Genomic DNA, 57671 nt, shown 5'->3' on the forward strand with positions numbered 1-57671 from the left:
CCCGCACCCGCCACTGGCTCACCGCACCACCACACACCCACACCAACCCCCACACCCTCGGCCTCAACCCCACCACCCACCCCCTCCTCGCCACCACGACGCGGCTGCCTCACCAGGAGGCGACCCTCTACGCCTCGACGCTCAGCGCGCAGACACAGCCCTGGATCCGCGACCACGCCCTGCGCGGCACCGCGCTGCTGCCCGCCACCGCTTACCTCGACCTCGCCCTCCACGCCGGGCTGGCCGCCGGATTCCCGCAGCTGTCCGAACTGACCCTGCAGGCTCCGCTGCTCCTGGCCGAGCCGGCCCGGTTGCACGCCGTGCTCGACAGTGACGGCCCGGACCGGCGCACCCTCACGGTGTACAGCCAGCCAGTCGACGATGCGGCCGGGCCGTGGACGACCCACGCCACCGCCACCCTGACCGCCGGCCGGCCCGAGCCCGCCCCACCCGCCGCGGCCTGGCCACCGGCCGGAGCCGAGCCGCTCGACGTGGACTACGACCGGCTGCACGGACTCGGGCTGAACTACGGGCCCGCCTTCCGCGGCCTCCGCGCCGCCTGGCGGCAGGGGGAGGATCTGTACGCCGAGGTCGCCCTCCCCGCCGAGCAGCACGCCGACGCGGCCCGGTTCATGCTGCACCCGGCGCTGCTCGACGCCGCGCTGCACCCGCTGGCCGCCGCCGGCGACGAGGTTCGCCTGCCGTTCGCGTTCGGCGGCGTCACCCTGCACGCCACCGGGGCCACCGTGCTCCGCGTGCACCTGCGGCGGACCGGCGAGACGGTGGCGATCCACGCGACCGACCCGGCCGGCCAGCCGGTGCTGACCGTGGAGTCACTGGCCGCGCGAGTGGCGCCGACACACGACGTGAACGCCCGCCGGGTGCCGGAGTCGCTGTACGAGCTCGACTGGGTGGCCGCCGCGCCGCAGGAGGTCCCGACCGGGCGATGGGCACTGCTCGGTACGGACGCCGGCCTGTCCGCCGCGCTCGCCGACACCGGCGTGGAACTCACCGGACCGGACGACGCGGACGTCAGGTTCTACCCGTGCCCGACGGCGCCCGACAACGGGCCACAGGCGGTGCTCGACGTACTCGCCGAGGTGCTGTCGGTGCTCCAGGAGACGCTGCGGGGGAACGGCCGGCTGGTGGTGCTGACCCGCGGGGCGGTCGCTGCCGGGCCCGCCGAGTCCCCCGCCGACCTGGCGCACAGCGCGGTGTGGGGTCTGGTGCGCTCGGCGCAGTCGGAGAACCCGGACCGGTTCGTCCTGGTCGACACCGACGCGCTGCCGGCCTCGTACACCCAGGTGCCGCAACTCGCCGGCGGCGCGGAACCACAGCTCGCCGTCCGCGACGGAGTCGCGACGGCCGCCCGGCTCGTCCGCGTCACCGGCGCCGGGCCGCTGGAGCTTCCGTCCGGGCCCGGATCCTGGGCGCTGCGGCTCACCGGCCGAGGCGGCGTCGACGACCTGGCCCTAGAGCCGAACGACAACGCAGACGTTCCGCTCACCGCCGGCCAGGTGCGGATCGCCGTCCGGGCGGCCGGGCTCAACTTCCGGGACGTCCTGCTGGCGCTCGGCATGGTGCCCGATGATGCGCGACCGGCCGGCGGCGAGGCCGCCGGCGTGGTCCTGGAGGTCGCGCCGGACGTCACAACGGTGGCGCCCGGCGACCGAGTGATGGGCCTGCTCTCCGGAGGTGTGGGTCCGGTGTCGGTGACCGACGCCCGGCTGCTGACCCGGGTACCCGCCGGATGGTCGTTCGCCGAGGCGGCCGGCCTGCCGGTGGTCTTCATGACCGCGTTCTACGGCCTGGTCGACCTGGCCGGCCTGAGGGCCGGCGAACGGATCCTGGTGCACGCCGCCACCGGTGGCGTCGGCATGGCCGCGGTGCAACTGGCCCGGAGCATGGGCGCCGAGGTGTACGCCACGGCCAGCCCACCGAAGTGGCCGGTGCTGCGCGCCCAGGGCTTCGACGACGCGCACATCGCCTCGTCACGTGACCTGGGCTTCGCCAGCGAACTGGCCGGCCGGCTGGGCGACGCGCGGATCGACGTGGTGCTCAACTCGCTGGCCCGCGAGTACGTCGACGCCTCTCTCGACCTGCTCGGCCCCGGCGGCCGCTTCCTGGAGATGGGCAAGACCGACATCCGGGACGCGGACGAGGTCGCCGCGCAACGGCCGGGCGTCGGCTACCGGGTCTTCGACCTGCTCGATGCCGGGCCCGACCGGATCCAGGAGATGCTCGTCGAGTTGCGCCAACGGTGCGACGCGGGCGAACTGCGGCCGCTGCCGGTGACCGCGTTCGACGTGCGCCGCGCCCCCGAGGCAATCCGCTATCTCAGCCAGGCGCGGCACGTCGGCAAGGTGGTGCTCACCGTGCCGACGCCGCTCGACCCGGCGGGCACGGTCCTGGTCACCGGCGCCAACGGCATGCTGGGCGGTCGGCTGGCCCGCCATCTCGCGGCCGAGCACGGTGTCCGCCACCTGCTGCTGGTCAGCAGGCGTGGGGCCGAGGCGGAGGGCACCGAAAAGCTGCAAGCCGACCTCGCCGAACTGGGCGCCGAAGCCACCTTCGCGGCCTGTGACACCGCCGACCGGGAAGCGCTGGCGGCGGTGCTCGCCGCCGTCCCGGCCGCTCACCCGCTGACCGCGGTGCTGCACAACGCCGGCGTGCTGGACGACGCCATGGTGCCCGCCCTGACCGACGAGAAGCTGGCCGCCGTGCTGCGGCCCAAGGCAGACGCCTCCTGGCACCTGCACGAACTCACCGCCGGCCAGGACCTGGCCTGGTTCGTGCTCGCCTCCTCGGCGGCCGGCACGTTCGGCACCCCGGGCCAGGGCAACTACGCGGCGGCCAACGCGTACCTGGACGGCCTGGCCCGGATGCGCCGCCGCCACGGGCTCCCGGCCACCAGCCTGGCCTGGGGGCTGTGGGCCGAGGCGAGCGGCATGACCGGACACCTGGGCGACGCCGACCGGGAGCGGCTGCGCCGTGGTGGGACGCGGCCGCTGACCGCCGACGAGGGCCTGACCCTCTTCGACGCGGCGGTGGCGCTGGGCCGTCCGGCGGTGGTGCCGATCCACCTGATGCTGCCCTCGTCGACGGAGCCCGACGGTGACCGTCCGGTGCCGCCGTTGCTGCGGGCACTCACCGGCGCCGCGCCCCGCCGGGCCGCCGGCGAGACGACGGCCGGCGGAGCCTCGACGCTGCGTACCCGGTTGGGCGGGCTCGACCCGGACGGCCAGCGCACGTTCCTGCTCGACCTGGTGCGGATGCACGTGGCCACCGTCCTCGGGCACGCCGAACCCGATCGGGTGACACCCGACCGGGCGTTCCGAGATCTGGGGTTCGACTCCCTCACCGCGGTCGAGCTGCGCAACCGGCTGGCCGCAGCCACCGGGCTCACCCTGCCGGCCACGCTCGTCTTCGACCATCCCACCGCCGTCGAACTGGCGGACCGGCTGCGCGGCGTGCTGCTGCCGGACCTGCCCGACCCGGCCTCGCTGGTGCTGTCCGGGTTGGACGAGATCGACGCGGCGCTGACCGGCCTGAACTGGGATGACCGGGCCCGCACCACGGTCGGCCCGCGGCTGCGCGCCCTGCTCTGGAAGTGGGGCAACGCCGGTGACGAGCCGGGCGACACGGAGACCGGCGACCCGGAGCCGGTCAGTGACGACGAACTGTTCGACGTACTCGACAACGAACTCGGCGCGGTCTGAAGGGGCGGGAACGGTCATGGCCACCGATCAGGAAGACAAGCTCCGCGACTATCTGAAGCGGGCAACCACGGATCTGCGGAAGGCGAACGGGCGGCTGCGTGAACTCAGCGCGCGCGACCACGAGCCGATCGCGGTGATCGGGATGGGGTGCCGCTTCCCGGGCGGAGTGAACACTCCCGAGGAGTTGTGGCGACTGCTCGACGACGGGCGCGACGCGATCACCGGCTTCCCGGACCGGCCTGGCTGGGACGAGGACGCGCTCTTCGACCCGGACCCGGACCACCTGGGCACCACCTACGTGACCCGAGGCGGCTTCCTGCACGACGCCGACCGGTTCGATCCGGACCTGTTCGGCATCAACCCGCGGGAGGCCACCGCGATCGATCCACAGCAGCGGATCCTGCTCGAGACCGGCTGGGAAGCGCTCGAATCGGCCGGCTTCGACCCGACCGGGCTGCGCGGCAGCGACACCGGCGTCTTCCTCGGCGTCATCGCCACCGGGTACGCGCCGCCGCCCGAGTCGGTCCCCGCCGACCTGGAGGGGTACCTGCTCACCGGCAACACCACAAGCGTGGCGTCCGGCCGGTTGGCGTACACGTTCGGGTTGGAGGGGCCGGCCGTCACCATCGACACCGCCTGCTCGTCGTCGTTGGTCGCCGTACACCTGGCCAGTCAGGCTCTGCGCCGCCGTGAGTGCGGCCTGGCGCTGGCCGGCGGCGCCACGGTGATGGGCAACCCTGCCCTGTTCATCGAGTTCAGCCGGCAGCGCGGGCTCGCGCCCGACGGCCGGTGCAAGTCGTTCGCCGACGGCGCCGACGGCACCGGCTTCGCCGAGGGCTGCGGGGTGCTCGTCCTCGAGCGGCTCTCCGACGCGGTGCGACTCGGCCATCCGGTCCTCGCGGTGATCCGTGGCTCGGCGGTCAACCAGGACGGCGCCAGCAACGGATTGACCGCGCCGAGCGGACCAGCCCAGGAAAGGGTTATCGGACAGGCCCTGGCCGACGCGAACCTGGCGCCGATGGACGTCACTGCCGTCGAGGCGCACGGCACCGGTACGGCACTGGGTGACCCGATCGAAGCGGCGGCGGTGCTCGCCGCGTACGGGCGGAACCGGCGGGAGCCACTGCGCCTCGGCTCGATCAAGTCGAACATCGGCCACACCCAGGCGGCCGCCGGCGTCGCCGGGATCATGAAGATGGTGCTGGCGCTGCGGAACCACTCACTGCCGCGCACGCTGCACGCCGACCTGCCCACCTCCCACGTGGACTGGTCGGACCGCTCGGTCGAGTTGCTCACCGAGCCCGCCGACTGGCTCCCCGGCGACCAGCCACGGCGGGCCGGTGTGTCGTCCTTCGGGATCAGCGGCACCAATGCGCACGTCATCGTCGAGGAGGCCCCCGCAGCCGAGGCCGCGCCGGCCGTGTACCCGGGCGGGCCGGTGGCCTGGGCATTCTCCGGTCACGGTGCGTCCGCCCTCCGCGACCAAGCCCGCCGGCTCGCGACGGTGGGCGCCGCGCCGGCCGACGTGGCCTGGTCGCTGGCCACGTCCCGGGCGCTGCTGCCGCACCGGGCCGTGGTGGTCGGCGAGACCGCCGAGGAGATCACCGAGGCCCTCGGCGCGGTGGCCGGTGGCACGTCGACGCCGTCGGTGACCGGACCGGTGGCGTTCCTGTTCTCCGGACAGGGCAGCCAGCGCGCCGGCATGGGGCTGGAGTTGGCCGACGCGTACCCGGTGTTCCGCGCGGCGCTCGACGAGGTGTGCGCGGCCTTCGCGCCCCACCTGCCCCGGCCGCTGCTCGAGGTGCTCGGCGAACCGGACCTGCTGGACCGCACCGGCTGGACGCAGCCGGCGCTGTTCGCGGTCGAGGTGGCGCTGCACCGGCTCCTGCTGTCCTGGGGCGTGCGGCCGGATCTGCTGATCGGCCACTCGATCGGCGAGATCGCCGCAGCCCAGGTGGCCGGAGTGCTGTCGCTGGACGACGCGGCGGCGCTGGTCGCGGCCCGCGGCCGGCTGATGGAGGCGCTGCCGACCGGTGGCGCGATGGCGGCGCTACAGGTGACCGAGGCGGAGCTGAGCGGCGACGACCGGGTCGACATCGCGGCGGTGAACGCGCCCCGCGCCGTCGTGATCTCCGGCGCGGCCGAGGCCGTGACCAAGGTGGCCGCCCGCTGGGCCGCGCAGGGCCGCAAGAGCCGGCTGCTCCGGGTCAGTCACGCGTTCCACTCGCGACGGATGGAGCCCATGCTGGCCGAGTTCCGCCGGGTGGCCGAGTCGCTCACCTACCATCCACCGACGATCCCGGTGATCGCCAACCTCTCCGGCGCGCTGGCCGACGGTGACGACCTGGTCACCGCCGACTACTGGGTCCGGCATGTGCGCGAGGCGGTCCGGTTCGCCGACGGGATGGCCACCGCCGCCGCGCGTGGCATCGCCCACTACGTGGAGGTCGGCCCGGACGCCGTCCTCGCCCCGATGGCGGCCGAGTGCCTGCCGGCCGACAGCGCGTCGGTCACCGCCACCCAGCGGCGCGGCCGGCCGGAGGCGCGCAGCCTGCTCACCGGCCTGGGCCGGGCCTTCGAGGCCGGCGTACCGGTCGACTGGTCGGCGGTGCTGGCCGGATGCGGTGGACGGCGCGTCGGACTGCCCACCTACCCGTTCCAGCACGGGTCGTACTGGCTGCGGCCCGAGCGGGCGGGCGACATGGCCGCGGCGGGGCTGCGGTCGGCCGGTCACCCGATCCTCGGCGCGATGGTCCAGCTCGCCGACGCGGGCGGGCACCTGCTCAGCGGATCGTTGTCCCGGCGTACCCACCCGTGGCTGGCCGACCACGTCGTGCTGGACGCCGTGCTGCTGCCCGGCACCGCATTCGTCGAGCTGGCGCTGCTGGCCGCCCGCCAGGCCGGCTACGGCCGGGTCGACGACCTCACGCTGCACGCGCCGCTGGTGCTGCCCGAACGTGACGCCGTCGCGGTGCAGCTCGCCGTCGGCGCACCGGACGACGACGGCCACGGCGTCGTGTCGGTGCACTCCCGGCCCGCCGCCGAGGACGGCGTCTGGACCTGCCACGCCACCGGCCGGTTGTCCCGGGCCGGGGAGCCGGTCGAGGTTCCCCGGTGGACGACCGAGGACGCGGAGCCGCTGGCCGTCGACGATGCCTACGACCGGCTGGCCCGGCTCGGTTACCGGTACGGTCCGGCCTTCCGAGGGCTGCGCGCCGCCTGGCGCGACGGCCCGGACCTGCTCGCCGAGGTGCACCTGCCGGAAGCCGAGCACGCCGACGCCGGAAAGTTCGGCATCCACCCGGCGCTGCTCGACGCCGCCCTGCACGCGCTGATCGCCGCCGCCGGCGAGGACGAGCCCGCCCGGTTGCCGTTCGCCTGGTCCGGGGTGACGCTGCACGCCTCGGCCGCCACCGACCTGCGGGTCCGGCTACGCCGCGACGGCGACGCGGTCGGGCTGATCGCTGTCGACGAGGACGGAGCGCCGGTGGTCGGCGTGGACCGCCTGGAACTCCGCGCCGTCTCGGCCGACCAGCTGCGGACCGCCGACGAGGAGTACACGGTGGCCTGGACCCCCGTGCCCACACCGGAGCCGGAAGCGACGCCGGACGACACGACGATCACAGTGCCGTACGGCGACACCGACGCGCTGCGCACCGTGCTGGCCGCGGTCCGCGCCGGACTGGCCGGCGACGGACGGCTCGTCGTGCGGACCGAGCTGGCCGTGCCCGCGGCGCCCGCAGCGGGCGGCGACGACCCGAACGGGGCTGCCGTCTGGGGTCTGGTCCGGACGGTGCAGAGTGAGCACCCGGGCCGGGTGGTACTGATCGACGTGGACCGCTCGCCCGCCTCCGAGGCCGCCGTTCCGGCCGCGCTCGCCACCGGCGAACCGCAGCTGGCGGTACGCGACGGCCGGGTGTTGGCGCCCCGGCTCGAACGGGCCGGCGCCGCGTCCGAGCTGCCCACCACCGACCGTCCGTGGCGCCTGGACGTGTCCGGTCGGGGCAGCCTCGACGAGCTGATGGTGGTCGACCGGGTCGCCGGCCCGCCCGGGCCGGGCGAGGTGAGCATCCGGGTTCGCGCCGCCGGCCTGAACTTCCGCGACGTGCTGATCGGCCTCGGCATGTATCCGGGCGACGCCGACCTGGGCAGCGAGGCGAGCGGCGTCGTCGAGGCGGTCGGCACGGGCGTGTCGGCGCTGTCCCCCGGTGACCGGGTCGCCGGCCTGTTCGCGGGCGCGCTCGCCGAGGTCGCGGTCACCGACGCCCGCCTGGTCACCCGCATCCCCGACGAGTGGTCGTACGCCACCGCGGCGGGAGTGCCGATCGTGTTTCTCACCGCCTACTATGCGCTCACCGACCTCGGCCAGCTGCGGGCCGGGGAACGGCTGCTCGTGCACTCGGCGGCCGGTGGCGTCGGCATGGCCGCCGTGCAGCTCGCCCGACACCTGGGCGCCGAGGTGTTCGGCACCGCGAGCCCGGCCAAGTGGACGGCGGTCGGGCTGGACGACGAACACGTCGCCTCGTCCCGGACCCTCGACTTCGCCACCGCCTTCCTGGCCGCCACCGACGGCGACGGCGTCGACGTGGTGCTCGACTCGCTGGCCCAGGAGTTCGTCGACGCGTCGCTGGCCCTGCTGCCTCGCGGCGGCCGCTTCCTGGAGATGGGTAAGACCGACATCCGCGACCCGCAGCGGGTGGCCGCCGACCACCCGGGCGTCGCGTACCGCGCGTTCGACCTCATGGAGGCCGGCCCGGACCGGATCCGCGAGATGCTCGGTGAGCTGATGGCGCTGTTCACGCGGGGCGTGCTCCGACCGCTGCCCACCACGGTGTGGGACATCCGGCAGGCCGCCGAGGCGCTGCGGTACCTGAGCCAGGCACGGCAGATCGGCAAGGTCGTGGTGACCGTGCCCCGGCCGTTGGACCCGGCCGGGACCGTCCTGGTCACCGGCGGCACCGGTGCCCTCGGCGCGCTGCTCGCCCGGCACCTGGTCGAGCGACACGGGGTACGTCGCCTGCTGCTGGTCGGCCGGCGCGGCGAGCAGACACCGGGCGCCGTCGAACTGGTCGGCGAACTGGCCGCGGCCGGCGCCGAGGCGGTGGTGGCCGCGTGCGACGTGTCCGACCGGGACGCGGTTGCGCGGCTGCTCGCCTCGGTGCCGGCCGACCGGCCGCTGACCGCTGTCGTCCACGCCGCCGGCCGCACCGACGACGGCCTGGTGGACGCGCTCACACCGGACCGGCTGGCCACAGTGCTGGCACCCAAGGCGGACGGCGCGCGGCACCTGCACGAACTCACCGCCGGAACGGACCTCGCGGCGTTCGTGCTCTTCTCCTCGGTGGCCGGCACGCTCGGCAACCCGGGACAGGCCGGCTACGCGGCCGCCAACGCGTACCTCGAAGGGTTGGCCGGTCGGCGGCGGCGGCTCGGGCTGCCGGCGGTGGCCATGGTGTGGGGGTTGTGGGAGGACCCGAGCGGGCTGACCGACCGGCTCGGCGAGGCCGACCGCGCTCGGATCGCCCGCGGTGGGCTCCGGCCGTTGACCGCCTCGCAGGGGCTCGCCATGTTCGACCGGGCCCTGGCCGGTGGCCGGACCGCGCCCGTGCTGGCCCGGCTCGACACGGCGGCCCTGCGCGAACGGGCCGCGGCCGGTGAGGTGCCGGCGATCCTGCGCGGCCTGGTCCGGCCGTCGACCCGTCGCGCCCGGTCCGGGGCCGCTGTGACGGGAGGCTCGGCGCTGGCCGCCCGGCTCGCCGGGCGGACCTCGGCGGAACGAACCGAGCTGCTGATCACTGTGGTCCGCGAGCAGGTCGCCGCGGTCCTCGGCCACGCCGGTGGCGACCGGATCGACCCGGCGGCGGCGTTCACCGACCTCGGCTTCGACTCGCTCACCGGCGTCGAACTGCGCAACCGGCTCGACGCCGCGACGGGGCTCAGGCTGCCCGCCACGCTCGTCTTCGACTACCCGACCGCGGCAGCGTTGGCTGGTTATCTGGCGACCGCCCTCGAACCGGCGGCCGTGCGGGCCGCCGCGTCCAGCGGGCGGGTACGCGGGTCCGCGGTCGCCGACGAGCCGATCGCCATCGTGGCGGCCGGCTGCCGTTACCCGGGTGGTGTTCGCTCACCCGAGGATCTGTGGCGACTGGTGTCCACCGGCACCGACGCCATCGGCCCGTTCCCGGACAATCGCGGCTGGGACACCGAGCGGCTCTACGACCCGGACCCGGAGCACGCCGGGACCAGCTACACCCGGGCCGGTGGGTTCATCGATGACGCGGACGCGTTCGACGCCGGGTTCTTCGGCATCAACCCTCGCGAGGCGCTGGCCACCGACCCGCAGCAGCGGCTTCTGCTCGAACTGGCCTGGGAGGTCCTCGAACGGGCGGGCATCGACCCGGGCGAACTGCGCGGCAGCGCCACCGGCGTCTACGCCGGCGTGATCGCGTCGGACTACGGCAGCCACCTCGGCCGTGTTCCGGAGGACCTGGAGGGCTACCTCTCCACCGGCACCACCACGAGCGTGGCGTCCGGTCGGGTCGCCTATCAGTTCGGCTTCGAGGGGCCGGCCATGACCATCGACACGGCGTGTTCGTCGTCGCTTGTCGCGATCCACCTGGCCGGCGCGGCGCTGCGCCGAGGCGAGTGTGACCTGGCGCTGGCCGGCGGAGCCACGGTGCTCGCCTCGCCCCGGTCCTTCGTGGAGTTCAGCCGCCAGCGGGCGTTGTCCCCGGACGGTCGGTGCAAGGCGTTCGCGGCCGGCGCGGACGGCACCGGCTGGGGCGAGGGCGCCGGGCTGATCCTGTTGGAGCGGTTGTCCGACGCCCGCCGCAACGGCCACCCGGTGCTCGCCGTGCTGCGCGGCTCGGCGATCAACTCGGACGGCGCCAGCAACGGTCTGACCGCACCGAACGGCCCCTCGCAACAGCGGGTGATCCGGCAGGCCCTGGCCGACGCCGGACTGAGTGCCGCCGACGTCGACGCCGTCGAGGCGCACGGCACCGGAACCGCGCTCGGCGACCCGATCGAGGCGCAGGCGCTGCTGGCCACGTACGGCGCCGAGAGGTCCGCGGAGCGGCCGCTGTGGCTCGGCTCGATCAAGTCGAACATCGGACACACTCTCGCCGCGGCCGGCGTGGCCGGCGTGATCAAGCTGGCCATGGCGATGCGGCACGGGCAACTGCCGCCGACCCTGCACGCCGCCGAGCCGTCGCCCCACGTGGACTGGTCCGACGGCACCGTGCGGCTGCTCACGCAGGCGCAGCCCTGGACGCCCGGTGAGCATCCGCGCCGGGCCGCGGTGTCCTCGTTCGGCATCAGCGGCACCAACGCCCACCTCGTCCTCGAGGAGGCACCCGCACCCAGCGAGACGCCGAACCCGGATCCCGCACCGGCAACCGCCTGGCTGCTCTCCGGGCGCACCGAGGGCGGCCTCCGTACGCAGGCCGGCCTCATCCGGGCGTACGCGGAGGGCCGGCCTGACCTTCCGGTCACCGCCATCGCCACCGTCCTCGCCCGGGGCCGGGCCGCCCTGCCGCTGCGCGCCGCAGTGGTCGGCGCCGACCGGACCGACCTGCTCGCCGGACTGGCCGCGGTGGCCCGCGGTGAGCCGGCCGCCACGACGGTGCAGGGCACAGCCACCGAACGCGGCAAGGTCGTGCTGGTCTTCCCCGGCCAGGGCAGCCAGTGGGCCGCCATGGCCGCCGGCCTGCTGGACACCGCCCCGGTGTTCGCGGCGGCGATCGCCGACTGCGACGCCGCGCTCAGCCGGCACGTCGACTGGTCGCTGCTGGACGTACTGCGCGGCGAGCCCGACGCGCCCACCCTGGACCGGGTCGACGTGGTCCAGCCGGTGTTGTTCGCGATGATGGTCTCGCTCGCCGCGCTCTGGCGTGCGCTCGGCGTGCGTCCGGACGCGGTGGTCGGCCACTCCCAGGGTGAGATCGCCGCGGCGTACGTGGCTGGCGCGCTGACCCTCGACGAGGCCTGCCGGATCGTCGCGCTGCGCAGCCGGGCGATCGTGGCGCTGGCCGGGCGCGGTGGCATGGTCTCGGTGCCGCGGCCGGCCGCCGAGGTCGACGAGCTGCTGGGCCAGTGGCCGGGTCGGATCTCGCTGGCGGCGGTCAACGGACCGAACGCCACTGTGGTCTCGGGTGACCCGGCTGCCCTGGACGAGCTCATGGCCGCCTGTGAGCAGGCGGACATCCGGGCCCGCCGGGTGCAGGTGGACTACGCCTCACACTCGGCGCACGTCGAGGAACTGCGCGCCGAGATCCTCGCGGCGTTGGACGGGATGGACCCGCGCCCCGCCGAGGTGCCCTGCTACTCGACAGTCACCGGCGGACCGCTCGACACCGCCGAGATGAACGCCGACTACTGGTACCGCAACCTGCGGCAGCCGGTGCGCTTCGCCGACGCGGTGGCCGCGCTGCACGCCGACGGCTACCGCACCTTCATCGAGTGCAGCGCCCACCCGGTGCTCACCGGGGCTGTCCAGGACACCGTGGAGGCCCTCGACGCCGGCGGAGCGCCCAGCGCGGTGCTGGGTACGCTGCGCCGCGAGCGCGGCGGCTGGGATCAGGTGCTGCTGGCCGCTGCCACCGCGCACGCGCAGGGGTTGCGGATCGACTGGGCGGCGGTGCTGCCCGGCCCGGTGGACCCGACCGGCCTGCCCACCTACCCGTTCCAGCGGCAGCGCTACTGGCTCACCGGCGCCGCCGAGGTCGGCGACGTCTCGGCGGCCGGGCTCACCGCGACCGAGCACCCGTTCCTGGGCGCGGAGGTGCGGCTGGCGGGCGAGCGGGGCAGCGTCTTCACCGGACGACTCGCCCTGGCCGACCATCCCTGGCTGGCCGATCACGTGGTGGCCGGCACCACCGTGCTGCCCGGCACCGCCCTTGTCGACCTGGCGCTGTGGGTGGGCGCGCGGGTCGGCCGCCCGGCGGTGAGCGAGCTGACCCTGCACGCGCCGCTGGTGCTGCCGGATGCCGGTGCCGCCCAGGTGCAGGTGGTGGTGGACGCCGCCGCCGGCGGTCCGGCTCCGCTGACGGTCTGGTCCCGGCCGGAGGCCGACCCGGACGGCGAGTGGACGCGGCACGCCGTCGGCGTGCTGGTCGACGAGCCGCCCGAGTCGGTCCCGACGCCGGCCGGAAGTTGGCCGCCGCCGAACGCCGAGCCGGTCGACGTGCCCGGTCGGTACGACGCCTTCGAGGCGGCGGGCCTGGACTACGGGCCGACATTCCGCGGGCTGCGCGGGGTGTGGCGCCTCGGCGACGAGGTCTACGCCGAGGTGTCGCTGCCGGAGGAGGCACACGCGGACGCGGGCCGTTTCGGCCTGCACCCGGCGTTGCTGGACGCGGCCCTGCACGCGGCCGGCGATCTGAGCACCGGCGGCGTGGCGCAGGACGGCGCGCGGCTGCCGTTCGCGTGGAGCGGCGTACGACTGATCAGAACCGCCGCCACCACGCTGCGGGTACGGCTCACCGCGGCCGGTCCGGACACGGTGACGCTGACCGCCGCGGACGAAGCGGGCCGGCCGGTGGCCGTGGTCGAGGCGCTCGCGGTCCGGCCGGTCGGGCCGGAGATGCTCGCCGGGCTGCGCGCCGGTCACCTGCGGCGCGCGCTGCACGCGGTGGAGTGGGCACCGGTCTATCCCGACGCCGCCGATGCCACGGACGCCCCGATGGCCGGGTACGCGGTGCTCGGCCCGGACGTCCTCGGCCTCGCCGACGAGCTGGGCCGGCACGGGCCGGTCACGGTGCACGGCTCCCCGGCCGAGCTGGCCGAGGCGGTCACCGCCGGGGCTCCGACGCCCGACGTGCTGGTGCTGCCGTGCCCACCGGCAACCGGGCCGACCGACCTGCCCGCCGAGGTCGGCCACCGGTTGGCGGAGACTCTGGCGGTCCTTCAGGAGTGGCTCGCCGATGACCGGTACGCCGGCGCGCGCGTGCTGGTGGTGACCAGTGGCGCGGTCGCCGTGCCCGCCGGCTCGGGCGTCACCGACCTGCTGAACGCCCCGGTCTGGGGCCTGGTCCGTGCCATTCAGACCGAGCACCCGGGCCGGATCGGTCTTGTCGACGTGAGTGGACCGGGCGGCCTCAGCCGGGCCCTCACCGTCGCTCTCGGTGGCGACGAGCCGCAGCTGGCCGTCCGCGACCAGGTGCTGTACGCGGCCCGGCTGGCGACCCTGCCGCCGGCCGCCGGCTCGGCGCCGGAGCTGGGTTCGGACGGCACCGTGCTGATCACCGGTGGCACCGGGTGGATCGGCGGCCTGCTGGCCCGGCACCTGGTGCACCGGCAGGGCGTACGCCGGCTGTTGCTGTTGAGCCGGTCCGGCCCGAACGCCTCGGGCGCCGCCGAGCTGGTGGCCGAACTCGAGGCCGCCGGCGCGACGGCCGACGTGGTCGCCTGCGACACCGCGGACCGGCAGGCGCTCGCCGCGGCGCTGGCCACGGTGCCCGAGGCGCACCCGGTCACCGCGGTCCTGCACACCGCCGGGGTGCTCGACGACGCCACCCTCGGCACCCTCACCCCGCAGCGGTTGGCCCGGGTGCTGCGGCCCAAGGTGGACGCGGCCTGGCATCTGCACCAGCTCACCGCCGACCAGCCGCTGCGGGCGTTCGTGCTGTTCTCCTCGTTCGCCGGCACGCTCGGTAACGCCGGCCAGGCCAACTACGCGGCGGCCAACGCGTTCCTGGACGCGCTGGCCGAGCACCGCCGGCTGCACGGCCTGCCGGCCACCGCGATGGCCTGGGGCCTGTGGGAGCAGGACAGCGGCATGGCCGCCCAGTTGGGCACCGGTCGGGTGACCCGGATGGCCCGCAGCGGCCTGATCGCCATCCCGGCCGAGCAGGGCATGGAGCTGTTCGACGCGGCCCGAGCCCTCGACCTGCCGGTCGTGGCGCCCGCTCTGATCGACGCGGTGGCGCTGCGCGGACACGCCGAATCCGGGTTGCTGCCGGCGCTGCTGCGCGGGCTGGTCCGGACGCCGCGGCACCGGGACGCCGAGCCGGCCGGCGGCTCACTGCTCGCCGACCTGTCCGGGCGGCCCGAGTCGGAGCAGCGGGCGGTGCTGCTACAGCTGATCACCTCGACCGTCGCGGCCGTGCTCGGTCACGGCCCCGACTACCGCGTCGATTCCGGGCAGGCGTTCAAGGACCTGGGGTTCGACTCCCTCACCGCTGTCGAGCTGCGAAACCGGCTTACCGCGGCCACCGGCATGCGACTGGCGCCGACCCTGGTCTTCGATTACCCCACCCCGGCCGCGCTCGCCGAGCACGTCCGCGAGGCGCTCGTGCCGGACGCACCCGACGCGTCCTCGCCGGTGCTTGCCGAACTCGACCGGCTGCGCACCACGCTGGGCACCGTTCCGCCCGGTGCGGACCTCGAGACCCGGCTGGTCATCACCCGGAAATTGCAGGCGGTGCTGGCCGACTGGCAGGAGGCGGGCGCGCCGGCGGCGGACGCCGCCGAGGACGTGGTGGACGAGCACCTGCGGTCGGCCGACGCCGCCGAGATCTTCGACTTCATCGACAAGGAGCTGGGCCGCTCGCTCAGCTGAGCCCGCGACCCGGACGGAGAGGGATACCGATGACGGCTGACGACAAGACGATGGAATATCTCCGGTGGACCACCGCGGAGCTGCGCAAGACGCGCCAGCGCCTGGCGGAGCTCGAGGCGGCGCTGCCGGAGCCGATCGCCATCGTTTCGATGAGCTGCCGCTATCCGTGCGGCGTGGACAGCCCGGAGCGGCTGTGGGACCTGCTGGTCGCTGGCGGCGACGCGACGGGCGAGTTCCCGACCGACCGCGGCTGGCGGGTGGACGACCTCTACGACCCGGACCCGGACCGCAGCGGCCACTCGTACACCCGCAGGGGCGGCTTCCTGCACGACGCGGCGGAGTTCGATCCGGCGTTCTTCGGCATGAGCCCACGGGAGGCGACGGCCACCGACCCGCAGCAGCGGATCCTGCTCGAACTCGCCTGGGAGGCACTGGAGCGGGCCGGCATCGACCCGGTGTCGGTGCGCGGTAGCCGCACCGGCGTGTTCGGCGGAGTGATGTACGGCGACTACGGCGCGCGGCTGCCCGAGGCGCCCAAGGAGTACGAGGCGTTCCTGCGCAACGGCAGCGCGGGCAGCGTCGCCACCGGGCGGGTGGCGTACACCCTCGGGCTCGAGGGGCAGGCGGTCACTGTCGACACGGCGTGCTCGTCGTCCCTGGTGTCGCTCCACCTGGCGGCCCAGGCGCTCCGCCGCGGGGAGTGCACCCTCGCACTGGCCGGCGGGGTCACCGTGATGGCCACGCCGGGTCTGTTCGTGGAGTTCAGCCGGCAGCGCGGCCTGGCGCCGGACGGCCGCTGCAAGTCCTTCTCGGACGCGGCCGACGGCGCCGGGTTCAGTGAGGGGGCCGGCCTGCTCCTGCTCGAACGGCTGTCGGACGCCCGCCGCAACGGCCATCCGGTGCTCGCTGTCATCCGCGGCAGCGCGGTGAACCAGGACGGTGCCAGCAACGGGCTGACCGCACCGAACGGACCGTCCCAACAGCGGGTGATCCGCCAGGCCCTGGCCGACGCCGGGCTGACCGCCGCCGACGTCGACGCCGTCGAGGCCCACGGCACCGGCACCACCCTCGGCGACCCGATCGAAGCGCAGGCACTGATCGCCACCTACGGCGCGGAGAGGTCCGCGGAGCGGCCGCTGCGGCTCGGCTCGATCAAGTCGAACATCGGGCACACCCAGGCCGCTGCCGGCGTGGCCGGCGTGATCAAGGTGGTGCTCGCGCTGCGGCACGACCTGCTGCCGCGCACACTGCACGCCGGCGCACCGAGCACCCACGTGGATTGGAGCGCCGGCACTGTGGCGCTGCTCAACGAGCCGGTGCAGTGGCCGGGCGGCGACGTCCCGCGCCGCGCCGCGGTGTCCTCGTTCGGCATCAGCGGCACCAACGCCCACCTGATCATCGAACAGGCCCCCGACGCCAGCAGCGCCGAACCGACGGTCGACGCCCCCGTTCCGGCCGTGGTGCCCTGGACGGTCTCGGCCCGGACCGCGGCGGCGCTGCGGGACCAGGCCGCTCGGCTGCACGCGCACCTCAGCGAGCGGCCGGAACTCGGCCTCGCCGCCGCCGGGCGGGCACTGGCGACCACTCGCACCCGGTTTGACCACCGCGCCGCGGTCGTCGCCGCCAACCGCGCAGACCTGCTGGGCGGTCTGGCCGCACTGGCCGCGGGAGAGCGGGCCACCAACGTGGTGAGCGGCTTCGCCGGCACCCCACCACGTACCGCTTTCCTGTTCACCGGGCAGGGCAGCCAGCGTCCCGGCATGGGACGGCAGCTCGCGGCCGAGTTCCCGGTGTTCGCCGCCGCCCTGGACGAGGTCTGCACGCACCTCGACCCGCACCTGCCGCGGCCGTTGCGCGAGGTGATGTTCGCCGATTCCGACAGTGCCCTGCTGGACCGCACCCAGTACACCCAGGCCGCGCTCTTCGCCCTGGAGACGGCCCTGTTCCGGCTGCTCGAACACCTCGGTCTGCGCCCGGACCTGGTCGCCGGCCACTCGATCGGCGAAATCGCGGCCGCGCACGCCGCCGGAGTCTTCACCCTCGCCGACGCGTGCCGGCTCGTCGCGGCTCGCGGCCGACTGATGGAGTCCGCCCGCGAGGGCGGCGCCATGGTCGCTGTGCAGGCCAACGAGGAGGAGCTGCTCGCCTCGATCGACACTCCGGAGACGGTCGCCGTGGCCGTGCTGAACTCGCCCGCCTCGGCGGTGCTCGCCGGAGACGAGGCGGACGTGCTGCGGATCGCCGAGGGGTGGCGTGGCCGCGGCCGCAAGACCCACCGGCTGCGGGTGAGCCACGCCTTCCACTCGCCGCACATGGATTCCGTGCTGGCCGAGTTCGAGGCGGTGGCCCGCGAGCTGAGCTACGCGCCGCCGCAGATCACCGTCGTCTCCACTGTCACCGGGCAGGTGGCCCGCGAGGAGCTGGCGACCGCAGGCTACTGGGTACGGCAGGTCCGGCAGACCGTACGCTTCGCCGACGCCGTCACCTGCCTGCACGGCCAGGGCGCGAGCATCTACCTGGAGCTGGGCCCGGAGCCGACGCTGACGCAACTGGTGCCCGAGTGCCTGCCGGGCAGCACCCCGGTCCTGGCGCCGGTCCTGCGCGGCCGCCGGCCCGAGCCGCTCACCTTCGGCCTCGCGGTGGCCCACGCGTACGTGCACGGCGCCACTGTGGACTGGGCGGCGTTCCTGCCCGGCTCGGGCGAGGTGCCGACACCGCTGCCGACGTACGCCTTCCGCCGCCGCCGCTACTGGCTCGACGCGCCCGGCGTCCCCCCGGCGGGTTGGCTCGACGGGCTAGCGGTCGCGGCCCCCGACGACCCGGACGAGACCGGGCCGATTCGGCATCGCCTGACGTCGGTGCCGGCCGGTGACCGGGAGCCGTACCTCTTCGACCTGGTCCGCCGGCACGCCGCTGGCGTGCTCGGCCACGCCACCACCGACGAGGTCGACGACGACGCGGAGTTCATGGCCCTGGGCTTCTCCTCGTTCACCGCGCTGGAGTTGCGCAACCTGCTCTGCGCGGAGACCGGGCTGGCCCTCCCGCCGGTCGCCATCTACGAGCACCCCACCGTGGCCTCGCTGGTCCGCTATCTCGACGCGGAACTCGCCGCCGCCGAGTTGGTCGTCCAGGAGGCCGCATGACCACGCCGGCCGTCCCCCGGGTCGCCGTGGCCGAGCCGGATCCGCGTACTCCGGGGGCCTGCCCCGGCCGGCACGGCAACACCCCGCTCTAGCCCGTTCGACCGAAGGAGTGCCATGACCAGATCAGTCGTCATCGCCGGTGGTGGACCCGCCGGCCTGTTGCTGGCCGGCGAGCTTGCGCTGGCCGGCGTGGACGTCGAGGTGATCGAGCGCCGGAGCGTGCCACCGGAACGCTGTGACGGCATGGCGGTCCACGCCCGCTGCCTCGAGACGCTCGACCTGCGCGGGCTGGCCGCGCCGGTACGCGACCACCTGTTCCCGTGGCCGCGTACGCCGTTCTCGCTGCTCTGGCTCGATCTGGACGCCGGCAGCGAGCGGGACCTGACGTACGGCTTCCCGCAGGTCCGCCTGGAGGCGGTGCTCGCGGCGCGGGCCGAGCAACTCGGCGCCCGGATCAGTCGGGGTGCCGAGGTGACCGCCTTCGCGCAGGACGAGGACGGGGTGACAGTGACAGTGCGCTCCGCCGGGGACGAGCGGCAGGTGCGCGCCTCGTACCTGGTCGGCTGCGACGGGCCGGACAGCGTGGTGCGAACGCTGGCCGGGATCACCTTGGACGGGAGCCTGCCGGCCTACTACGGCATCCTCGGGGACGTCACGCTCACCGACGACCTGCACGAGCTGTTCGACGCCGGGCCGCGGCCGGGCGGCCTGTTCGGTGCGCTGCCCATCGAGCCCGGAAAGATCCGGCTGATGTCCATCGAGTTCGATCGTGAACCGGTGCGGGACGCCGCGCCACCGACGGCGGCCGAGCTGGCCGCGAGTCTGGGCCGGCTCACCGGCCGGGTGCCGAAGATCGACGACACTCACTACATCTCCCGGTTCGGACACGCCACCCGGCTGGCCGACCGGTACCGCTCCGGCCGGGTGCTGGTGGCCGGCGACGCCGCCCACCAGCTCTTCATCTCCGGTACGCAGGGTTTGAACACCGCCATCCAGGACGTGATGAACCTGGGTTGGAAGCTCGCGGCGGTGGTCAACGGATGGGCGTCCGAGGAACTGCTGGACACGTACGAGGCCGAGCGCCGCCCGGTCGGTGCCCGGATGGTCCGGCACGCCGAGGCCACCCTGACGCTGCTGCACCCACTGACCCGGCTGACCGCGCTGCGGGAGCTGTTCGGCGATCTCATCGAGATTCCGGAGGTGAGCCGACGGCTGCTCCGCATGCCCACCGAGGTCAGATACCCGCTCGGCAACGACCATCCGCTGATTGGTACGCAGGTGCCGCCGATGGACGTCCACACCGCGGAGGCCCACCGGCCGTTGGCGGAGTTGTTCCACGACGGGCGCGGGGTACTACTGCTGAGCGATGGGGTGACCGGCGACACCCCGACTCGTTCCGACCGGGTGCGCGTGGTGACCGTCGAGCGCCACCCGGATCTGGACGCCGACGCGGTCCTGCTGCGGCCGGACGGGCACGTGGCGTACGCCGGGCCGGTCGGCGGCGCGCTCGACGCGGCGCTGAGCCGCTGGTTCGGCGCGGCGGACCGCGCTGCGGTCGGCTCGCCCGCCTGACCGGGCGCCTGTCGGAGGGGTCACCCGGCCTGGGCCGGGTGACCCCGTTCCTGCTCGTCGCTTCCCGGTCCGCCGGTCCCGGCGAGGACGTCACCGGTCACTCCACCGAAGCGTCCACGCGAAGATCTCCCGGAGCGGATCCGCTCCGGGAGATCTTCGCGTCCGGTGGTCAGCCGCAGACGGTGAGGCTTGAGGCGAAGAGGGTCACGCCTGCCTCGGTGGCGCCGACGACCTGGAAGTGGCGGGCGCCGGTCTTGCCGGCGTACCGCCCGGTGAGCCCCACCGCGGTCGCCGTCTGATCCTCGCCGCTGCCGGCCGAGGCGATCAACACCTGAGCGGTCCACGACACCCGACCGTCGGTGTATGTGTCGACCGCGACGATCCGCTCGTACAGAGCGCCGTCCGACCCGGTGTAGATCAGCGCGCCGCCGTCCGCGGTGCCGATCTGCACTCCGGACGCGTTGAAGATCTCGTTGTGGAAGGTGACCCGGTCCCCCGGGCCCTCACCCGGTGTGCCGGTGTCGTAGAAGGTGAAGTGCGCGGTCTCGGAGATCGGGTTGCGCACCACACAGGAGTGGGTGGCATCCGCCGAGGCCGCACCGGGCGTGCCGAGCACCGCGACACCGGCAGCGCCGACCAACACGGCGGCCGCCGTGGCGATCCGTCGCACATCAAGCACATTCATCGTCTGTCCAATCCGGGAAAGGAACGGGTCGGGACGATGATCCTGCGGCGTACTTAAGCGGGATTTGGCTGAGGCTTTCGTCGGTCGGACGAAGCGGACCGCCGCCACGAGATCGAGGCGTCTGAGTTCCCGGCGCAGGTGGGTGTCCGCCGCTCACGGGCAACTCCCGCGAGCGGCGGCTCCTTGCCGTCACTCGGTTCGCAGTGCCACCGCGACCCGGGTCTTCGCCGCCCAGCCGGCCGGCAGCAGGGCACCGACCACGGCGATGATCAGGCCACCGAGACCGAAGAGCAGCAGGTCGAGTGAGCCGTACACGTCGAGGACCGAGCCCGGCAGGCGGAAGCCCACGCTGCTCGCCATCTCGGTGATGACAGTGCGTTGCAGCAGCACGCCGACCGCCGCACCGACCGCGCCGCCGACCAGACCGGTGACCACGACCGAGGCGATGACCATCGCCGTGGTCTGCCGGGGTGTCATCCCGAGCGCCTTGTGCACGCCCAGGTCATGGACGCGTTCCCGGGTTTCCAGGACGACCGTGTTCAGCACCCCGAGGCCGGCGACGACAATCAGCATGAGGCTGAGCAGTCCGGTCAGCGCGCTGATGATGATGATCATCTCGTCGGGATCGTGGTTGAGGCGGTCGGCCACCGCGCCGACCGGGTCCAGTGCCTTCGTCAACGCTGTGGCGTACGCCCCGACGTCGGTGCCGGACTCCACGTTGACGTAGTACATCGACGGTGCCAGCTCCGGCTCGGCCGCGCGCAGAGTGGCGACGTCGGTGACGACCTGCATGCCGTCGTTGTCGGTGTTGAACGCCTCACCGACGATCGTGACGGTGATGTCGACACCTTTGTCGGTCAGCACGATGCTGTCACCCACCCGCTTGCCTGCAGCGGTCAGGAACGGGGTCGAAACGACGATCTGCGCCGGTCCGGTCAGCCAGGTGCCCGACACCATCCGGTAGTAGCGCGCCGAGTCAGGCCCGGTGACCGCGGCCACGTCGAGCTCCCCGGTGATCCCGTCGGCGGTGATCTCGCTGCGAGCCATGCCCAGGTACCCGCCGGTGCCCGCCTGGCCGGCGATCACCCTCTCGATCGCTGCCGGGTCGTCGAACGGCTGCGGCTTCCGTGGACCCGACGGCGGTCCTCCCTGCGGCATCCGGTGCGGTGCCCCGACCTGGACGTCGGCGATGTCCTCGACCTCCTGGATCCGGTTCAGCGACGTACCGAGACCGACCGCGAAGGTGACCGCGGCCGCACCGAACGCGATCGCGGCGACGACGCTGACCGCTCGTACCGGTCGGGCGAAGGGGTGGGCCAGGCCGAGCGTCACCGGCCGGGAGATCGGCAACCGGCTGGTCAGGCGGGCCGCCCACTGACCGCGGCCGGGCCGTGGGGTACGCCCGACGGCGAGCGCGTCGACGCTGCGCAACCGGCCGGCCCGGGCCGCGGCGGCCAGGGCGGTCACGGCCACGAGGGTGAGCGCGCCGCCGGCCACGACCGCGTCGACCCAGAGCGCGACCCCGTTGTCGTTCGTACCGTAGAGCTGGTTGGTCTCCGCGAGGATCGGCACTGTCAGGAGGTTGCCGGCGACCACACCGAGCGCCGCACCGACAGTGGCCGGGATGAGCGCCTGCCCCACGTACGCCCGGACCACCTGGGCTGGCGTGAAGCCGAGCGCCTTGAGGATGCCGATCCGGTGGGTGGCGGTGGAGACCGCGCCGGCGATCACGTTACCGATGATCAACACCGCCATGACCACGCCCAGCAGGCCGAAGGCGATCAGGAACGGCACCAGCAGGACGGTCTCGCCGGTCGCCTCCCGGCGGACATCAAGCCACGACACGGCGCTGGCGAGCGCGGCGGCGGGGACGGTCGCCTCCACTGCCGTCCGGCCGGTCTGGACCTGGTCGGCAGTGCTGGCCGCCCCGAAGCGGTAGAGCATCTGGTAGGTGCGGGGACCGCCGGGTCCGGTCCAGGCCGCGAGCTGCGCCGGGGTGGTCCAGGCGTCGGCGGTCTGGCTGGCCGACCGGGCGATCCCGACGACGGTCACCGCTGGGCTGCCGGGCGCGTCGGACACCTTCCACTGCTGGCCAACCACCTGCGGCGGCAACCACATGCGGTCCCCCGTGGCCAGCACGATCTCCCCGGGGCCGGTCGCCCACCGGCCCTCGACGACGGTCACCCGGTCGACCGCGCCACCCGGGTCGGCCCGCCCGACGACGTTCACCGGCGGTGCCGGGTTGCCCATGGAGGCGGTCAGGTTCAGCTGCGCGTTCGGAAACGGTCCCGCCGACGCGGCGACACCGGCGGCGCTCGCTGACGCCGTCAGCTGCGCCTCGGTGACCGCGAGGGCGTTGAACTGGGCGGTGAGGTGCGCGCCCCGCTGCTGACCGAAGGCCCGGTCGAAGGGTCCCTGGGAGGCCACCATCAGCGAACCGCCGAGGACAGCCGAGGTCACCGCGATCATCACGACCAGGCCGATCACGACCGTCTGGACGCGTCGCCGACCGACCCCGGCCCGGACCACCCGAGCCAACGCGCTCATCGGACCCGCTCCACCGCGGAGTCGGCGGCGACCTGCCCGTCGAGGAGCTGGACGGTCCGGGTCGCGCACGTCTCGGCGAGAACCAGGTCGTGGGTCACCACCACGATGGTCTGCCCGTCGGCGTGCAGCTCGGTCAGCAGCCGCATGACGTCCTCGCCGGAGGCGGTGTCCAGCGCCCCGGTCGGCTCGTCGGCCAGCAGCAGCGCCGGCCGGTTCATCAGCGCGCGGGCGACGGCGACCCGCTGCCGTTCACCACCGGAGAGCCTCCCCGGGTACGCGCCGGCGTGCCGCTGCACGCCGAGCCGGCCGAGCAGCTCGGTCGCCCGGCGCTGGGCGGCGCCTCGGCCCATCCCGGCCAGCTGTGCCGGCAGCATGACGTTGTCGGCGACGGTCAGGTCGTCGAGGAGGTTGAAGAACTGGAACACCAGCCCGATCCGGGCCCTCCGGTACCGGGCGGAGGCCGCCTCGCCGAGTTCGTCGACCCGCACCCCGTCGACTGTGACAGTGCCGGTGCTCGGCCGGTCCAACCCGGCCACCAGATTCAGCATCGTCGACTTGCCGCTGCCGGACGGGCCGAGGATCGCCACCGCCTCGCCGGCCGCGACGCTCAACGACACCTCACGCAGCGCCGGCGGCCCTTCGTCGTACCGGCGTGTCACCTCGTGCAGTTCGATAAGCGGTGTGGTCATGTCCCCGTCTCCTCAGGTGGTGGTGAGCTGGCGAGGCTGACGCTAGGGGCGGGTACGAGTCGGACACATCGGCAGCGAGAGGCATCTTCGGTACCGCATCCGGATGAGCGGTGGCGGCGTCATCCCTGCGAGGTAGGCGTGCGATGTAGCGACACCGCTCTCCCGGCGGATAGGCACCGGCGCGGTCGGCACCGAGAATGAACCGATGACGGGGCGTGCGATGGTGGTCCGGCTGTGGGCCCACCTCCGGTCCCTGGCTCGTCCGGTCGGCCAGCTGCCACCGTTGTCGCGCCGGGGGCAGCTGTTCGACGCGCTTCTGGCGCTCGGGCTCGGTCTCCTCGCGATCCAGGCGGGTTCGGGTGACGGTGACCGGCCGGAGCCGCACCACGTCGAGTTCGATCGGAGCGAGCTCTGGCGGGGTGAGCCACTGCCACCCGACCCGGTGTGGCCGCCCTTCCTGCCGGTCGAGGACGACGGGACCGGCTGGACGGCGGCGCTGCTCATGCTCGTCGTACTGCCGTTGCTGTTTCGCCGCCGGTACCCGTTGGGGACGCTCTGGGTGGTGCTGGCGAGCGCGGTGCTGGTCGACGACAATCCGGCCGCGCTGCGGCTGTCCTTCTTCGCCTGCGTGGTGGCCGGCTACAGCGCCGCTGTGTTCAGCCCGTACAAGATCCTGGCGTTGGCCAGTCTGCCGGCGGCCGCGATTCTGCACGCCGGGTTGCAGTCGGACGCCAGCTCGGTGTCCGACAGCGCGGTACCGTTCCTGATCCTGCTGCCGATCGCGGTGGCGGCCGAGGGGCTTCGCCGGTGGAAACAGCATGCCGACGAGGGCCGGGCGCGGATGTCGGCCATGGAGCACGAGCAGGTCGAGGCGCTGCGCCGGGCGACGGAGTTCGAACGGGCCCGGATCGCCCGGGAGTTGCACGATGTGGTGACCCACAACGTCAGCGTGATGGTGATTCAGGCGGGCGCGGCGCGCAAGGTGATGGAGTCCAGGCCCGAGGACGCCCGGGCGGCGCTGCTCGCGGTCGAAGCCGGCGGCCGGGCGGCGATGACCGAGCTGCGGCACGTGATGGGGCTGCTCACGATGGACGGCGACGTGCTGGGGCAGGAGGGCGCGGCCGAGCTGGCCCCGCAGCCCGGCCTCGATGGGCTGGACGCGCTGGTGCGGCGGGTGCGCGACTCGGGGGTCGAGGTCGAGCTGGTCGTGCGTGGGCAGCGGGGGCCGCTGCCGTCCGGCATCGAGCTGACCGTGTACCGGCTGGTGCAGGAGGCGTTGACGAACGCCGTCAAACACGCTGCCGGCGCATCCGTCCGCGTGCTCGTCGACTACGCCGGGACCCACCTGCGGGTCGAGGTGACCGACACCGGCGGCCGAGCCGGCGCGACCGCCGGTACCGGCACCGGGCGCGGGCTGATCGGTCTGCGCGAGCGGCTGGCGGTTTACGGTGGCACGGTGCAGGCGGGTCCACGACTCACCGGTGGATACCGGGTCCAGGCCCTGATCCCGGTGGACAATGCCATGATCGACGGCGTCCCGGGCGGCGGCCGGACGGGCACACCTCTGGGGGGCACGGCATGACCGCAGCGCTGCGGGTGGTGGTCGCTGACGACCAGGCGTTGGTCCGGGCCGGGTTCCGGATGATCCTGACCGCGGACGGGATCGACGTGGTCGCCGAGGCGACGACCGGGGTCGAGGCCGTCGAGGCGGTCCACCGGCACCGGCCCGACGTGGTCCTGATGGACATCCGGATGCCCGACCTGGACGGTCTCGCGGCCGCCCGCCAGATCCTCGCCGGCGCTGGCGAGGCGCCGCGCATCATCATGCTCACGACCTTCGACCTCGACCAGTACGTGTACGCGGCACTGACCGCGGGAGCGAGCGGCTTCCTGCTCAAGGACGTCACCCCGGAGCATCTGGTCGGTGCGGTCCGGCTGGTCCGCTCCGGCGACGCGCTGCTGGCGCCGGCGATCACCCGGCGGCTGGTGCAGCGGTTCGCCCAGCGCGACTCCGACCCGCCGGCCATCCACCGGGACCTGGCCGCTCTGACCCCGCGCGAGTTGGAGGTGCTGGGCCTGCTGGCCCACGGCCTGAGCAACGCCGAACTCGCCGGCCGCCTGCACCTGTCGGAGGCGACAGTGAAGACGCATGTCGCCCGGATCCTGGCCAAGTTGGGTCTCCGCGACCGGGTCCAGGCCGTGGTCGTCGCGTACCGGACCGGTCTGGTCGCCCTCTGACCCTGACCGCCCGCCTCCACCTCCACCGCCGCAACAACGACGCCAAACCTCGGCCGGACGCTGAGCAGGTCACCGGCTAGATTTCCTTGACACACATCGATGTTAACGCCAACATTATGACCGCTACCTGGGCGCAACACCATCGACATGTTTCCGTCCCGCTCGCGCTTCTTCTCCGACGGTGTGCCGCAGGTCGGCCGCCCGCGGTGGCGTCGCCACCAGGCGCGACCCCAACCGGTCCGCTGTCACCGCGCGGCGATCAACCGGATCGGCCACGACGCGTCGGCCGGCGCTGCCGCACCGACAAACGGGTCGCTCACGAACCGCACGGAGGACAGATGCCGCTGCCACTCCCCCGCACCGATCCAGCCACCCGCCGAGCCATCGGTCCGGGGCGCGCCGACCGCCGTGGCGGCCGGCGCCTACGGTCGGTCGTGGCCACCGTGCTGGTGGTGCTCGCCGTCTCCGCCGGGCTGCCAGCGGCGGGGCCGGCGCAGGCCGCACCCGCCGTCAACTACACAAACCCGCTGGTGAACCAGCGGGCCGACCCGCACATCTTCCGGCACACCGACGGCTACTACTACCTGACCGCCACGGTGCCGCAGTACGACCGGATCGTGCTGCGACGTGCGACCACCCTGCAGGGGCTGGCGACGGCGGCGGAGTCGACGATCTGGAGCCGGCACACCAGCGGAGAGATGGGCGCCCACATCTGGGCACCGGAGATCCACTTCATAAACAACAGGTGGTACGTCTACTTCGCCGCGGGCCGGACCGACGACGTGTGGCGAATCCGGATGTACGCGCTGGAGAACGCCAGCGCGAATCCGCTGACCGGCTCGTGGACCGAACGCGGACGGATCACGACTCCCTGGGACACCTTCAGCCTGGACGCCTCCACCTTCGTCGCGAACGGGGTGCGCTATCTGACCTGGGCCCAGCAGGAACCGGGCCTCTCCAACAACTCCAACGTCTACCTCGCCCGGATGGGCGCCAACCCCTGGCAGATCACTGGCACCGTGACCCGGCTCGTCGTGCCGACGTACGACTGGGAGACCCGCGGCTACCGGGTCGCCGAGGGACCGGCGGTGGTCCAGCGCAACGGCCGCATCTTCCTGACCTACTCGGCCAGCGCCACCGACGCCAACTACTGCCTCGGGATGTTGAGCGCCTCCACCACCGCGAACCTGCTCGACGCCGCCTCCTGGAGCAAGAGCCCCAACCCGGTGTTCGTCAGCAACGCGGCCACCGGCCAGTACGGCCCCGGCCACAACTCGTTCACCGTCTCCGAGGATGGGCAGAGCGACATCCTGGTCTATCACGACCGCAACTACCGCGACATCAGTGGCGATCCGCTCAACGATCCGAACCGGCGGACCCGGCTGCAGAAGGTGTACTGGAACGCCGACGGCACCCCGAACTTCGGCATCCCGGTGCCCGACGGGGCCACCCCGGTTCGGCTGCGCTCCCACGACCTGGCCAGCAGCTACATCCGGCACTACGACTACCGGGCGCGAGTCGAGCCGAACGTGACCAATCTGGCCGACTCGCAGTTCCGGATCGTCACCGGCCTCGCCGGCGGCGGGTCGGTGTCGCTGGAGTCGACAAACTTCCCCGGGTACTTCCTGCGCCACCGGGGCTTCGCCCTGTACGTCGAGAAGAGCGACGGTTCGGCCCTCTTCGGCGGCGACGCCAGCTTCCGCCGCCAGTCCGGCCTCGCCGACAGCGCCGGGATCTCCCTGGAGTCCCAGAACTACGCGGGCCGGTATGTACGCCACCGCGACGGACTGCTCTACGTCGAGGCGGTCAGTTCGAGCGCCGAGCGCGCCTCGGCCACCTTCCACCTGGAATAGCCGCGCACCGGCTGCGGCGTCCGCGGCCGTCGACACCCGTCCAGGCTCGCCGAAGGCCGATCCAGCAAGGAGGATTGATGCCGTACACCATCCTGAGAAGACCGTCGGTCCGTCGAGGTCGGCGTCGGGGCCTGGCGCTGGCCGTGGTCACCGCGCTGGTCGGCGCGGTCGGCGCCGTTCTGGTCGGCGCACCGCCGGCAGCGGCGGCGAGCATCGACACCAACGCCTCCTACGTCCTGGTCAACCGACACAGCGGCAAGGTGCTCGACGTCCGGGACACCTCGACGGCAGACGGCGCCGCGCTCCAGCAGTGGTCCCGTAACGACGGCGCGTGGCAACAGTTCCAGTTCGTCTCCTCCGGCGGCGGTTACTACCGCCTCAAGGCGCGGCACAGCGGCAAGGTCGTCGACCTCTTCGAGTGGAACACCGCCGACGGCGCCGAGTACCGCCAGTGGTCCGATCTGAACGGCACCAACCAGCAGTTCCAGGTCCTCGACTCCGACGGCGGCCACGTCCGGCTGATCAACCGCCACTCCGCCAAGGCACTTGAGGTGTGGGAGCGGTCCACTGCCGACGGCGGCCGGATCAGTCAGTACACCGATGTCAACGGGGCGAACCAGCAGTGGCAGCTGGTCGCGGTCGGCGGTGGCGGCACACCACCGACCACCGGCTGTGGCAGCGGGTCGAGCAACGCCGAGGCCGTCCTGAGCGGGAGCACCTGGACGGCCCGGAATGGCTCGTCGACCGTCTACTCGGGTTCGGACATGCTGTCGGCGATGCAGGCGGCGGTCAACTCGCTCTCGGCGGGTCGTACGTCGAAGCAGCGGGTGATGGTTCGCGGCTCCGGCTCGATGAGCGCCGGCTCACGGTTGTCGCTGCCGTCGTACACGACGCTGGCCGTGTGCGGCACGATCAACGTGACCGGGTCGGGCTCGGGCGACCAGGCGCCGGTGTACTCGCGGGGGACCACCGACGTCGAGGTGCAGAACCTCACGCTGACCGGTTCGCCGTTGTACGGGATCTTCATGCGCAACGTGAACAACCTGACCCTCGGGCAGATCGACATGCGACTCTCGGCCGGTCTGGGCGTCCGCATCGACAACCACGGTGGAGACCGAGCGGTCAAGGTGCGCAACGTCCGCATCGACAGCGTGTACGTGTCCGGGACCGGCACCCACGGCGTGGAGACGTACGGCGTGGACGGTCTGACGATCGGCACGGTCACGGCGCGGAACACCCGGGACTCCGGCCTGCTGCTCAACGACACGATCAACGCCACGATCGGCACTGTCGACGCGCAGAACGCCGGGGCGGGAACCGGGTACGCGGCGTTCCGGATGGCCAACCGCAACGGCCGGGTGGGCAACTCGTACCCCACGAACATCCGGGTCGGAACCGTGCTCGCGTCCGGGGGTGGTCGGGGGATCTTCTGCGTGTCCGAGTCCGGTGGCGCGGTCATCGACCGGGTGACGATCTCGAACACGGGGAACAACGCGATCCTGGTGGAAAACTGCTACAACGTCGTCATCGCCGGGGTTTCCGGGACGGTGACGGGCGGCGGCGAGGTACGGATCGCCTCGCGGACCGAGTTTCCGATCTCCTCCGGCATCCGGTTCCAGAACCTGACAGTCAGCGGCACCAACATCACCCAGAGCCCCTGCGGTGGGGCGAACAACACGATCAGCAACGTCACGCGGGTCAACTCGACGCTGACCTGGTGTTGACCCGAGAAGGAGCGGCCGCCCGGGTTCGGGCGGCTGCTCTCGCTCAGCTCACCGACGACGGCGGGCCATCCACTGCCAGATGTGGGTGCCGTTGCGGCTCGGGTCGTTGCGGGCCACGTAGATCCAGGACCAGTGGCCGGGGAACTGGTAGCCGTTCCAGACGACGTGGTCGTACAGGCTGATCAGCGATCCCGGGATGAGGTCGTGGGCGTGGATCGTGTTGGTCTCCGGTGGCACGGTGTCGTCGTCGCGCGAGGTGACCAGCCAGGTCGGCGTCCGAATCGTCGCCAGCTCCGTGTCGGTGATCAGCGGCGGGCCGGCCCCGTCGAGCGGCTCGACGACGCCGCAGATCGGCACCGACGCGGCGAACAGGTCGGGATAGGCAACTGTCATCTCCAGGGACATGTAGCCGCCGTTGCTGCAACCGACCACGTAGATCCGGTCGGGGTCGACGCGCTCGCGGCGTACGAGGTCCTGGACGATCTCGCGGATCAGCGGGGCGAACCGGGGACCGTCCTCCATCCAGTAGGAGGTGCTCTGCGGAGCCACGACGTACGCGCCGGAGAAGATCCGCTGCGCCTGCGGAGTGGCGAAGCCGAGCGCCCCCCGGTTGGCGCGGAGCGTGGTCTCGTTGTCGTAGTAGTCGTCGGGCAGCGAGGCACCCTCGCCGGCGCCGTGCAGCCAGAGAATCAGCGGCCGCCTACCGTGCCGGGGCGAGTGGTCGGGGGAATACAGCCGGTACTTCAGGCCCGAGCCCGAGACGTGGTGGCTGAAGGCGTCCACCTCGGGGTTCGACAGCCGTCCCTGCACGAAGCGCGTGATGGTGACCGGCGAGCCGTGGCGTCGGGCGATCGGGGTGTTCTGCGTGATGGTGTAGACGAGGTCCAACCGGACGTTGCGGCCCCTGCTCAGGATGTAGCCGAGGGTGCCACCGCCGGGTTGACCTTCGGCGTGGCTCAGCTCCAGCACGATGTTGCCGTGCCGGTCGAGCCGGGTCGCGGTCACCGCACGGTCCAGGTCGTACTCGCTGAAGATCTGATCGCCGGGAGCGATCGGAATCGGGCTGGTGGCCTTGGCGTGCACGCTGAACGTGCCGGGGGTCAGCCCGGCCGGGTCGATCGGTCCGAGCCGGCCGGTGTCGAGGGTGACCGAGGTGACCTGCTCACCGCCGTCGAGCGTTGTCGCGTCGAGGGTGAAGCTCACGCTTGTCGGATGGTGGTCACCGGCGTGGGCGGGGCGACCGGGCAGGGCCAGGCCGATGGCGGCACCGGCCCCACCGACCAGAACGGTGCGACGAGTGACAGACGTGGACATGCGGCCCCCGTAGCTTGCGGCGTAGACGTTCGTCGATGAGATCTCAACGTAACGCCGCCGAGATCCGCTGGCAACCGGTGCCGGCACGAGCGATCAGGGCGCTCCACGTCCTGGGAGCTGAAGACGCCCTGATCGGTCACGGGAGGAAGGCCGCCCGCCCCGTCAGCTCAGGCGCTCGAACACGGAGAACGGGTAGACCCAGGCGGGGTTGAAGATGAGCCCCAGCCGGTGCAGGTACCGCTGGCAGGCGCTCGGCTGCGCCGGGTCGGGGCAGAAGGTCACCCACAGCTCGGAGTAGCCATCCTTCTCGGTCGGGCTGTAGTTGACGATCTGGTCGCGCACCACGAACTGCATCGAGGTCAGTCGGGGGTCCTGCACGTCGTTGGGGAAGGAGAGCGAGGTGTCCAGGCCGTACAGCACGATCTCGTTGGCGAAGAGGCAGACACTCGCCTGGAAGTACAGCTCGTAGATGGTGGTGTAGGTGACTGTCTCGTAGACCTCCTCGGAGACCTCCTCGCGATAGCAGGGGGTGCCCGGCGGGAACGCCGGCGGCGTGGGCACCCGGATCGCGTTTGTCGTCATGTCACCTGTGGTGCGGGCCGCCCGGCCCGACGATGTCGCCCGCAGGCCGCCGTCGGCGCAGGCCGCCTTCGTCTTGCAGGTGGCCGCGTCGGGCGCCGCCGACGCGGCCGCCGCCGGCACGGCGAGCGTCGCCGCGAGCACGGTCAGGGCCAGGACCAGAGACTTGAGATGTACGGACACATGACCTCCAATGGTTCGATCAGTGCGCTCTGCACCCGAGCAGGATCGCCGATTGGGCCTTGCCTCTGGCCGGGATTCCGTACACCGCCGTACATTGACGTACGTCAGTTGTCGACTGTGGAGGGCCGGGCGCTGGATGCCACCGGGGCGCAAACGCTCGACGACCTGGCCGGACTGTTGCGGGCGTTGCGGCGCAGGCACGCACGTCAACTGGGCGACGGTGAGCTGACCTATCGGGAGTTGGCCACCCGCACCGGCTGGTCACACACGGCCGTCGCGGAATACCTCACCGGAAAGACGCTGCCGCCCACCGACCGGCTCGACGCTCTGGTGCGGCTGCTCGGCGCCACGCCGGCCGAGCAGGGCGCGCTGGCCACCGCCCGGGATCGGATCGAGGAGAGCCGCCGCCGTGCGCCGCGCGCGCCGGACCAGATGGTGCCCCGGCAGTTGCCCGCCGACGTGGCCAGTCTCGCCGGCCGCGACGACGAACTGGCCAGGCTCGACAAGCTCGTCGCCGCGCCCACAGCCGTCGTGGTCGCCGCGATCTCGGGCACCGCCGGGGTGGGTAAGACCGCGCTGGCCGTGCACTGGGCCCACCGCGTCGCCGACCGGTTCGACGACGGTCAGCTCTACGTCAACCTGCGCGGCTTCGACCCGGGCGGGCAGGCCCTGAGCGCGGCGACGGCGCTGCGCGGTCTCCTCGACTCGCTCGGCGTACCGGCCGCGCGGGTGCCCGCCGAACTCGACGCCCAGGCCGCCCTGTATCGCAGCGTGCTGGCCGGCAGGCGGATCCTCATCGTGCTGGACAACGCCCGCGACGCCGAGCAGGTCCGTCCGCTGCTGCCCGGCACACCCGCCACGCGGGTACTGGTGACGAGCCGCGACCAGCTCACCTCGCTGGTCAGCCTCGACGGCGCGCACCCGCTCCCACTCGACCTGCTCACCCGCGACGCGGCCGGCGACCTGCTCACCAACCGGCTCGGCGTGGACCGGGTGGCCGCCGAACCGGAGGCCGCCGAGGCGATCATCGCCGCCTGCGCACGCCTACCGCTGGCGTTGGGCATCGCCGCGGCCAGGGCGCAGCTGTCCGGTTTTCCGCTGGCCACCCTCGCGAGCGAGTTGGGGACCGCCGGTCAGCGCTTCGGCGTACTGGACGCGGGTGACGTGGTCGGCGAGGTGCGGGCGGTGTTCTCCTGGTCGTACACCTCGCTCACCCCGCCAGCGGCCGGGCTGTTCCGGCTGCTGGGTCTGCACCCCGGCCCGGACATCACGGTGCCCGCGGCGGCCAGCCTGGCCGGTCTCCCGGCGGATGCGGCCCGCCGGTTGCTTACCGAACTGACCCGCGCCAACCTGCTCGGCGAGTACCGGCCCGGCCGGTTCACCGCACATGACCTGTTACGGGCGTACGCCACCGAACTCAGCGACGACACCGATCCCGAGCCGGACCGCAGGGCCGCCACGACTCGACTGCTCGACCACTACACCCACACCGCCCACGCCGCCGACGAACTGCTGCGCCCACACAGCGACCCGGTGGACCACCTCAGGACCGCGCCGGTGGCCGGCGTGCTCTCCGATCGGCCCACCACCCACGCGGAGGCGATGGCCTGGCTGACGGCCGAACACCCGGTGCTGCTCGCCGCGCTGCGCCAGGCCACTGACGCCGGCTTCGACGTGTACGTGTGGCGGCTGGGACGGGCCCTCGACACGTTCCTGGACCGGCAGGGGCACTGGCACGACCGCGTCGAGACCTGTCAGGCTGCCCTGCTCGCCGCCGAACGTCTCGGCGACCCGGTCGCGCAGGCGGTCGCACACCGATTCCTCGCCGGCGCCCACACGGTGGTCGGTCACTACGCCGACGCGCACAGCCACCTCGACCGTGCTCTGGCGCTGTACGTCCTTGGCGGGAACACCGAGGGCGAGGCACGTACGCACCAGAACCTCGCCTCGCTGTGGGACCGGCAGGGCGAGCCGCGCAAGGCCCTTGAGCACTCGACCCGGACCCTCGCCCTGTCCCGGGCCGCCGGCCATCGCAGGGCCCAGGCCGACGCGCTCAACGCGGTCGGGTGGTGCCACGCCCAACTCGGCGAGCACCGCTCGGCCCTGGCGTACTGCGAGCAGGCGCTCGAACTCCTCCAGCAGCTCGGCGACCGCGCGGGCGAGGCCGCCACCTGGGACAGTCTCGGCTTCGCCCACCACCACCTCGACCAGTACGACAAGGCGGTGGAGTGCTACGAGCGCACGCTTGAGCTGACTCGGGACCTCGGCGACCGTTGGGGTGAGGCGGACACCCTCAGCCGGCTGGGCGACACCCGCGCGGCCCTCGGCGACAGCACCTCCGCTCGGGCCGACTGGCAGCGGGCGCTGGACATCTTCACGGCCCTGAACCACCCGGACGCCGCCAGTGTCCGGGCCAGACTCGTGCTCCCGTGAGCACAGCGCGCCCCCGCGCTAGTCGGACGGGGGTCCGGCGCAGCCGGGTGGGTGAGGTCGCTGGGCGAAACGGCTGTCGACCGTCCGCACCGCCATCGCTATAGTGAGTTTCACTATGGAACTGACTACTTTCTGGCGTTGGTGGACGGCCAGCACGACCAGCCACCTCGGCTCGGCGGTCGGCGGGGTGGCCCTGCCGCTGACCGCGCTGGTCGTGCTGGACGCGTCGGCGTTCGACATGGGTCTGATCACGGCGGCCGGCTATCTCGCGTACCTCTTGATCAGCCTGCCGGCGGGAGTCATAGTGCAGCGCCTGCCGCTGCGCGGCATGCAGGTCGCCCTGGACCTGATCCGGGCCCTCGCCATCGCGTCCGTCCCGCTGGCCTGGTGGTACGACACCCTGACGGTGGCCCAACTGGTCGCTGTCGCCCTTGTCGTGAGCTTCGCCAACGTGCTGTTCGACGTGGCGAACCAGACCTTCCTGCCGGAGATCGTGCCGGCCGCCCAGTTGCAGGCGCGCAACAGCCTCCACTCCGGCACTCTCGCCGCCACCCAGTTGGGCGGGCCGTCCCTGGGCGGGCTCGCTGTGCAACTGTTGGGTGCGGTGCCGACGCTGTTCGTGGACGCCGCCAGCTACCTGGTCTCCGCCGCGCTGCTGCGCACCCTGCCGGCCCGACGGGTGCAGCGACCGGACCAGCGGCCACCGATGGTCACGATGATCCGCGAGGGCTGGCACTACGTGCTGCGCCACCCGATCATCGGGCCGGCCATGTGGGACGCCACAGCGACGAACTTCGTCAACGGCGCCATGCTGGCTCTCTTCCCGCTCTATCTGGTGCGCGAGTTGCACGCATCGCCGCTCCAGGTCGGGCTGCTGATCGCCGCCGACGGGCTCGGCACGCTCATCGGCGCCGCGCTGACCACCCGCTTCACCGACCGGGTCGGCACCGCACGTGGTCTGATCATCTCGGCCTTCGTCGGCGTGGTCGGCGCGCTCATCATCCCGCTGGGCACCGGCGTCGCCGCCTACCTCGCCTTCGCCGTCGGGAATGTCATCTTCGCCGGGTCCACAGTGGTGCTCAGCGTGACCACCCGCACGTACCGGATGCTCGCCAGCCCGCCGGAGCTGCTGTCGCGGGTGATCGCCACTGTCAAGTTCGTCTCCTGGGGTGCCATCCCGCTCGGCAGTCTGCTCGCCGGCGTCCTGGCCGGGCCGCTCGGCGCCCGCACCACCCTGCTGATCTTCGGGGCGCTCACCGTGCTCTCCCCGATCATCTATCTGTCGAGCCCGATCCGCCGGCTGCGCGACCTGCCGCTCGACGCCGCTCCGAAACCCGCCGAGGCCCGGGTCTGAACCGCCCCGCGGTCCGGACGACCGACCTGCCGACCCGACTGTTCCCCCGCGCGGGCAGGCCGCTGTTCCCACCGACCGTCGGTGCACCTCGGTCCGTCCGCATCGGACGCGAGATATCGATGGGAGGTGTAGCCCGAAGTTTCCCGGGGCAAGAACCCGTACATGGAGGAAGCAGCGCAGGGCGAGGGGCAACCGCCCGGTCAGCTGCACCGGACTGGTGAATCCGACCGGACGGGGCTGAGGATCTGGCTCTCGGCAGCCTCCGTCTGATGCGGGCACGGCACAGCCTTCCCGCAGTGGCGCTCGGCGCGGCAGCGCTCGGCGCGACTCTGGGCGCCAGCCCCGCCCACGCCGACACGACGTCGCCGTTGCCGACCGGTCTCCCGCCGGTGGACGTCGCCCCCGCACCACAGCGCAGCACGGTCCGGTTGCCCGACCTGGTCGAGGTCCGACTGACCGTCCCCCTGCCGCTGCCGACCTCGATTCCGCTGCCCCTGCCGTCGGCCCTGCCCGTGCCGACCTCGATCCCGCTCCCCCTGCCGTCGGCCATCCCCGTGCCCCCGCCGTCGGCCGGGCTTTCCACCGACAGACCGATCCGGTCGCCCAAGACACCGCCGCCGTCCTCGCCACGGACCGCACCGGTGCCATCCGCCTCGGTTTCCCCTGCCGCGCGGGTTGCCTCGCGGCCAGCGGCACCACCGCCGACCGCGATGATGGTGACGGCGTCCCGTGGCAGCGCCCACGGCACGTCCGTTGGCCGGGCACCGGATCGGGCACGGACGAGGACGTCCGCTGCCGCCGTACCGACACCCGGCCCGCCCGCGCGCCCCACGTCGGGCCTACCGGCGCTCGCGCTGGCACTCGCGTCGGCACCGGCCGGCACCGGCACCAGCGGTGTCGATCCACCCACGGCAACGGCTGTCGCTCCGCCGTTCACCGCACTGCTGCAACCGGGGCTGACCGTCACCGCCATCGACAAGCGCGCTGCCGGCCGACCGGTGGAACGGGGTCCCCCACCGCCACAGCAACTCCTGATCACCCAGTCGCGTCCACGACACTGATCAGGAGAGTCACATGGAAATAGCAGTCATCTGGGTTCCCGCCACCATCGAGCCGTCGGAGTCCGCGGTCGCGACGTGTCTCGCGCACCTTCGCCGGAACTCCTACCGCTTGGCAGGAATCGTCCGCGCACCGTGGGAGACCGTCGAGCAGACGATGATCGACGGGGACGTGGACGTGGTCGTCATCGCCGACCTCGCCCACCTTCCGCCGGATCGGTCACCCCGGATCGAGGTGGCCACCGCTCCCGGCGTCGATGCGAACGGGGACCGCGCGGTTCGCGACCCACAGCTCGACTGACACCACGAAGCGCCCCGTCCGTCCCGGACGGGGCGCTTCGTCGATCTGGTCGCAGACCACCGGCCGAAGGCTGCCGTGGTGGGTCAGGCCGCGACGGCCGCCCGGACGTCGTCGTCGGCGACGCGCAGCCGGGCCGCGGCCTCCTCCGCTGTGCAGCCCGCCAACAGCAGCACGATTGCCGTCTTGGCGTGCCCGTGCGCCTGGGCGAGCGCCCGGGTGGCGGTGTCGAGGTCGGTGTCGGCGGCCTCGGCGACGATCCGGCGCGCCCGGTCCACGAGCTTCTCGTTCGTGGCGTTCATGTCCACCATCAGATTGCCGTAGACCTTGCCGAGACGGGCCATCGTGGCTGTCGAGAGCATGTTGCAGACGAGCTTCTCGGCGGTGCCGGCCTTGAGCCGGGTCGAGCCGGTGAGCACCTCGGGACCGGTGGGCACCTCGACGGCGACGTCGGCGTACCGGCTGATCACCGCGTCGGAGTTGCAGGCCACGGAGACGGTCGACGCTCCGAGCGCGCGGGCGTGCGCCAACCCGCCGACCACGTACGGCGTACGGCCGCTGGCGGCGAGCCCGACCACCGTGTCGCGGGCGGTCAGGCCGACCGCGTCGAGGTCGGCGACGGCGCCGGCCGGGCTGTCCTCCGCGCCCTCGACGGCGACAGCGAAGGCGCCCGCCCCGCCGGCGAGCAGGCCGAGCACCCGATCGGACGGCGTACCGAAGGTGGGTGGGATCTCGACGGCGTCGAGCATGCCGATCCGGCCGCTGGTGCCGGCACCGAGGTAGATCAGTCGCCCGCCCTGGCGCAGCGACGCCACGACGACGTCGACGGCGGCCGCGATGTCCGGCACGGCCCGGCGGACGGCCAGCGCGACAGTGTGGTCCTCGTCGTTCATCGCGAGGAGCAACTCGGTGGGAGACATCCGGTCGAGATCGCTTGTCTTGTCGTTGCGGGTCTCGGTGCCGAGGGTGCTGAGGTCCACTGGGTGTTCGTTCCTCTCGCTGGTGTTCAGTCGCCGCCCGGCGGGCAGCCGCTCGCCGGTGCGGTCGACGTGGAGCGCGTGCGCGGCTGGCCGCCGCGGTCGGCCTGAGGCGGATGGGTGGCGACGCCGGCGGGCCACCGTTATCCCCCATATCAGCAGGCTGGGACCACAGCGTAGCCAGGCCGGACGGGAACTGGCAAAAAGTTTCGCGATACGCTAGACATGCGTCACTTATTGACAACCCCTGGTTGGGAGCGAGCCGTGCGTCAACTCGACCTTGTCGTGATCGTGCTGTACCTCGTGGTGATCGCCTACGTCGGACTGCGCCTGTCGGGCAGGCAGAAGTCCGCCAAGGACTACTTCGTGGGCGAGGGGCGGCTGCCCTGGTGGACCGTCTCGTTCTCCGTGGTCGCCACCGAAACCAGCGTCCTGACCGTGATCAGCGTTCCCGGTGGCGCTTACAGCGGTCAGGGGTTCGGCAACGTCGAGCTGGCCCTGGGCTACGTGATCGGTCGCGTCGTCGTGGCCGCGGTGCTCATCCCGCTCTACAAGCGCGGTGGCTTCGTCAGCGCCTACCAGTACCTCGGCGAGCGGTTCGGCCTGAAACTCCAGGGCCTGGCGTCGATCACGTTCGTCTTCACCCGCCTGCTCGCCGAGGGCGTACGGCTGTTCGCCTCGGCCATCCCCATCAAGCTGCTCCTCGACGAGTTCGGGCTTCAGGTCGGCTACCAGGCCATCATCGTGGTCCTGACCCTGATCACTGTGGTCTACACCTACCTCGGTGGCATCAAGGCGGTCATCTGGACCGACGCCATCCAGATGGGGCTCTACCTGGGCGGGGCGATCCTGGCCATCGCGGTGCTCAGCCACGCCGTCGGCTTCGACGGCTACTCGCAGGCGCTGGACGCCGGCAAGTTCCACCTCTTCGACACCGACTTCGCCCTCGCGCACGTGCTCACCAGCCCGTTCGCCCTGCCGACCGCGATCATCGGCGGTGCGATCTTCGCGATGGCCAGCCACGGCTCGGACCAGCTGATCGTCCAGCGCATCCTGTCCACCCGCACCCTGCGCGAGGGTCAGCAGGCGATGATCTCCTCGGGCATCTTCGTGGTCATCCAGTTCGCGGCGTTCTCCCTGGTCGGCGCGCTGCTGTGGTCGTACAACAAGGGTCAGACCTTCAAGGAACTCGGCCTGGCCAGCAGTGACAACCTCTACCCGAGCTTCATCCTGCACGCCCTGCCGGTGGGCATCTCGGGCCTGCTGGTGGCCGGCATCCTCGGTGCCGCGATGGGTTCGCTGTCGTCGGCGCTGAACTCGATGTCGAACTCCACAGTCGCCGACTTCATCCACAGCTTCTTCCGGAAGGTCCCGTCGGACGACGCGATGCTGCGGCTCGCCCGGGTGATGACCCTGGTCTGGGCGGTGTTCATGGCGATCTTCGCCTGCGCCTTCAGCTCCAGCACCGGCAACGTCTACCTGACCGGTCTGACCATCGCCGGCTACACCTACGGGGCGCTGCTCGGGGCCTTCCTGCTCGGCCGCCTGGTCAGCCGGGCCAACCAGGTCGACGCGTTCGTCGCGTTCCTCGTCACCGTGGCGGTGATGACCTACATCGTCCGGTATGTCAAGATCGACGTCACGACGGCCGGGCACACCGTCCCCACCGCCATCGCCGCGCAGTGGCTGGTGCCGATCGGAGTCCTGATCACCCTGCTGGTCGGCGCGGTGTCGAGCCGTTTCCACGCGGCCCCGGCAACGCCCTACGACCACCGGCGCAGCGACGAAGCCGACGATCCGGCGGCAGAGCCCGCCGGCCGGGCGTGAAGGAGAACGTGATGCGCGTGATCGGCCTGATGTCCGGGACCTCCTACGACGGCATCGAAGCCGCCGCCGCCGAGTTCGACCTGAGCGGCGACACCCTGCGGATGCGGCCACTGGGCCGGCTCAGCCACCCGTACCCGGATCGGCTGCGCACCCGGATCGCCGCCGCCCTGCCGCCCGCGCCGACCACCACCGAGGCGATCTGCGTGCTGGACACCGGCATCGGCCAGGCCTTCGCCGAGGCCGGCGTGCGGGCGCTCGCGGAACTGTGCGGCGGAGACGCCAACCTGGTCGTCTCGCACGGGCAGACAATGCACCACTGGGTCGACGGCGGGATGGTCCGAGGCACCCTCCAGCTCGGTCAGCCGGCCTGGATCGCGGAGGCCACCGGCCTGCCGGTCGTGGCCGACCTGCGCAGCCGCGACGTCGCCGCGGGCGGCCAGGGCGCACCCCTGGTCGCCCTCTTCGACGCCCTGCTGCTGGCTGGCCTGCCCGGTGTCCCCGCCGCGCTGAACCTGGGCGGCATCGCCAACATCACCGTCGTCGCGCCGGACGCGGACCCGCTCGCGTTCGACACCGGACCGGCCAACGCGCTCCTCGACGCCGCCGTGCGCCACTTCAGCGGCGGCACCGAGGAGTACGACCGGGACGGGCAAGGGGCGGCGGCCGGGCAGGTCAACCCGGCCCTGCTGCGGCGGCTGCTCGACGAGCCGTACTACCTGCTGCCCGGCCCGAAGAGCACCGGCAAGGAGCTGTTCCACAGGCCGTACCTGCTCGCCGCCCTCGCCGACGCGCCCACGCCGGAACCGAACGACGTGCTGGCCACGCTCACCCGGCTGACGGCGGTCACGGTGGCCGACGCCTGCCGCGACCACGGCGTCACCCGCCTCATCGTCTCCGGCGGCGGGGCACACAACCCGACACTGATGGGCATGCTCGTCGACGAGCTGCCCGACGTTCACCTGACGTCCAGCGACGAGGTGGGTGTGCCGTCGGACGCCAAGGAGGCGCTGGCCTTCGCGCTGCTGGGCTACCTGACAGTGCACGGGCTGCCGGGCACGCTGCCCTCGGGCACCGGAGCGCGGCACGCCTCGGTGCTCGGCAGCATCACCCCCGGCCGCCAACCGCTGCGGCTGCCCGCGCCGGCCGAGACCGCGCCCGATCGGCTGCTGATCGACACGCCCGACTGACCACCCCTCCCGGGAGGATCCGCCAATGAGCACAGTCGTACCCGCGCCGACCGCGGCCGGCGTCCGCGCCCGCGAGGTCGCCGAGCTACTGCGCTCGCGCCTCGCTGATCCGACCCGGGCCAGCACCGAGCTGCCCCGCAGGCTGGCGGCGGCGCACGACGCCTCGCCGTACCTGTTCGAGCCGCAGGCCGTGGTGCGCGCCGCCTCGGCGGCCGAGGTGGGGGCGTTGATGGCCGGCGCCCGCGAGGCCGGCGTGCCGCTGACCCTGCGCGGTGGCGGCACCAGCCTCGCCGGACAGGCCGGCGGCGCGGGCGTGCTCGTCGACGTCCGGACCGACTGGCGGCACGCCGAGGTGCTCGACGACGGCCGACGCATCCGGCTCCAGCCGGGCCTGACGATCCGGCAGGCCAACGCCCGACTGGCCCGCTACGGCCGCCGGCTCGGCCCGGACCCGGCCAGCGAGGCCGCCTGCACGGTGGGTGGCATGGTGGCCAACAACTCCAGCGGGATGACCTGCGGCACCACCGACAACGCGTACCGCACAATGGAGTCGCTGCGCTTCGTCCTCCCGTCCGGCACCGTCGTCGACTCCGCCGCGCGAGACGCCGACGACCGGCTGCGGGCCGACGAGCCCGAGCTGCACGCCGGGCTGCTGCGCCTGCGCGACCGGGTGCGCTCGACACCGGGGTCACGCGCCACGATCGAGCGGCTGTTCGCGATGAAGAACACAATGGGGTACGGGCTGAACTCCCTGCTCGACCACGACAGCCCCGTCGAGATGCTCACCCACCTGATGATCGGCAGTGAGGGCACCCTCGGCTTCGTGGCCGAGGCCGTCTTCCGGACCGTCGAGATCCACAAACACGCCGCCACCGGACTGCTGATCCTGCCCGGCCTCGGCGCCGCCACCGACGCGCTGCCCGCCCTGCTCGCCGCCGGTGCGCGTACCGCCGAACTGCTCGACGCGGCGGCGCTGCGGGTCAGCCAGCGCGACCCCGACGCGAGCGCGGCCCTGCGCGGGCTGACGGTCACCGGGCATGCCGCGCTGCTTGTGGAGTTCGCCGAGGACAGCGCGGAACAGCTGGCGGCAACGCTTGCCGACACCCAGCCCGTGCTCGACCGGCTGCCCGCCGTCGCCGGCACCGGCCTGACCCACGACCCGCGCGAACGGGCCAGGCTCTGGCACCTGCGCAAGGGCCTCTACACGGCGGTCGCCGGTGCCCGCGCGCCCGGCACCACGGCCCTGCTGGAGGACATCGCGGTGCCGCTGCCGCGCCTGACCGGCACCTGCGACGGGCTGATCCGCCTGTTCGACAGGCACGGCTATCCGGACGCGGTGATCTTCGGACACGCCCGCGACGGCAACCTGCACTTCATGCTTACCCAGTCCTTCGACACACCGGCCGAGATCGACCGCTACGCCCGGTTCACCGACGACATGGTCGACCTCGTGCTTGCCGAGGGAGGAACACTCAAGGCCGAACACGGCACCGGCCGGGCCATGGCGCCCTTCGTCCGCCGCCAGTACGGCGACGAGCTGTACGACGTGATGCGCGACCTCAAGCGGATGTGCGACCCGAGCGGCCTCCTCAACCCCGGTGTGCTGCTCAACGACGACCCGACAGTGCACCTGCGGCAGCTCAAGGCCGTCCCGACGGTCGACAGCGAGCTGGACGCCTGCGTCGAGTGCGGCTACTGCGAGCCGGTCTGCCCCACCGCCGACGTCACCACCACCCCTCGGCAACGCATCGTCCTGCAACGGCAGATCGCCCTCGCCACCGCCGCCGGTGACGAGGAGCGCCGCCGGGAGCTGACCGCCGACTACGCGTACGCCGCGGTGGACAGTTGCGCCGCGGACAGCCTCTGCGTCACCGCCTGCCCGGTCGGCATCGACACCGGCGCGGCGATGAAGCGGCTGCGCGCCGAGCGGCACAGCCCTCGCGCCCAGCGCACCGCCCGCACCGCCGCGCGGCACTGGCAGGCCGCCGTGACCGGCGTCCGGGTGGGACTGACCGCCGCGCACGCCGTACCGACACCGCTGACCCGCGCCGCCACCGGTGTGATCCGTGGACTCGGCGCCACCGACCTCATCCCCCAGTGGAGCGACGACATGCCGCGCGCCGGTGCTCCCCGCCCCGGACCCCGCAGCGCGCCGGACGCACAGGCGGTGTTCTTCGCGGCCTGCGTCGGCAGCCTCTTCGCCCCGGAGGACGGCCCGGCCGGTGGCGCGGCGGCGGCGTTCCTGCGCCTGTGCGAGCTGGCGGGAGTGCCGGTCGTCGTACCGGCCGGCACGGCGGGCCTGTGCTGCGGAACGCCGTGGCAGTCCAAGGGTTACCCGGCAGGCCACCGCGAGATGGCCGAGCGGACCCTCGCCGCGCTCTGGGCGGCCAGCGACCAGGGTCGCCTGCCCGTCGTCTGCGACGCGTCGTCCTGCACGCACGGGCTGACGCAGCTGACCGCCGCGCTGGCCGAGGAGGACCGGGCGCGTTACCGCGACCTGCGCTTCGTCGACAGCGTCACGTTCACCGTCGAGCACCTCCTGCCGGCGCTGCCCGAGCCCCGGCGACTGGGCTCGTTGGCCCTGCACCCCACCTGCTCCACTGTGCACCTCGGCGGCACCGACGACCTGCGCACTGTGGCCCGAGCGGTCGCCGACACCGTGACAGTGCCGGACAGTTGGGGATGCTGCGCGTTCGCCGGCGACCGGGGGCTGCTGCACCCCGAGGTCACCGCCGGCGCCACCGCGGCCCAGGCCGCCGAGATCAACAAACGCGACCACGACGCGTACGCCTCCTGCAACCGCACCTGCGAGATGGGCATGAGCCGGGCCACCGGGCAGCCGTACCGGCACGTGCTCCAGGTCCTCGTCGAGGCGGTCGAACCGCCGGCGTAGCCGCGCGCGGGGGCCGTCAGCGAAGCAGGCCCTGGCCGCGGTACCACGCCACCGCGCTGGCCAGGCCCTCCGGCAGGCGGTACGCGGGGGTGAAGCCGAGGTCCGCCCGGGCCCGATCGGTGGCACACGTCCACGCCAGCTGCCGGATCTCGTGCGCGCGATCCCGGTTCATCGTCAGTGCCGGGCCGCGGCGAACCGGGCTCAGATCGCACAGCCAGCCGGTCGCGTGCACGAGCGGACCCGGGACCGGAATGAAGCGCGGGTGGGGGCGGCCGACCGCGGTGGCGAGTTCCCGGCAGAAGTCGCTCCAGCCGTACACCGCGCCGTCGCTGATGAGGTACACCCCCTCGGCACCGCCGTGCGGGGGCAGCGTCCCGCCCCGGACGACGGCCGCGGTCAGGGCGGCGCACAGGTCGTCCACGTGCACGAAGGAGTACTCGCGTTCCGGGCGGGTGGGGCGCAGGTGGGTGCCGAGGCGGGCCATCGGCAGGAAGGACGGCAGGAAGTCGTGGTCACCCGGGCCGTACACGATGGTCGGGCGCAGGACCACTGTGGGCACACCGGCGGCGCGGGCGATCTCCTCGGCGGCGAGCTTGCTGCGGCCGTACTCGGAGACCGGCGCGACCGGCGTGGACTCGTCCCGGGGTCGGCCGGGGTGGGACGGTCCGGCGGCGGCCAGGGACGAGCACAGCACCAGCCGAGGGGGCGGCTCGGCGGCGGCGAGGGCCGCGACCAGCCGGCCTGTGGATTCGGTGTTTCCGCGGCGGAAGGCACCTGGACGGCGGGCCTTCACCCGGCCGGCCAGGTGCACGACGGTGTCGACGCCGGCGAGGGCCGCCGGTACGCCCGCGCCGGTGTCGAGGTCGGCGACCGCGTAGCGCAGCCCGGGGATGCCGGCCAGAACCGTGCGGTCCGACGTGGGGCGGACCATTGCCACCGGGGCGCAACCCAGGTCCGCCAGCCGGCGCACGAGCCGGGCGCCGATGAAGCCGGTCGCCCCGGTGACCAGGATCGTACGCGATTCGACGCCCGGCCACCGGTGCCGCTCGGTGCCCGTCATCGCCGCTCGGCGCGTTGCAGGGCGCTGGCGAGCGCCGCCGGGAGCGCGGTCGGTGCTGGTGTGGCCGCCGCGTCGTGGAACACCTCCAGCAGCAGGTGGGTGGTGAGGACGGCCATGCTGGCCCACTCGGCGACCGTGCCCTCCCAGGTGCGTCCGGCCCCCCGCAGCGCCGCCTGGTGCAGCGCTGTCACCTCCGCCGGGTCGAAGAGCCCGCTGGCGCGTACCGCCGCCGGGCCGAGATAGGTCGCCGCGAGTTCCTCCCCGGGGCCGGTGAGATACCACGGCGTGATGGGGGTGAAGAACGGTTTCTTCCGGCGGCGTCGGATCGGTGCCGGGACCACGTCGCGAAGGGCCTCCTTGAGGATGTGTTTCTCGCTGGTGCCGCGCATGAGCACCCGGGGATCCAGCCGGGCCGACAGGTCCAGCAGCGCCCGGTCCATGAACGGCACGCGTACCTCGACGCCGTTGGCCATGGACAGCCGGTCGCTGAGCATCAGGACCCAGCTGGGCAGGCGGGTCTGGTACTCGTAGTGCAACGAGCGGTGCAGCGCCGTGTGCGTCGGCGGGGCCGGCAGCCGCGACGGGGCGAGGGCACCACTGGACGGGCGCAGCAGCGCTGGCGCGACCGCGTCCATCGCGGACCACAGGTAGTACCAGGCGGGTGCGCCACCACCGAAGCGATCGCCGGCGTCCGCGAGCCGCCCCGGCACGGCGAGCAGGTGGGCGGCGGCGCCGGCCGGGGCCGCGTTGTGGGCCAGCACCCGGCCCAGGATCAGCCGGCGCAGCGGATCCAGACCCGCCCGGGTCAGCCGGCCGAGCCGCTGCTCCAACCGTTGCAGGACGTACCAGGAGTAGCCGCCGAGCAGCTCGTCGGCGCCGTCGCCGGTCAGCGCGACCTTGGCGCCCCGCTCGGCGGCGATCCCTGTCACCTTCAGGAACGGCGTGGCGACGCCGAACCACTGCGGCGCCTCCAGGTGCCACAGCGTCTTCGCCAGGTGCGCGCACGCCTCGGCGCCGCCGAACTCGATCTCGACGTTGTCGACCCCCAGCGCCTTCGCGGCGAGCCGTGAGTAGCGGCCCTCGTCCAGGTCCGAGCCGGGCAACCGGATGCTGGCGGTTTGTACCGGCGTGCCGAGGATGGCCGAGATCGTCGCGACGACGGCGGTGCTGTCCAGGCCGCCGCTCAGCGTCGCGCCGAAGGCGACCTCGTCCGGCAGCCGTTTGCGGACCGCCTCGACCAGCGCCGAGCGGAACTGTTCGACGGCCGGCCGCCCGCTCAGCAGGTCGTTCGGGTCCCCGTCCAGCGGGGTGAAGTACCGGCGCAGGGTGACCGCCTGCTCGTCGGCCACCAGCAGGTGCCCGGGCGGCAGGTCGTGGACGCCGGCCCAGAAGGTGCCCGGCGCGGTCGGTTGGCCGTAACCGAAGACGTCGCGGAGCCCCTGCGGGTCGACGCGCGCCGCGCACAGCCCGGACGCGAACAGGGCCTTCACCTCGCTGGCGAACTGAAGCCGGCCGCCGGCGACGTGGTAGTACAACGGTTTGACACCGACCGGGTCCCGGGCGAGCGTGAGCCGACGAAGGCGACCGTCCCACAACGCGATGGCGAAGTCCCCGTCGAGGTGGTCCACGAAGCCGAGACCGTGCTCCTCGTAGAGGTGGGCGATCACGGCACCGTCGCTGCCGCTGGTGAGGGTGTGGCCGCGCTCCACGAGCCGGGCCCGCAGTGCTCGGTGGTTGTAGATCTCGCCGTTGAAGACGACCTGGATGTCGCCGCGCTCGTCACTGAGTGGTTGCTGCCCGCCGGCCACGTCGACGATCGCGAGCCGGCGGTACGCCAGCCCGATCCCCGGGGCGACGAAGTAGCCCTCGCCGTCGGGGCCACGATGCGCCAGCGAATGCGCCATCCGGGCCAGCCGGTGCGGCTCGACAGCGGCGTCGAGATCGAGGATGCCGGCGACACCACACATACGCGCTCCCTTCAGATGCGGTACAGCGCGGCGCCGATCTCCATGCCGGTGCTCGCGCCGACGACCACCACGAGTTCGCCTGGCGAAACGCCGCCGCCAGCGGACACGGCGCGCAGACCGACCGGCAGGGCCGAGGTGAACAGGTCGGTGCCGTCCGAGGCGGGCGGCAGCGTGGCCAGCCGCGGACCGAGCACCGGCCAGGTGTCGCGCAGCCGGCGCTCGACCGGCGGTGGCAGCCAGGGCGGCACTACCGCGCGGATCGCGTCCGGCCGCACCCGCATACGGTCCAGCAACTCGGCGACGACCGTGGGCAGGTGCTCGGCGTACGCCGCGGCGGGCTCGGTGCGGTCGGTCGCGCGGATGAAGTTGTACCCGCCGTCCTGCATCGCCCAGGCGCCCCGCTCGGGGGCGGGTGTCGCGACGGAGCGGCTGTGGAAGCCCAGGAAGCCGCTGGCCCGGTCGGGGTCGAGGCGCAGCAGCACCGCCGAGCCGCACCTGGCCACCGCCGGTCCGGCGGCGCCGGGCTCGCGCTGCTCGACCTCGGAGGCGACCACGACGGCGGTGTCGGCCTTGCCGGCCCGGATGAGTTCGGCGGCGATCCGGCAGCCGTCGAGCGTGCCGAGCGCGCCGTTTGTGACGTCGAAGGCGAGGAGTTCGCCGGTGGCGGCGGTGCTGCCGTCGAAGCCGAGTTCGCCCGCGGCGATCGCCGCGATCGCCGGCTCGGCGATCATGCCGGTGCGGTACACCCCGACGTGGATGAGCAGGTCGACGCCGGAGGCGCGGACGCCCGCCCGGCGCAGGCAGTCGTCGGTGGCGGCGCGGATGAGCTGGAGCGTCGTCGCGCCGGCCGCGGGTTCGGGACCGGCTCCGGGTCCGGGTCCGGGTTCGGCTCCGGGTCCGGGTCCGGCTGCGGGTTCGGGTCCGGCTGCGGGTCCGGGTCCGGCTGCGGGTCCGGGTCCGGGTTCGGCGAGGCCGATCGCGACGGCGCGCACCGGGTGCGGCCATGGTGCCGGGCGGCGGCGCGGGGGCGCGGTCCGCGGTGACCGGATCCCCCGGGCGAGCCGGTCGGGCAGCCCGTCCAGCCGGTACGCGGCGGTGCCGACGTTGACGCCGGACGCGGCGACCTCGAACAGCACCCGGTCGCCGGTCCGGATCCGCCCGTCGAGGCTCGCGTCGCGCAGCGCGACCGGGTGCGTCGTGGTCGCGGTGTTGCCGCGCCTCGGCAGGTTGTTTATGACGTCCCGTTCGTCCAGGACCACGCCGCCGAAGACCTTGTTCGTGCGCCGGACGGCGGCCTGGATGGCCAGCGTCGACGTCTGGTGCGGGATGAACCGGTCGAAGTCCGTCGGCGACAGGCCCATCGTGCCGAGGGCCTGCTGCGTGTGCGCCACCATCTCCCGGATGCCGGCGGCCGCCAGACCCATCATGTCGGTCTTCATGATCACGCCACCGTGCGGCCGATCGGTCGGCCCGGCCACGCACAGGTTGTGGTATCGGCCGACGGTACGGATGCCGATGTGCTCGAAGCCCCCCGGCCCGTCGTCGGCCCGGGTCAGCAGGACCGCCGCGCCCGCGTCACCGAGCGTCAGGCAGGCGATGCGGGCGTCCAGCTCGTCGGCGATCTCCAGCTGGGCGGTGCGCATCAGGTGGGAGATGTACTCCCCGCTGACGATCAGCGCCGAACCGATCTCGCCGGCCCGGATGAGCGCGTCGGCGAAGTAGATGCCGGTGAACTGGCCGGCACACGCGTTCGTCACGTCGAACGCCCACGCCCGTTCGCAGCCGAGCCGGTGGCGCAGCTGGGTGGCGGCCGACGGCTCGTAGGTCGAGCGGTCCGGGCTGTCGACCCGCGAGATGCTGGCGCTGATGAGCAGGTCGACGTCGCCAAGCCCGATCGACGAGCGGGAGACGCAGTCCTCGGCGGCCCGGGTGGCCAGGTCGAGGGCGTACTCGGCGTCGCCAGCGATGCGCCGCGAGACGATGCCGGTGGTCTGTTCTAGCGGCAGTGCCAGCCGGCTCCGGCAACCGTCGAGCACCTCGCGGGTGGTCATGACCCGGTCGGGCAGTGCGACGCCGATGCTGTCGATGACGCTGCCGGCCCCCGCAGGGGCGGCCTGGACGTTCACCCTCGACCACCTTGTCTCAGTTGGACGGTGCGGATGCTTCAGTTGGAGTTGACGATGGCGCCGGCGTCGTCGACGGAGGCGAGCACCAGCGAGGCGTTGTGCCCGCCGAACCCGAACGAGTTCGTCAGGATCGGGCCGGGACGGCCGGTGCGCGGGGCGTCGGCGACGACGTCGATGGGGATGTCGGACCCGCGGGTGCGCAGGTTGGCCGTTGGCGGAATCTCGCCATGGCGCAGAGCGAGCAGCGATGCGACGACCTCGACCGCACCGGCGGCCCCGATCAGGTGTCCCAGCGCACCCTTCGTCGAGGTGGTCGGCGGCGCGGCGCCACCGAAGACGGTGTGGATGGCCTGCGCCTCGGCGGCGTCGTTGAGCGTCGTCGAGGTGCCGTGCGCGTTGATGTGGCCGACGTCGGCCGGGTCGACGCCGGCGTCGCGCAGCGCCAGGCGCATGCAGTGAACGGCCCCGCGCCCTTCCGGGTGCGGCATTGTGGAGTGGTACGCGTCGCTGTTGAACCCGTAGCCGGCGACCTCACCGTGGATGCGGGCGCCCCGGGCCAGCGCCCGGTCGAGGCGCTCCAGGAGCACGAAGGCCGCGCCCTCGGCGAGCACGAAGCCGTCCCGTGCGCCGTCGAACGGACGCGAGGCGGTCTCGGGCTCGGCATTGCGGGTGCTCAGCGCGTGCATCCGGGCGAACCCGGCGACCACGATGGGGTTGACCGCCGCCTCCGCGCCGCCGGCCAGGACGACGTCGGCGCTGCCGTCACGGATGAGTCGGACGCCTTCGCCGATCGCGTTGGCACCGGCCGTGCAGGCGGTCGAGATGCAGAAGTTCGGCCCGCGCCACCGTAGCTGCCGGGCGATGAGGGACGCCGCCGCGTTCGGCATGATCATCGGGATCGCCCACGGACTGATCCGGTCCGGACCGTTTTCGATGAACGCGCGGACCTGCCGGTAGAAGCTGTCCGATCCGCCCATGCCGGTGCCGACCACTACCGCGCACCGGTCCGGGTCGAACTGCCTGGGGTCTGCGTCGGCGAACGCGTCCAGCGCCGCCGCGAAGGCGAGTTGGCTGACGCGATCGGTCTGCCGGACCATTTTCGGACTGAGGTGGGCGGTCGGATCGAAGCCCTGAATCTCACCCGCGATGCGGGTGGCGAGCCCGGAGGCGTCGAAGCTGCGGATCGGGCCGATGACGGAACGCCCGGAGCGCAGCACCGACCACAGTGCGTCGGCGGTGTCGCCGGCAGGTGTCCTGGCGCTCACCCCGGTCACGGCAACCCGGTGCCGGACGGGACTGTCGCCCTCCATCAGGCGGGCGTCTTCCGTTCGGCCTCCCCCACCACCCCGGCGCCCTCGGCAACGACGCCGCCTTCAGTGACATCGCCGGCCCCACCGTCGAGGACCATGTCGAGCGCCTGCCCAACGGTGTTGATCCCGCGCAGCCCGTCCTCCGGCAACCGGATTCCGAGCCGGTCCTCCAGCGCCATCAACAGCTCCACCAGGTCGAGGCTCTCCGCGTCGAGATCCTTGCGGAAGTCGGCGTCCTCGGTCACCGCCTCTGGCTCGACCACCAGCACCTCGACCGCAACCTCACGAATAACCGCAAGAGCCTGCAGTCTGTCCATGTGCCCTCCAACAATCACCCGAGACAATCGGTGCCGAATTGGGGCGTCACCTGCGAGATTTGAGGCAGGCTAGCACGCAGGATCGTTGGCCAGTAAGGCCTCGATTACGCCTGCGTCATGGATCCGACTCGGATCCGCCATCGCCATTAGGACGCGCTAATTCCGACCGCTCGATAACTGATCATGAACGGGGATGGACGCGATTGTCGTGCACCGACCCCGACACCCCGGACCGGTCGGTCCTCGCCGGTCGCGACCGAGCCGTCGGTGGGTCCTCGCCGACACCGACACGCACTGCGACATCGTCGGGACCAGCCGGCGCGAACCGCTGGTGGACGGACGACAGCGGCCCCGCGTCGTGTCGCAGGGCCGCAGACCAGCAGACGTGCGGCACCCCGGCCGACCGCGACGGCACCAGCGGTCTACGACGTGCCCACCGAGAGCGGACGTCAGCCGCCCACGCCCCGGACCGCCTCGATGATCGTCTCGGCGACCTCACTCGGCAGGGCCACCACCATGGCGTGCGAGCCGCCGACGACCTCACGCTGGCCCCGCGGTTGGGCCCGCTCGGCCATGAACCGATGCGCGGCGACCGGGATGTTGTTGTCGGCGTCCCCGAACACGAACCAGCTGGGCAGCGATCGCCAGGCCGGGTCGCCGGTGAGCCCGTCACCCAGGGCCTTCTCGGTGATCGGCCGCTGGGTGCGGGCCATGAGCGCGGCGACGTCGGCCGACACGTCCGCGACGAACTGCTTGTGGAAGGTGTCCTGGCCGATCGCCACCTCATTGCCGCCGGTCGACAGCGGGTACTGCACCAGCGTGTCGGCGAGCGTGCTGCCGGGGAACTTTCCGGACAGCGACAGCGCCGACTCACCGGTGTCCGGGGAGAAGGCGTTGACGTACACGAGGGCCCGCACCAATGGTTCGTCGGCAGCGGCCTGCGTGATCACCATGCCACCGTAGGAGTGTCCGACGAGGATGACCGGGCCGCCGATCCCGCGTACCACGTCCCGCAGGTATGCGGCGTCGCCGGCGACCTCCCGCAGTGGGTTGGCGGCGGCGACCACGTCGTACGCGGCGCCCAGCCGCTCGATCACGCCGTTCCAGCTCGCCGACTCGGCGAACGCCCCGTGTACGAGAACGACGGTGGGCTGCGGATCAGACATAACACGCACTCCCTTACTCCGTGCCACTGTTCCACCACGGCCACCACGGCCACGCCGGTGCGCCTGATTACCCGTCACGCGAGACCGAAACATCCGGTCCCTTCACTCGTCCGAGGGTTGCTCCTTCGTCAGGTGCAGCAGCCACCCCTCGCCCGTGCGGATGAGCGCGTACCGTCGTCGGCCGGCGCGGCCGTGCAACGTGAACAGCAGGCGGCGTTCGTCGCGGTCGTGCTCCTCCCACGTGCCGATGTCGGCGATCGACTTGTCCGCGTCCTCGTAGGTGAGGTGATCGAGGTGGTGGTCCGCCACGGCGATCGCGAGCCGATTGCCGCGGGGATTGTCCGGCAGGCCGCGGGGCACCGCCCAGGAACGCAGCACACCAGCTTCCTCAAGCCGCAGGTCGAAGTGCGGTCGCGGCTTGCGGTGGTGGTGCAGCACGAAGGCAGGTGGCACGCCCACGATTGTCCCCGCCCCACCACGCTCTCGGAGTCGACGTCCGCAGGCCGGCCAGCCTGTTTACGCAACGGGCCTCAGGGCAGCACTCGAAGGTACTCGTCGACGAGGGCGTCCACCGCGAGGGGGCAGATCGACGCGAGGGCGTCGACCGACGCCGTCCACTCGCCGCCGCCCAGCGCGCGGGCGACGAGCGGCCCGGCCAGTTCGGGGCCACTGGTCATGGCAGCCTGCGCGAGCGCGCCCACCCGCAGCAGGGGATCGCCCGCGAGGCCGGCCCTCACCTCGGCAGCGTCCACGCCGTCGCGTACCGCGACGGCTTTCACCAGCGTCACCACCAGGTTCTGGCGCCCGTCGACCTCGCCCAGCGAAGCCAGGATCCGCTCGGTTTCGCCCAGGTCACCCCTGCCGAGGAAGGCCCGGGCAAGCGCGGCGGCCCCGCAGGCACGGGCGTACGGCTCGTTGATGGCCAGTAGCAGGTCATCGGCGCGGCGAGCGAGGGCTTCGAACCGTGCGTCGTCGCCCAGCGCGGCGACAGCGTCGAGGGTGGCGGCTGTCGCGCGCAGCGCCTGGTTCGCGCCGGCGATCCGGTCCAGCAGACGCTCGGCCTGGCCGGTCAGCGCGACGCCCCACTCGTGATCCGCTGCCGCCACGACAGCAATCGCCAGTCTCGCCACGGCAGAGGCCCGCCAGTACGGTTGGGTGATCTCGGCCGCCGCCGTCTCGGCGAACCGCGCCCAGTCGCCCGCCGCGTCCCTGTCGTCGACGCTGACCGCACTGTCGACGAGCTTCGTGGACACCCATGCCCTGTAGTACGGCGTTGGCGACTCCGCGACGACGCTGCTGGCGCTCGTCATCGCCCCCGCGATGGCGAGCGCGTCAGCAACGGCGAAACGCGCGTCCGCCTGGTAGTAGGGATGGGTGATCGAGGCGGCGGTCTCGGCCGCCCAGTGGAGGCTGCCGGCCCGGGCCAGGGCCTTGGCCACCACGACGCCTGTTTGAGACCTCAGGTAGCTGTTACCGATCGACCTCAGTAGCTGTTCGGCCCGCTCGACGTCCCCGCACTCCGCCGATCTGACACAGGCGATGTAGGTAGCGGGCCGGGTCGAACGGAAGGTGCTGCGGGTCCCCACCAGGCCGCTGAACTCCATTTGGGTCGTCTCGGCGAGCCGGGTGACCTCCTCCTGCTCACCGAGGCGACTGAGCAGGTCCATCGCCACATCGACACGAGCCCCGCGCAGGTCGGCGGGAGAGGCCAGGACGGCTGGTACGACCCGCCGGACCGCCTCGCGAAGCCCGTCTCGTTCAGTGACAGTGACCAGTGCGCGCAGTGCCGACAGATGGCGGTCCAGGTCGAGTACCGACCTGGCGGTCGTCTCGGCCCGGATCGCCAGCGCGTAGCCGCGGTCCTTCTCCCCGTTCTCCGCCGCTCGCCTGGCCAGCGCGGTGTAGGCGGCAGCCTGACTTGCGGGATCGTCAACCTCGTCGATGAGCCGGACCGCCCGGTCGGGATCGTGGGGAACGACCACGGATATGAGTCGGAGCAGGGCAGAGCGGCGCATGGCGTCGTCGGTGATGGACGGGACCATCCGCTCGGCGAGGTCCAGGTGCCCAGCGTGCGCAGCTGCCGAAGCCGCATCAGCCAGGGCTCTGTCCCTCGCTTGCGGGTCGGGTAACAGGTCAGTGAGGCGGGCCGCCAGATCGAGGCGACCAGCGCCCGCCACCGCGCCGGCGAGGGTGGTCAATCCGTGCGACAGTCGAGGTCCGCCTCGTCCGTCGGCCAACGGCTCGGTCAGCACGATCACGGTCGCCTGCTGGGCCAGGGTGCCGGCCTCGGAGGTGGCGCCGAGGTTCGTCATGATCGAAATTGCCTGGCCGAACGCCCTTGCCCGCTCGTTCGGGTCGGCAAGCTCCCGCGCCAGCCGTGCCAACCGGCCCACGAGGGTCAGCGCCCACTGCGGGTCGGCCGCTTCGGCGGCGGCGACAAACTCCTCGGCACAGTCGTTCAGGCCTGATGTGGAGCGCGCCAGCGCCTCGGCGGTGTCCACGTCCCGAATCAGGATCGCGACCCGGATCAGGTGGCGCGCGCCGACGGACTCGGCCGTCGAGACCGCCTCCACTGCCAGCCCCAGCAGCCGGGCCGCCTCCGCCGCGTCTCCGGCGAGCACGTGCGCCTCGCAGGCAGCTGACCACGCCACCGCCAGCTCGGTGGGATCGGTGATCGTGGTGACGAACTCGCTGATCGACCGGGCCAGCGCGCGGGCCGCCGCCAGCGCGCCGTAGCCCACGCGGACGTCGACGAGACCAGCGAGCGCCTGGCAGCGTTCGCCGACCCCGGTGAGCCGCCAGGCTGCCTCGGTGGCCTGGTCCGCCAACGTCAGGCCAGCCTCCCTCTCGCCGTGCTCGGCCATCATTCTGGCGACCGTCGTCATCTGCTCGACGCGTTGCTCCGCCGGTCCTACCGCCTTCGCCAGCAGGATCGCCTGCCGGATGTCGCCCACGTACACGCTCGCCACGATCACCCGAGCGATCAGTGTCGGCCGGACGTCCTCGTCGACGACCCGCCGCACGGCCGCCTCCGCGCTGCCGACGAAGGCGGCGGCGCCCTCCTCGTTCCCCTTTCTCATCAGGACGTGGGCGACATCCAGGCACGCCTCCACCTCGAACTCCGGCGTCGGCATCGACCGGGTCAGCGCCTCCGCGCGGGACTCCCGCCCCAGCACCGCCCAGACGGCGGGTAGCCCCCGGGGCAGGTTGGCGTTGCGTTCGACCAGCCGACTCCGGTGCACCGCGATGCGGGCCAGCGAGGGGAGATCCGGCACCGGATCGGCGAGACAGGCGTCTCGCCCCCGGTCGATCTCGATCAGCGCGGCGGTGTCGCCGCCGCTGAGGTCGAGCATTCGATCATGCCGAGCTTCGTCGGTGGCGCACTGGACCATCCGGGAGACATCCCTGGTCGCCTCCAGCAGCCGAAACCACCCCCGGAGCAGATATTCGGGGGTGGCTGCCGGCCAGCCCCCGGCCCGGTACCGGTCAGCCCACTCGTGCAGTCGGTGCCGGTAGGCGGTCAACCCGGCCGGACCGATCCGGTCCACCGCCAGGAGCTGCACCTCCTCGTGGCCGAGCACATACACCGGAGGCGCCGCCCGATGCCACCGGTTGGGTCGAGGCGTGAACGAGCGGCCGGCGACCGTCGTCAGGTGCTCCTCGACCTCCCAGGCCGGCACGTCGAGCAGCTCGGACAGGTCGGCTGCGCTCAGACCGCCACCGGCGGCGACGAGCAGACCGAGCATGTCCTGCTCGGTGGGCGCCCCTCTGAGCAGCCGGCTGAGTTCTCGCAGCATGTCCGCGCGGACGACGGTGGCGGCCGGCGACGGTGTCAGCGCCCGAACCGTCGACTGGTCACGCAGCGGGTGTCCGTCCGCGACGTCAGCGGGAATCGGTGGATTGGGTCGCCCGGCAACGATGATCCGCAGACCGGCCTGTGGTGCGGCGGGCAGCAGGGCCGCGATGCTGTGGGCATCGGGTCCGGCGACGACGCCACGGTCCTCGTCCAGACCATCGACCAGCAGGACCAGTCGGCGCCCCGCAGCTCGCCGCGACTCGGTGGCCCGCCCGAGCATGTCGAGAAAGCACTGGTCGCGGGTCGCGTCGGTCAGCTGGCTCGGCATCGGCTCGTCCAGCAGCTCGGCCAACTGCTCGATGACGACCTCGGTGAAGGCCACCCGGTCACTCTGCCCGGCGAACCGTGCGGTGACGAAGAACGAGACGATGTCCACGTCGGCCGGAGGGTGCAGGACGAACCACGAGGTCAGGGCCGACTTACCGGCCCAGGGCCCGGCGCGTAGCAGGCGATACGGACCAGCCTCCGGACTGGTACAGAAATCACCCAACTCAGCCAGCTCGAGCGAGCGAGCGAGCAGCACCGCTGGTGCGATGCGCTGCACCTGCCGCAGGTACGCCGATCGGGCGACCGGCCGGGGCTGCACGACCACCGGGCCGTTGACCACTCCGGAGATCGCCACCCCGCCGTACGCTGCCGTGGCCGAGCCGGTCCCGCGCACCCGGATGTCCGCATACTCACTCACCGGCCACCTGACCTCACGGGTTCTCGACGCCCGTGTTCGCGCGTCCGCCGTCCTCCGCCTCGGCGGCGCCCGACCCCGCGACCGTTGACCCGCCCGGCGCCACCCCGGACACACCGGTGTTCGCCCTACTGCCCGGACCACGGGCCACCGCGGGGCCCGTACGGGTAGCCGAAACAGCTGCCGACCCAGCCGTCGCGCCGGGCTGTCGCAGGGCACGCCAGCCGAGCACCAGACCTGCCGCGCCGATGCCGGCGGAGACGAACACCCCGACCACCGAGGCCCACTTCTCCGCCTGGTCCAGGCCCAGGCCGCTCAGCACGACGACACAGCCGATCATGCCGGCCAGGAACATCCCGAGCGCGACGAGCATCTTGGGCGGCAGGCTCATCCCTCCAGCATGACAACTGACGTCACCCACCGCACCTGTCCCCGCCGGCCGGACCGCTGGCGGTCAGCCCTGGTCCGGGTCGGCATCGAGCCCGGGTGGAGATCGCAGCGACCGGAACGTCCCGAGTGGACATCCGGCTGTGGCGGTGACCAGACCTATCCGGCGACGGCGGACGCCATCCGGCGTACCGCCTCGGTGATCAGCTCCGGTGCGGTGGCCAGGTTCAGCCGGACGTGCCCGACGCCGCCGGTGCCGAAGGCCAACCCCGAGTTGAGCGCCACGCGACCACGATCGAGGAACACCGCGGCGGGGTCGTCGCCGAGGCCGAGGGCGCGGCAGTCGAGCCAGGCGAGGTACGTGGCCTGACCAGGTTGGTACCGGATCGCCGGCAGGTGCTCGCCGAGCAGCGCGGCGAGCAGCCGACGGTTGTCGTCCAAGCCGGCCAGCAGGGCATCGAGCCACTCGCCGCTGTCGCGAAAGGCGGCGGTGTGCGCGATCACGCCGAGGTGGCTGGTGCCGACGCTGACCCCGAACGGAACGCGGGCGAGGTCCCCGGCCGCGGCCGGGCCGGCGATGAGCAGCCCGCCGCGCAGGCCGGCCAGGTTCCACCCCTTGGAGGCCGACATGAGCGACAGGCCGTCCTCAGCGCCGGGCACCGAGAGGTACGGCACGAAGCGCGCTCCCGCCTCCACCACTGGAGCGTGGATCTCGTCGGCGACCACCCGCACCCCGTGCCGCCCGGCCAGCCCGGCGACGGCGGCCAACTCGGCCGCGGTGTGCAGGACACCGGTCGGGTTGTGCGGGCTGCACAGCAGGTACGCCGCCCCTCGCCCGCCGATCCGAGCCCGGCGGAACGCCTCCTGCAGCGCTCCGAGGTCGAGCCGCAGGTCAGCGCCGAGCGGCGCCTCCACGATCCGGCGGTCGGCGTGCGCCACGAACTCGTAGAACGGCGGGTAGACCGGA

31 protein-coding genes (1 of these 31 running past the window's edge) are annotated in these 57671 nt (G+C 72.8%); 15 read left to right on the top strand and 16 right to left on the bottom strand.

All coding sequences use genetic code 11. The features are described from left to right. The 4 genes from ABZU25_RS25845 to ABZU25_RS25860 all read left to right on the top strand — a co-directional run. On the top strand, positions 1–3719 hold a 3719-nt coding region (locus tag ABZU25_RS25845), incomplete at its 5' end, for an SDR family NAD(P)-dependent oxidoreductase (RefSeq protein WP_355031950.1). A gap of 16 nt (positions 3720–3735) precedes the next feature. After that, positions 3736–15279: an SDR family NAD(P)-dependent oxidoreductase gene (locus tag ABZU25_RS25850; RefSeq protein ID WP_355031951.1), complete on the top strand. Its 11544-nt coding sequence runs from the start codon at positions 3736–3738 to the stop codon at positions 15277–15279. A gap of 29 nt (positions 15280–15308) precedes the next feature. Then, a complete protein-coding gene (locus ABZU25_RS25855; protein WP_355031952.1) occupies positions 15309–18422 on the top strand; it encodes a type I polyketide synthase in 3114 nt (1037 codons plus the stop codon). Between the two features lie 114 nt (positions 18423–18536). Next, entirely contained in the window at positions 18537–19994 is a 1458-nt protein-coding gene (locus ABZU25_RS25860; RefSeq protein ID WP_355031953.1) for an FAD-dependent monooxygenase, read from the top strand. Between the two features lie 169 nt (positions 19995–20163). Here ABZU25_RS25860 and ABZU25_RS25865 read toward each other — a convergent pair whose 3' ends face one another. From ABZU25_RS25865 to ABZU25_RS25875, 3 genes are all read right to left on the bottom strand, one after another. Further along, complete coding sequence (locus ABZU25_RS25865) at positions 20164–20679, bottom strand: hypothetical protein (protein WP_355031954.1); 516 nt, start codon at positions 20677–20679, stop codon at positions 20164–20166. Positions 20680–20868: 189 nt separating this feature from the next. After that, positions 20869–23226, bottom strand: a complete 2358-nt coding sequence (locus ABZU25_RS25870; protein WP_355031955.1) for an FtsX-like permease family protein — start codon at positions 23224–23226, stop codon at positions 20869–20871. Then, the gene (locus tag ABZU25_RS25875) at positions 23223–23915 is read right to left on the bottom strand and encodes an ABC transporter ATP-binding protein (protein ID WP_355031956.1); all 693 of its coding nucleotides are present in this window, start codon (positions 23913–23915) and stop codon (positions 23223–23225) included. The genes ABZU25_RS25870 and ABZU25_RS25875 overlap by 4 nt, the downstream gene beginning before the upstream one ends. 205 nt (positions 23916–24120) lie before the next feature. Between ABZU25_RS25875 and ABZU25_RS25880 the strand changes: the two genes are divergently transcribed. The 4 genes from ABZU25_RS25880 (at position 24121) to ABZU25_RS25895 (ending at position 29730) form a co-directional block, all read left to right on the top strand. Further along, complete coding sequence (locus tag ABZU25_RS25880; RefSeq protein WP_355031957.1) at positions 24121–25497, top strand: histidine kinase; 1377 nt, start codon at positions 24121–24123, stop codon at positions 25495–25497. Further along, entirely contained in the window at positions 25494–26153 is a 660-nt protein-coding gene (locus ABZU25_RS25885) for a response regulator transcription factor (RefSeq protein WP_355031958.1), read from the top strand. Before ABZU25_RS25880 ends, ABZU25_RS25885 begins: the two co-directional genes overlap by 4 nt. 338 nt (positions 26154–26491) lie before the next feature. Further along, on the top strand, positions 26492–28006 hold the full coding sequence (locus ABZU25_RS25890; RefSeq protein WP_355031959.1) for a family 43 glycosylhydrolase: 1515 nt from the start codon (positions 26492–26494) through the stop codon (positions 28004–28006). Between the two features lie 77 nt (positions 28007–28083). Beyond that, on the top strand, positions 28084–29730 hold the full coding sequence (locus ABZU25_RS25895; protein ID WP_355031960.1) for an RICIN domain-containing protein: 1647 nt from the start codon (positions 28084–28086) through the stop codon (positions 29728–29730). Positions 29731–29778: 48 nt separating this feature from the next. Here ABZU25_RS25895 and ABZU25_RS25900 read toward each other — a convergent pair whose 3' ends face one another. Beyond that, positions 29779–31044 carry a PHB depolymerase family esterase gene (locus tag ABZU25_RS25900; RefSeq protein ID WP_355031961.1) on the bottom strand — a complete coding sequence of 422 codons (1266 nt, stop codon included), beginning with the start codon at positions 31042–31044 and terminating at the stop codon, positions 29779–29781. A gap of 162 nt (positions 31045–31206) precedes the next feature. Continuing rightward, a complete protein-coding gene (locus tag ABZU25_RS25905; RefSeq protein WP_355031962.1) occupies positions 31207–31806 on the bottom strand; it encodes a hypothetical protein in 600 nt (199 codons plus the stop codon). Between the two features lie 117 nt (positions 31807–31923). Between ABZU25_RS25905 and ABZU25_RS25910 the strand changes: the two genes are divergently transcribed. The 4 genes from ABZU25_RS25910 (at position 31924) to ABZU25_RS25925 (ending at position 36952) form a co-directional block, all read left to right on the top strand. Then, complete coding sequence (locus tag ABZU25_RS25910; RefSeq protein WP_355031991.1) at positions 31924–34239, top strand: tetratricopeptide repeat protein; 2316 nt, start codon at positions 31924–31926, stop codon at positions 34237–34239. A 115-nt stretch (positions 34240–34354) separates the two neighbouring features. Beyond that, positions 34355–35593, top strand: coding sequence for an MFS transporter (locus ABZU25_RS25915; protein ID WP_355031963.1), 1239 nt, complete (start codon positions 34355–34357; stop codon positions 35591–35593). A gap of 269 nt (positions 35594–35862) precedes the next feature. Further along, complete coding sequence (locus ABZU25_RS25920; RefSeq protein ID WP_355031964.1) at positions 35863–36654, top strand: hypothetical protein; 792 nt, start codon at positions 35863–35865, stop codon at positions 36652–36654. A 13-nt stretch (positions 36655–36667) separates the two neighbouring features. Next, positions 36668–36952: a hypothetical protein gene (locus ABZU25_RS25925; RefSeq protein ID WP_355031965.1), complete on the top strand. Its 285-nt coding sequence runs from the start codon at positions 36668–36670 to the stop codon at positions 36950–36952. An 83-nt stretch (positions 36953–37035) separates the two neighbouring features. On the opposite strand, the gene murQ is transcribed toward ABZU25_RS25925, so the two are convergent. Beyond that, entirely contained in the window at positions 37036–37929 is an 894-nt protein-coding gene (murQ, locus tag ABZU25_RS25930; RefSeq protein WP_355031966.1) for an N-acetylmuramic acid 6-phosphate etherase, read from the bottom strand. 261 nt (positions 37930–38190) lie between these two features. Here murQ and ABZU25_RS25935 point away from each other — a divergent pair, with 261 nt between their 5' ends. Genes ABZU25_RS25935 through ABZU25_RS25945 form a run of 3 tightly spaced genes read left to right on the top strand, consistent with a single transcriptional unit; the run spans position 38191 to position 43833 of the window. Further along, positions 38191–39753, top strand: coding sequence for a sodium:solute symporter (locus tag ABZU25_RS25935; protein WP_355031967.1), 1563 nt, complete (start codon positions 38191–38193; stop codon positions 39751–39753). 11 nt (positions 39754–39764) lie between these two features. Beyond that, positions 39765–40940 (top strand): anhydro-N-acetylmuramic acid kinase, encoded by a 1176-nt coding sequence (locus ABZU25_RS25940; RefSeq protein WP_355031968.1) that lies wholly within the window; start codon positions 39765–39767, stop codon positions 40938–40940. Positions 40941–40965: 25 nt separating this feature from the next. Next, positions 40966–43833, top strand: a complete 2868-nt coding sequence (locus ABZU25_RS25945) for an FAD-binding and (Fe-S)-binding domain-containing protein (protein ID WP_355031969.1) — start codon at positions 40966–40968, stop codon at positions 43831–43833. A gap of 16 nt (positions 43834–43849) precedes the next feature. Here ABZU25_RS25945 and ABZU25_RS25950 read toward each other — a convergent pair whose 3' ends face one another. From ABZU25_RS25950 to ABZU25_RS25995, 10 genes are all read right to left on the bottom strand, one after another. Continuing rightward, complete coding sequence (locus ABZU25_RS25950) at positions 43850–44893, bottom strand: NAD-dependent epimerase/dehydratase family protein (protein ID WP_355031970.1); 1044 nt, start codon at positions 44891–44893, stop codon at positions 43850–43852. Continuing rightward, complete coding sequence (asnB, locus tag ABZU25_RS25955; RefSeq protein WP_355031971.1) at positions 44890–46860, bottom strand: asparagine synthase (glutamine-hydrolyzing); 1971 nt, start codon at positions 46858–46860, stop codon at positions 44890–44892. Before asnB ends, ABZU25_RS25950 begins: the two co-directional genes overlap by 4 nt. 11 nt (positions 46861–46871) lie before the next feature. Further along, positions 46872–48986 carry a 3-oxoacyl-[acyl-carrier-protein] synthase III C-terminal domain-containing protein gene (locus ABZU25_RS25960; RefSeq protein ID WP_355031972.1) on the bottom strand — a complete coding sequence of 705 codons (2115 nt, stop codon included), beginning with the start codon at positions 48984–48986 and terminating at the stop codon, positions 46872–46874. Positions 48987–49024: 38 nt separating this feature from the next. Next, positions 49025–50296, bottom strand: coding sequence for a beta-ketoacyl-[acyl-carrier-protein] synthase family protein (locus ABZU25_RS25965; protein ID WP_355031973.1), 1272 nt, complete (start codon positions 50294–50296; stop codon positions 49025–49027). Beyond that, a complete protein-coding gene (locus tag ABZU25_RS25970) occupies positions 50296–50613 on the bottom strand; it encodes an acyl carrier protein (RefSeq protein ID WP_355031974.1) in 318 nt (105 codons plus the stop codon). Before ABZU25_RS25970 ends, ABZU25_RS25965 begins: the two co-directional genes overlap by 1 nt. Positions 50614–51062: 449 nt before the next feature. Further along, positions 51063–51779, bottom strand: coding sequence for an alpha/beta hydrolase (locus tag ABZU25_RS25975; RefSeq protein ID WP_355031975.1), 717 nt, complete (start codon positions 51777–51779; stop codon positions 51063–51065). 102 nt (positions 51780–51881) lie between these two features. Continuing rightward, positions 51882–52232: a DNA polymerase ligase N-terminal domain-containing protein gene (locus ABZU25_RS25980; RefSeq protein WP_355031976.1), complete on the bottom strand. Its 351-nt coding sequence runs from the start codon at positions 52230–52232 to the stop codon at positions 51882–51884. A gap of 77 nt (positions 52233–52309) precedes the next feature. Beyond that, positions 52310–56320, bottom strand: coding sequence for a hypothetical protein (locus ABZU25_RS25985; protein ID WP_355031977.1), 4011 nt, complete (start codon positions 56318–56320; stop codon positions 52310–52312). Positions 56321–56333: 13 nt separating this feature from the next. Then, positions 56334–56708 carry a hypothetical protein gene (locus ABZU25_RS25990; RefSeq protein ID WP_355031978.1) on the bottom strand — a complete coding sequence of 125 codons (375 nt, stop codon included), beginning with the start codon at positions 56706–56708 and terminating at the stop codon, positions 56334–56336. Between the two features lie 155 nt (positions 56709–56863). Beyond that, positions 56864–57671: the 3' portion of a MalY/PatB family protein gene (locus ABZU25_RS25995; RefSeq protein ID WP_355031979.1), read on the bottom strand. 374 nt of this gene lie beyond the right edge of the window; only the last 808 of its 1182 coding nucleotides appear in the window; its start codon lies beyond the right edge, outside the window — the gene reads right to left on this strand; it ends in the stop codon at positions 56864–56866.

This window comes from Micromonospora sp. NPDC005215 (assembly GCF_040607915.1).
In the GTDB taxonomy this organism is placed as follows: domain Bacteria; phylum Actinomycetota; class Actinomycetes; order Mycobacteriales; family Micromonosporaceae; genus Micromonospora.

Bases quoted from the DNA above. Each gene is read 5' to 3' on its own strand.
- ABZU25_RS25920 (WP_355031964.1), top strand. From the start codon at position 35,863: ATGCGGGCACGGCACAGCCTTCCCGCAGTGGCGCTCGGCGCGGCAGCG.
- ABZU25_RS25855 (WP_355031952.1), top strand. From the start codon at position 15,309: ATGACGGCTGACGACAAGACGATGGAATATCTCCGGTGGACCACCGCG.
- ABZU25_RS25915 (WP_355031963.1), top strand. From the start codon at position 34,355: ATGGAACTGACTACTTTCTGGCGTTGGTGGACGGCCAGCACGACCAGC.
- ABZU25_RS25860 (WP_355031953.1), top strand. From the start codon at position 18,537: ATGACCAGATCAGTCGTCATCGCCGGTGGTGGACCCGCCGGCCTGTTG.
- ABZU25_RS25970 (WP_355031974.1), bottom strand. From the start codon at position 50,613: ATGGACAGACTGCAGGCTCTTGCGGTTATTCGTGAGGTTGCGGTCGAG.
- ABZU25_RS25890 (WP_355031959.1), top strand. From the start codon at position 26,492: ATGCCGCTGCCACTCCCCCGCACCGATCCAGCCACCCGCCGAGCCATC.
- ABZU25_RS25850 (WP_355031951.1), top strand. From the start codon at position 3,736: ATGGCCACCGATCAGGAAGACAAGCTCCGCGACTATCTGAAGCGGGCA.
- ABZU25_RS25940 (WP_355031968.1), top strand. From the start codon at position 39,765: ATGCGCGTGATCGGCCTGATGTCCGGGACCTCCTACGACGGCATCGAA.
- asnB (WP_355031971.1), bottom strand. From the start codon at position 46,860: ATGTGTGGTGTCGCCGGCATCCTCGATCTCGACGCCGCTGTCGAGCCG.
- ABZU25_RS25925 (WP_355031965.1), top strand. From the start codon at position 36,668: ATGGAAATAGCAGTCATCTGGGTTCCCGCCACCATCGAGCCGTCGGAG.
- ABZU25_RS25965 (WP_355031973.1), bottom strand. From the start codon at position 50,296: ATGGAGGGCGACAGTCCCGTCCGGCACCGGGTTGCCGTGACCGGGGTG.
- ABZU25_RS25950 (WP_355031970.1), bottom strand. From the start codon at position 44,893: ATGACGGGCACCGAGCGGCACCGGTGGCCGGGCGTCGAATCGCGTACG.
- ABZU25_RS25880 (WP_355031957.1), top strand. From the start codon at position 24,121: ATGACGGGGCGTGCGATGGTGGTCCGGCTGTGGGCCCACCTCCGGTCC.
- ABZU25_RS25900 (WP_355031961.1), bottom strand. From the start codon at position 31,044: ATGTCCACGTCTGTCACTCGTCGCACCGTTCTGGTCGGTGGGGCCGGT.
- ABZU25_RS25990 (WP_355031978.1), bottom strand. From the start codon at position 56,708: ATGAGCCTGCCGCCCAAGATGCTCGTCGCGCTCGGGATGTTCCTGGCC.
- ABZU25_RS25885 (WP_355031958.1), top strand. From the start codon at position 25,494: ATGACCGCAGCGCTGCGGGTGGTGGTCGCTGACGACCAGGCGTTGGTC.
- ABZU25_RS25945 (WP_355031969.1), top strand. From the start codon at position 40,966: ATGAGCACAGTCGTACCCGCGCCGACCGCGGCCGGCGTCCGCGCCCGC.
- ABZU25_RS25875 (WP_355031956.1), bottom strand. From the start codon at position 23,915: ATGACCACACCGCTTATCGAACTGCACGAGGTGACACGCCGGTACGAC.
- ABZU25_RS25975 (WP_355031975.1), bottom strand. From the start codon at position 51,779: ATGTCTGATCCGCAGCCCACCGTCGTTCTCGTACACGGGGCGTTCGCC.
- ABZU25_RS25865 (WP_355031954.1), bottom strand. From the start codon at position 20,679: ATGAATGTGCTTGATGTGCGACGGATCGCCACGGCGGCCGCCGTGTTG.
- ABZU25_RS25870 (WP_355031955.1), bottom strand. From the start codon at position 23,226: ATGAGCGCGTTGGCTCGGGTGGTCCGGGCCGGGGTCGGTCGGCGACGC.
- ABZU25_RS25895 (WP_355031960.1), top strand. From the start codon at position 28,084: ATGCCGTACACCATCCTGAGAAGACCGTCGGTCCGTCGAGGTCGGCGT.